This window comes from Pseudonocardia sp. CA-107938 (genome assembly GCF_050936315.1).
GTDB lineage: Bacteria > Actinomycetota > Actinomycetes > Mycobacteriales > Pseudonocardiaceae > Pseudonocardia.
Window position 1 is genome coordinate 218,072 of the sequence record NZ_JBNJNA010000002.1, and the last position, 54,549, is coordinate 272,620.

General features: G+C 73.2%; 58 protein-coding genes, 1 tRNA gene and 1 other annotated feature (2 of these 60 only partly in view). Of the genes, 39 read left to right on the forward strand and 20 right to left on the reverse strand.

What is annotated here, in order from left to right; all coding sequences use genetic code 11:
* The 5 genes from ACQEVB_RS33935 to ACQEVB_RS33955 form a co-directional block, all read left to right on the forward strand.
* Positions 1-406 carry the final stretch of a sensor histidine kinase gene (locus ACQEVB_RS33935; RefSeq protein WP_432981471.1) on the forward strand. 707 nt of this gene lie to the left of the window's left edge, so only the last 406 of its 1,113 coding nucleotides appear in the window; its start codon lies beyond the left edge, outside the window; the stop codon is at positions 404-406.
* The gene (locus ACQEVB_RS33940; RefSeq protein WP_432981474.1) at positions 403-1,008 is read left to right on the forward strand and encodes a response regulator; all 606 of its coding nucleotides are present in this window, start codon (positions 403-405) and stop codon (positions 1,006-1,008) included. Before ACQEVB_RS33935 ends, ACQEVB_RS33940 begins: the two co-directional genes overlap by 4 nt.
* Positions 1,009-1,214: 206 nt before the next feature.
* Positions 1,215-2,216 carry an XdhC family protein gene (locus ACQEVB_RS33945; RefSeq protein WP_432981475.1) on the forward strand — a complete coding sequence of 334 codons (1,002 nt, stop codon included), beginning with the start codon at positions 1,215-1,217 and terminating at the stop codon, positions 2,214-2,216.
* 205 nt (positions 2,217-2,421) lie between these two features.
* The gene (locus ACQEVB_RS33950; protein WP_432985432.1) at positions 2,422-3,000 is read left to right on the forward strand and encodes a YdcF family protein; all 579 of its coding nucleotides are present in this window, start codon (positions 2,422-2,424) and stop codon (positions 2,998-3,000) included.
* Positions 2,997-4,241 carry a deoxyguanosinetriphosphate triphosphohydrolase gene (locus ACQEVB_RS33955; protein WP_432981478.1) on the forward strand — a complete coding sequence of 415 codons (1,245 nt, stop codon included), beginning with the start codon at positions 2,997-2,999 and terminating at the stop codon, positions 4,239-4,241. Before ACQEVB_RS33950 ends, ACQEVB_RS33955 begins: the two co-directional genes overlap by 4 nt.
* A 13-nt stretch (positions 4,242-4,254) precedes the next feature.
* Here the strand turns inward: ACQEVB_RS33955 and ACQEVB_RS33960 are convergent, their stop codons facing one another.
* The 4 genes from ACQEVB_RS33960 to ACQEVB_RS33975 form a co-directional block, all read right to left on the reverse strand.
* Positions 4,255-5,232 carry an aldo/keto reductase gene (locus ACQEVB_RS33960; protein WP_432981481.1) on the reverse strand — a complete coding sequence of 326 codons (978 nt, stop codon included), beginning with the start codon at positions 5,230-5,232 and terminating at the stop codon, positions 4,255-4,257.
* Positions 5,233-5,330: 98 nt separating this feature from the next.
* Positions 5,331-5,780 (reverse strand): MerR family transcriptional regulator, encoded by a 450-nt coding sequence (locus ACQEVB_RS33965; RefSeq protein ID WP_432981484.1) that lies wholly within the window; start codon positions 5,778-5,780, stop codon positions 5,331-5,333.
* Positions 5,781-5,809: 29 nt separating this feature from the next.
* A complete protein-coding gene (locus ACQEVB_RS33970) occupies positions 5,810-6,403 on the reverse strand; it encodes a GNAT family N-acetyltransferase (protein ID WP_432981487.1) in 594 nt (197 codons plus the stop codon).
* Positions 6,400-7,584, reverse strand: coding sequence for a winged helix DNA-binding domain-containing protein (locus ACQEVB_RS33975; RefSeq protein WP_432981490.1), 1,185 nt, complete (start codon positions 7,582-7,584; stop codon positions 6,400-6,402). Before ACQEVB_RS33975 ends, ACQEVB_RS33970 begins: the two co-directional genes overlap by 4 nt.
* A gap of 68 nt (positions 7,585-7,652) precedes the next feature.
* Between ACQEVB_RS33975 and ACQEVB_RS33980 the strand changes: the two genes are divergently transcribed.
* Entirely contained in the window at positions 7,653-8,210 is a 558-nt protein-coding gene (locus ACQEVB_RS33980) for a carboxymuconolactone decarboxylase family protein (RefSeq protein WP_432981492.1), read from the forward strand.
* 1 nt (position 8,211) lies between these two features.
* On the opposite strand, the gene ACQEVB_RS33985 is transcribed toward ACQEVB_RS33980, so the two are convergent.
* Entirely contained in the window at positions 8,212-8,937 is a 726-nt protein-coding gene (locus ACQEVB_RS33985; RefSeq protein WP_432981495.1) for an SDR family oxidoreductase, read from the reverse strand.
* 94 nt (positions 8,938-9,031) lie between these two features.
* Here ACQEVB_RS33985 and ACQEVB_RS33990 point away from each other — a divergent pair, with 94 nt between their 5' ends.
* The gene (locus tag ACQEVB_RS33990) at positions 9,032-9,871 is read left to right on the forward strand and encodes a LysR family transcriptional regulator (RefSeq protein ID WP_432981498.1); all 840 of its coding nucleotides are present in this window, start codon (positions 9,032-9,034) and stop codon (positions 9,869-9,871) included.
* Here the strand turns inward: ACQEVB_RS33990 and sigJ (ACQEVB_RS33995) are convergent.
* On the reverse strand, positions 9,868-10,743 hold the full coding sequence (sigJ, locus tag ACQEVB_RS33995; protein WP_432981501.1) for an RNA polymerase sigma factor SigJ: 876 nt from the start codon (positions 10,741-10,743) through the stop codon (positions 9,868-9,870). The genes ACQEVB_RS33990 and sigJ (ACQEVB_RS33995) overlap by 4 nt on opposite strands.
* Before the next feature lie 98 nt (positions 10,744-10,841).
* On the opposite strand from sigJ (ACQEVB_RS33995), the gene ACQEVB_RS34000 reads away from it, so the two are divergent.
* The 7 genes from ACQEVB_RS34000 to ACQEVB_RS34030 all read left to right on the forward strand — a co-directional run bounded on the left by ACQEVB_RS34000 (position 10,842) and on the right by ACQEVB_RS34030 (position 18,593).
* On the forward strand, positions 10,842-11,036 hold the full coding sequence (locus tag ACQEVB_RS34000) for a hypothetical protein (protein WP_432981504.1): 195 nt from the start codon (positions 10,842-10,844) through the stop codon (positions 11,034-11,036).
* Positions 11,037-11,071: 35 nt separating this feature from the next.
* Positions 11,072-11,353: a hypothetical protein gene (locus ACQEVB_RS34005; RefSeq protein ID WP_432981507.1), complete on the forward strand. Its 282-nt coding sequence runs from the start codon at positions 11,072-11,074 to the stop codon at positions 11,351-11,353.
* Positions 11,354-11,417: 64 nt separating this feature from the next.
* Entirely contained in the window at positions 11,418-13,265 is a 1,848-nt protein-coding gene (gene dnaG / locus ACQEVB_RS34010) for a DNA primase (RefSeq protein ID WP_432981510.1), read from the forward strand.
* Positions 13,262-13,780, forward strand: coding sequence for a hypothetical protein (locus ACQEVB_RS34015; protein ID WP_432981513.1), 519 nt, complete (start codon positions 13,262-13,264; stop codon positions 13,778-13,780). Before dnaG ends, ACQEVB_RS34015 begins: the two co-directional genes overlap by 4 nt.
* Positions 13,781-13,804: 24 nt before the next feature.
* Positions 13,805-14,572 (forward strand): trans-aconitate 2-methyltransferase, encoded by a 768-nt coding sequence (locus tag ACQEVB_RS34020; RefSeq protein WP_432981516.1) that lies wholly within the window; start codon positions 13,805-13,807, stop codon positions 14,570-14,572.
* Between the two features lie 73 nt (positions 14,573-14,645).
* Positions 14,646-16,760: an MMPL family transporter gene (locus ACQEVB_RS34025; protein WP_432981519.1), complete on the forward strand. Its 2,115-nt coding sequence runs from the start codon at positions 14,646-14,648 to the stop codon at positions 16,758-16,760.
* Positions 16,761-16,934: 174 nt separating this feature from the next.
* Positions 16,935-18,593: an FAD-dependent oxidoreductase gene (locus ACQEVB_RS34030; RefSeq protein WP_432981522.1), complete on the forward strand. Its 1,659-nt coding sequence runs from the start codon at positions 16,935-16,937 to the stop codon at positions 18,591-18,593.
* 83 nt (positions 18,594-18,676) lie between these two features.
* Here the strand turns inward: ACQEVB_RS34030 and ACQEVB_RS34035 are convergent, their stop codons facing one another.
* The gene (locus ACQEVB_RS34035) at positions 18,677-19,330 is read right to left on the reverse strand and encodes a PASTA domain-containing protein (protein ID WP_432981525.1); all 654 of its coding nucleotides are present in this window, start codon (positions 19,328-19,330) and stop codon (positions 18,677-18,679) included.
* 112 nt (positions 19,331-19,442) lie between these two features.
* Here ACQEVB_RS34035 and ACQEVB_RS34040 point away from each other — a divergent pair, with 112 nt between their 5' ends.
* The gene (locus ACQEVB_RS34040; RefSeq protein WP_432981528.1) at positions 19,443-20,885 is read left to right on the forward strand and encodes an ATP-binding protein; all 1,443 of its coding nucleotides are present in this window, start codon (positions 19,443-19,445) and stop codon (positions 20,883-20,885) included.
* Positions 20,885-21,280, forward strand: coding sequence for a hypothetical protein (locus tag ACQEVB_RS34045; protein WP_432981531.1), 396 nt, complete (start codon positions 20,885-20,887; stop codon positions 21,278-21,280). The genes ACQEVB_RS34040 and ACQEVB_RS34045 overlap by 1 nt, the downstream gene beginning before the upstream one ends.
* Before the next feature lie 9 nt (positions 21,281-21,289).
* Here the strand turns inward: ACQEVB_RS34045 and ACQEVB_RS34050 are convergent, their stop codons facing one another.
* A complete protein-coding gene (locus tag ACQEVB_RS34050) occupies positions 21,290-21,904 on the reverse strand; it encodes an FMN-binding negative transcriptional regulator (protein WP_432981534.1) in 615 nt (204 codons plus the stop codon).
* Positions 21,905-22,009: 105 nt separating this feature from the next.
* Between ACQEVB_RS34050 and ACQEVB_RS34055 the strand changes: the two genes are divergently transcribed.
* Both ACQEVB_RS34055 and ACQEVB_RS34060 read left to right on the forward strand, forming a co-directional pair.
* Positions 22,010-23,170 (forward strand): alanine--tRNA ligase-related protein, encoded by a 1,161-nt coding sequence (locus ACQEVB_RS34055; RefSeq protein ID WP_432981537.1) that lies wholly within the window; start codon positions 22,010-22,012, stop codon positions 23,168-23,170.
* Entirely contained in the window at positions 23,167-23,523 is a 357-nt protein-coding gene (locus ACQEVB_RS34060; RefSeq protein ID WP_432981540.1) for a hypothetical protein, read from the forward strand. Before ACQEVB_RS34055 ends, ACQEVB_RS34060 begins: the two co-directional genes overlap by 4 nt.
* A gap of 94 nt (positions 23,524-23,617) precedes the next feature.
* Here the strand turns inward: ACQEVB_RS34060 and galK are convergent, their stop codons facing one another.
* From galK to ACQEVB_RS34095, 7 genes are all read right to left on the reverse strand, one after another.
* Positions 23,618-24,733 carry a galactokinase gene (galK, locus tag ACQEVB_RS34065; RefSeq protein WP_432981542.1) on the reverse strand — a complete coding sequence of 372 codons (1,116 nt, stop codon included), beginning with the start codon at positions 24,731-24,733 and terminating at the stop codon, positions 23,618-23,620.
* Positions 24,730-25,821 (reverse strand): galactose-1-phosphate uridylyltransferase, encoded by a 1,092-nt coding sequence (gene galT, locus ACQEVB_RS34070; protein WP_432981545.1) that lies wholly within the window; start codon positions 25,819-25,821, stop codon positions 24,730-24,732. The genes galK and galT overlap by 4 nt, the downstream gene beginning before the upstream one ends.
* The gene (locus ACQEVB_RS34075; RefSeq protein WP_432981548.1) at positions 25,818-26,582 is read right to left on the reverse strand and encodes a DeoR/GlpR family DNA-binding transcription regulator; all 765 of its coding nucleotides are present in this window, start codon (positions 26,580-26,582) and stop codon (positions 25,818-25,820) included. The genes galT and ACQEVB_RS34075 overlap by 4 nt, the downstream gene beginning before the upstream one ends.
* An 8-nt stretch (positions 26,583-26,590) precedes the next feature.
* The gene (locus tag ACQEVB_RS34080) at positions 26,591-27,508 is read right to left on the reverse strand and encodes a carbohydrate ABC transporter permease (protein WP_432981551.1); all 918 of its coding nucleotides are present in this window, start codon (positions 27,506-27,508) and stop codon (positions 26,591-26,593) included.
* The gene (locus tag ACQEVB_RS34085) at positions 27,505-28,371 is read right to left on the reverse strand and encodes a carbohydrate ABC transporter permease (protein WP_432981554.1); all 867 of its coding nucleotides are present in this window, start codon (positions 28,369-28,371) and stop codon (positions 27,505-27,507) included. The genes ACQEVB_RS34080 and ACQEVB_RS34085 overlap by 4 nt, the downstream gene beginning before the upstream one ends.
* A 17-nt stretch (positions 28,372-28,388) precedes the next feature.
* On the reverse strand, positions 28,389-29,738 hold the full coding sequence (locus ACQEVB_RS34090) for an ABC transporter substrate-binding protein (protein ID WP_432981557.1): 1,350 nt from the start codon (positions 29,736-29,738) through the stop codon (positions 28,389-28,391).
* A 261-nt stretch (positions 29,739-29,999) separates the two neighbouring features.
* Positions 30,000-30,212, reverse strand: coding sequence for a hypothetical protein (locus tag ACQEVB_RS34095; protein ID WP_432981560.1), 213 nt, complete (start codon positions 30,210-30,212; stop codon positions 30,000-30,002).
* 147 nt (positions 30,213-30,359) lie between these two features.
* On the opposite strand from ACQEVB_RS34095, the gene ACQEVB_RS34100 reads away from it, so the two are divergent.
* A tRNA-Asn gene (locus ACQEVB_RS34100) sits at positions 30,360-30,435 on the forward strand.
* A gap of 113 nt (positions 30,436-30,548) precedes the next feature.
* Here the strand turns inward: ACQEVB_RS34100 and ACQEVB_RS34105 are convergent.
* Together ACQEVB_RS34105 and ACQEVB_RS34110 are read right to left on the reverse strand one after the other, a co-directional pair.
* Positions 30,549-31,028: an AMIN-like domain-containing (lipo)protein gene (locus ACQEVB_RS34105; protein ID WP_432981563.1), complete on the reverse strand. Its 480-nt coding sequence runs from the start codon at positions 31,026-31,028 to the stop codon at positions 30,549-30,551.
* Between the two features lie 165 nt (positions 31,029-31,193).
* On the reverse strand, positions 31,194-31,952 hold the full coding sequence (locus tag ACQEVB_RS34110; protein WP_432981566.1) for a 2-keto-4-pentenoate hydratase: 759 nt from the start codon (positions 31,950-31,952) through the stop codon (positions 31,194-31,196).
* 245 nt (positions 31,953-32,197) lie between these two features.
* Here ACQEVB_RS34110 and ACQEVB_RS34115 point away from each other — a divergent pair, with 245 nt between their 5' ends.
* From ACQEVB_RS34115 to ACQEVB_RS34135, 5 genes are read left to right on the forward strand one after another with little or no spacing between them, the layout of a single operon-like run.
* Complete coding sequence (locus ACQEVB_RS34115) at positions 32,198-33,847, forward strand: efflux RND transporter periplasmic adaptor subunit (RefSeq protein WP_432981569.1); 1,650 nt, start codon at positions 32,198-32,200, stop codon at positions 33,845-33,847.
* Positions 33,847-34,575, forward strand: coding sequence for an ABC transporter ATP-binding protein (locus ACQEVB_RS34120; protein WP_432981572.1), 729 nt, complete (start codon positions 33,847-33,849; stop codon positions 34,573-34,575). Before ACQEVB_RS34115 ends, ACQEVB_RS34120 begins: the two co-directional genes overlap by 1 nt.
* Complete coding sequence (locus ACQEVB_RS34125) at positions 34,572-35,909, forward strand: ABC transporter permease (RefSeq protein ID WP_432981575.1); 1,338 nt, start codon at positions 34,572-34,574, stop codon at positions 35,907-35,909. Before ACQEVB_RS34120 ends, ACQEVB_RS34125 begins: the two co-directional genes overlap by 4 nt.
* A gap of 8 nt (positions 35,910-35,917) precedes the next feature.
* Entirely contained in the window at positions 35,918-36,403 is a 486-nt protein-coding gene (locus ACQEVB_RS34130; RefSeq protein ID WP_432981578.1) for a hypothetical protein, read from the forward strand.
* Between the two features lie 14 nt (positions 36,404-36,417).
* Positions 36,418-36,732: a hypothetical protein gene (locus ACQEVB_RS34135; RefSeq protein WP_432981581.1), complete on the forward strand. Its 315-nt coding sequence runs from the start codon at positions 36,418-36,420 to the stop codon at positions 36,730-36,732.
* 72 nt (positions 36,733-36,804) lie between these two features.
* Here ACQEVB_RS34135 and ACQEVB_RS34140 read toward each other — a convergent pair whose 3' ends face one another.
* Positions 36,805-37,155 (reverse strand): hypothetical protein, encoded by a 351-nt coding sequence (locus ACQEVB_RS34140; RefSeq protein ID WP_432981584.1) that lies wholly within the window; start codon positions 37,153-37,155, stop codon positions 36,805-36,807.
* Positions 37,156-37,235: 80 nt separating this feature from the next.
* Here ACQEVB_RS34140 and sigJ (ACQEVB_RS34145) point away from each other — a divergent pair, with 80 nt between their 5' ends.
* The gene (gene sigJ / locus ACQEVB_RS34145) at positions 37,236-38,192 is read left to right on the forward strand and encodes an RNA polymerase sigma factor SigJ (protein WP_432981587.1); all 957 of its coding nucleotides are present in this window, start codon (positions 37,236-37,238) and stop codon (positions 38,190-38,192) included.
* An 83-nt stretch (positions 38,193-38,275) separates the two neighbouring features.
* Positions 38,276-39,460, forward strand: coding sequence for an NAD(P)/FAD-dependent oxidoreductase (locus ACQEVB_RS34150; RefSeq protein WP_432981590.1), 1,185 nt, complete (start codon positions 38,276-38,278; stop codon positions 39,458-39,460).
* Between the two features lies 1 nt (position 39,461).
* On the opposite strand, the gene ACQEVB_RS34155 is transcribed toward ACQEVB_RS34150, so the two are convergent.
* Positions 39,462-40,007 (reverse strand): dihydrofolate reductase family protein, encoded by a 546-nt coding sequence (locus tag ACQEVB_RS34155; protein ID WP_432981593.1) that lies wholly within the window; start codon positions 40,005-40,007, stop codon positions 39,462-39,464.
* A 99-nt stretch (positions 40,008-40,106) separates the two neighbouring features.
* Here ACQEVB_RS34155 and ACQEVB_RS34160 point away from each other — a divergent pair, with 99 nt between their 5' ends.
* The 10 genes from ACQEVB_RS34160 (at position 40,107) to ACQEVB_RS34205 (ending at position 50,982) form a co-directional block, all read left to right on the forward strand.
* Positions 40,107-40,907, forward strand: a complete 801-nt coding sequence (locus tag ACQEVB_RS34160; protein WP_432981596.1) for a hypothetical protein — start codon at positions 40,107-40,109, stop codon at positions 40,905-40,907.
* Between the two features lie 11 nt (positions 40,908-40,918).
* Positions 40,919-42,223, forward strand: a complete 1,305-nt coding sequence (locus tag ACQEVB_RS34165; protein WP_432981599.1) for a chloride channel protein — start codon at positions 40,919-40,921, stop codon at positions 42,221-42,223.
* Positions 42,224-42,343: 120 nt separating this feature from the next.
* Complete coding sequence (locus ACQEVB_RS34170; RefSeq protein WP_432981602.1) at positions 42,344-43,651, forward strand: extracellular solute-binding protein; 1,308 nt, start codon at positions 42,344-42,346, stop codon at positions 43,649-43,651.
* A 6-nt stretch (positions 43,652-43,657) separates the two neighbouring features.
* Positions 43,658-44,581 carry a carbohydrate ABC transporter permease gene (locus ACQEVB_RS34175; RefSeq protein WP_432981605.1) on the forward strand — a complete coding sequence of 308 codons (924 nt, stop codon included), beginning with the start codon at positions 43,658-43,660 and terminating at the stop codon, positions 44,579-44,581.
* Entirely contained in the window at positions 44,578-45,450 is an 873-nt protein-coding gene (locus ACQEVB_RS34180) for a carbohydrate ABC transporter permease (RefSeq protein ID WP_432981608.1), read from the forward strand. Before ACQEVB_RS34175 ends, ACQEVB_RS34180 begins: the two co-directional genes overlap by 4 nt.
* Positions 45,451-45,465: 15 nt before the next feature.
* Positions 45,466-46,383, forward strand: coding sequence for a sugar phosphate isomerase/epimerase family protein (locus ACQEVB_RS34185; protein WP_432981611.1), 918 nt, complete (start codon positions 45,466-45,468; stop codon positions 46,381-46,383).
* Complete coding sequence (locus tag ACQEVB_RS34190; RefSeq protein ID WP_432981614.1) at positions 46,380-47,663, forward strand: carboxylesterase family protein; 1,284 nt, start codon at positions 46,380-46,382, stop codon at positions 47,661-47,663. The genes ACQEVB_RS34185 and ACQEVB_RS34190 overlap by 4 nt, the downstream gene beginning before the upstream one ends.
* Complete coding sequence (locus ACQEVB_RS34195; protein ID WP_432981617.1) at positions 47,660-49,192, forward strand: GMC oxidoreductase; 1,533 nt, start codon at positions 47,660-47,662, stop codon at positions 49,190-49,192. Before ACQEVB_RS34190 ends, ACQEVB_RS34195 begins: the two co-directional genes overlap by 4 nt.
* Positions 49,193-50,347 carry an ROK family transcriptional regulator gene (locus ACQEVB_RS34200; RefSeq protein ID WP_432981620.1) on the forward strand — a complete coding sequence of 385 codons (1,155 nt, stop codon included), beginning with the start codon at positions 49,193-49,195 and terminating at the stop codon, positions 50,345-50,347.
* Between the two features lie 23 nt (positions 50,348-50,370).
* On the forward strand, positions 50,371-50,982 hold the full coding sequence (locus ACQEVB_RS34205) for a nucleoside deaminase (protein ID WP_432981623.1): 612 nt from the start codon (positions 50,371-50,373) through the stop codon (positions 50,980-50,982).
* Here the strand turns inward: ACQEVB_RS34205 and ACQEVB_RS34210 are convergent.
* Positions 50,958-52,292 carry a DHA2 family efflux MFS transporter permease subunit gene (locus ACQEVB_RS34210; RefSeq protein ID WP_432981626.1) on the reverse strand — a complete coding sequence of 445 codons (1,335 nt, stop codon included), beginning with the start codon at positions 52,290-52,292 and terminating at the stop codon, positions 50,958-50,960. The two genes, ACQEVB_RS34205 and ACQEVB_RS34210, sit on opposite strands and share 25 nt — an antisense overlap.
* Positions 52,293-52,356: 64 nt before the next feature.
* Here ACQEVB_RS34210 and ACQEVB_RS34215 point away from each other — a divergent pair, with 64 nt between their 5' ends.
* The 3 genes from ACQEVB_RS34215 to ACQEVB_RS34225 all read left to right on the forward strand — a co-directional run.
* The gene (locus ACQEVB_RS34215; protein ID WP_432981629.1) at positions 52,357-52,923 is read left to right on the forward strand and encodes a TetR/AcrR family transcriptional regulator; all 567 of its coding nucleotides are present in this window, start codon (positions 52,357-52,359) and stop codon (positions 52,921-52,923) included.
* On the forward strand, positions 52,920-53,747 hold the full coding sequence (locus ACQEVB_RS34220) for a squalene cyclase (protein WP_432981632.1): 828 nt from the start codon (positions 52,920-52,922) through the stop codon (positions 53,745-53,747). The genes ACQEVB_RS34215 and ACQEVB_RS34220 overlap by 4 nt, the downstream gene beginning before the upstream one ends.
* Before the next feature lie 51 nt (positions 53,748-53,798).
* Positions 53,799-54,549 (forward strand): IS3 family transposase gene (locus tag ACQEVB_RS34225; protein WP_432972188.1). Its coding sequence is split into 2 segments (ribosomal slippage): positions 53,799-54,099 and positions 54,099-54,549, totalling 1,278 coding nucleotides (it continues 526 nt past the right edge of the window); the frame shifts between segments, so codons are not numbered across the junction.
* Positions 54,089-54,220, forward strand: a sequence feature (AL1L pseudoknot). (Overlaps the previous gene by 132 nt.)

Consider the following 54,549-nt stretch of genomic DNA (forward strand, 5'->3'; position numbering starts at 1 on the left):
GCGGTCCACCGTGGCGGCCAACCGGGTCGCGTCGCTGCCGCGGGAGATCGCGACCGGCCGCGAGGCGCTGCGTGCCGCCGGTATCACCGCTGAGATGCCCGTCGCCGTCGACGACGTGCCGGCGGATCGCCAGCACGCCTTCGCGTACGTGCTGCGCGAGGGCGTCACCAACGTCATCCGGCACAGCGGCGCCAGCACCGTCACCGTGCGGCTGAGCCCGGAGTCGATCGAGATCGTCGACGACGGGGTGGGCAGCCCCGCTGGCACGCCGTCCGGGAACGGGCTGCGCGGGCTCGCGGAACGGGTCGCCGCCGTCGGCGGCTGGGTGGACGCGGGTCCGACACCGAGCGGGGGCTACCGGCTGCGCGCCGAGGTCGCTCCGGCACCCAAGGGGGCGCTGCGGTGATCCGGGTCCTGCTGGCCGACGACCAGGCGATGGTCCGCGGTGCGCTCGCCGCGATGCTCGGGCTGGAGAGCGACATCGAGATCGTGGCCCAGGTCGGCACCGGGTCGGCGGTGGTGCCGGCGGCACGCGCTGCCCGTCCCGACGTCGCCCTGCTCGACGTGCAGATGCCCGACGGCGACGGGCTCACCGCCGCGCAGGAGCTGCGGGCCGCGCTGCCCGGGTGCCGGGTCGTCGTCCTGACCACGTTCGGCCGACCCGGCTACCTCGCGCGCGCCATGCGGGCGGGCGCCAGCGGCTTCGTCGTCAAGGATGCGCCGCCCGAGCAGCTCGCCGACGCCGTCCGGCGGGTGCACGCGGGGCTGCGCGTCGTGGACCCGGCGCTCGCTGCCGAGTCCCTGTCCAGCGGCACCAGCCCGCTGACCCCGCGCGAGCACGACGTCCTCGTCGCCGCCACCGATGGGGCCACCGTCGCCGACATCGCCGCCACCCTGCACCTGTCGGAGGGCACCGTCCGCAACCACCTCTCCAACGCCATCGGCAAGACCGGCGCGCGCACCCGCGCCGAGGCCGTCCGGCTGGCGGACGAGCGCGGCTGGCTCTGACCTCGATCCGAATTCCGCATCTCAGCCTCACGGAATCCACAACTCGCCGACGCGAGAACCACGACTCGCCGACACGGAAACCGCGACTCGCGCGGTGACCCGAGGCGGCCCCGCGAGTCGTGGAAACCGTGCCGGCGAGTCGTGGAAATCGGGACGGGGAGATGTGGATTCCGGGACGGCGGGGCGTGCGGGGTTAGGGTCCGTCGGTGACTGATCTGCGGGAGCTGGGAGCTGCGCTGTCCACCTGGGCCGGGGAGGGGCCGGTCGGGGTGGTGCGGGTGCTGGAGCGGCACGGGTTCGGCACCGTGGAGAGCGGGCAGCTGCTCGCCGGGACGGCGGCGGGTGCGGTGGCCGGGGCGCTCTACCGCGGCGCTCTCGACGCGGCCGCGGTGCCGCTGGCCGCTGCCGCGGCGGCTGCGCCGGCGACGCGCGCGGCCCACGTCGCCGAGCCCGACGCGCTCGCGGCCGGCCTGGCCTGCGCCGGCGGTGCCACGCTGCTGGGCCACCCATTGCCTCCGGCGGTCGCGACCGCGCTGGGGGAGGCGTTGCAGCGTGGGGTGCCCGCCGCGCTGGTCGCGACGCTCGACGGCACGTCGGCGCTGGTGCTGACGGGGCCGGAGCTGGCGGAGTCCGCCGGTGGCCTCGGCCCGGAGCTCGACGGCGTCGCCGTCGAGGCGGCGCGTTCGCTGCTGCGCCGCGGCGCGACCGTCACGGAGCGCGTGCCGGCCGGCGACACGGAGCTGCTGCTGGATCTGTGGGTGCCCGTGCCGACCGTGCTGGTCGTCGGCTCGGGCGCGATCGGCGCCGCCCTCGACGGGCAGGCCGCGCTGCTGGGCTGGCAGGTGCGCCACGAGCCGGACGTCGACGCCGCGACGGCCGCCGTCGAGGCGTTCGGCGACGCCGACGTGCTGGTGCTGCTCGACCACGCGCCGGCGTTCGACGCGACGCTGGTCGAGGGGCTGCGCCGCGGCCGCGGGTTCATCGGCGCCTTGGGCTCACGGCGCACGCAGGCGGCGCGGTGGGAGCGGCTGCGCGCGGCCGGCGTGACCGAGGACGAGCTGGCCCGCCTGCACGGGCCGGTCGGGCTGGACCTCGGCGCGCGCACACCTGCCGAGACGGCCGTGTCGATCGTGGCGCAGGTGATCGCCGCGCGGGCCGGCCGATCCGGGCAGGCGCTCGTCGCGGCGGAGGGCCAGATCGGCGCCTGAACGCGACTCGCCACGCGTGCGGGCGGCCGGTCGGGGTCCGGGAGCGCCTGGCACTATCGGACACCGGAGGGCGAGTGCGGAGGGACTCATGTCGTCGGATGCGGTGACCGTGCCCGCGTGGCGCGATGCCCGTACCCGACGCCTGCGCCGGGAGTCGCCGGGCGCCGGCGCCTGGATCGTGCGGATCCTGGTGGGCGCGCTGCTCATGGGGCTGCTGGTGGTCGGGGGCACGGCGTTCCGGGTCTGGCAGGTCGCGCGGGTCGACGACCGGCGCCCCGTCGACGCCGTCGTCGTGCTCGGGGCCGCCCAGTACGACGGCGACCCCAGCTCGATCTTCGCCGCCCGCCTGCGGCACGCCCAGCAGCTGCTGGAGGCGGGGTTGGCGCCGCGCATCGTCACGACGGGCGGAAACCGGGCCGGTGACTCGTTCACCGAGGCCGAGGCGGGCCGGCGCTACCTGCTCGACCGCGGGGTGCCGGCGAGCGCGGTCGTCGCGGTGCCCGTCGGTTCGGACACGCTGGGCAGCCTGGAGGCGGTCGCCGCCCGCGCGAGCAAGGATGGCTGGCGCAGGGCGCTGCTCGTCTCGGACCCGTGGCACTCGCTGCGCGCCCGGCAGATGGCCCGCGACTCCGGGCTGGACGCGTGGACCTCGCCGACCCGGACGGGCCCGGTCGTGCAGACGAGGGAGACGCAGTTCCGCTACATCGTCCGCGAGACCGGGGCGCTGCTGTACTACCAGCTCACCCACGCCTCGGTGGACACGGAGACGAGCGGCGTCGGGTGAGCGGCTACCCCTACTCCGACCACGATCGCGAGAGGATCGCGCCGGAGACCCCGAAGGGCACCGCGGCGTCGGATCGGCGCAGCCCGTTCTCCCGGGACCGGGCTCGGGTGCTGCACTCCGCGGCGCTGCGCCGCCTGGCCGGGAAGACGCAGGTCGTGGGCCCGGGAGAGGGCGCCGAGGTGAGCGGGGCGCCGCGCACCCGGCTGACGCACTCGCTGGAGGTCGCGCAGATCGGCCGCGGCATCGCCGAGGACCTCGGGTGCGACCCCGACGTCGTCGACACGGCCGGGCTCGCCCACGACATCGGGCACCCGCCGTTCGGGCACAACGGCGAGAAGGCGCTCGACGAGTTCGGCGCCGCGTGCGGCGGGTTCGAGGGCAACGCGCAGACCCTGCGCATCCTCACCCGCCTCGAACCCAAGGTCGGCGGTGGCGGGCTCAACCTGACCAGGGCGTCGCTCGACGCCTCCTGCAAGTACCCGTGGGTGCGGCGGCCCGGTCAGCGCAAATACGGGGCCTACCCCGACGACGCGGCGGTGTTCGCGTGGATCCGCGAGGGCGCCCCGACCGATCGCCGTTGCCTGGAGGCCCAGGTCATGGACTGGGCCGACGACGTCGCCTACTCCGTGCACGACGTCGAGGACGGGATCGTCTCCGCCCGCATCGACCTCGGCGCGCTGTCCTCGTCGACGGAGGGTGCCGCGCTGGTGGAGCTGGCGGCGCGGCTCTTCGGCGGCGAACCCGACGCGCTGACCGCGGCCGGGCGGGAGCTGCTCGCCCTGCCTGCCGTCGAGGCGGTGGTGGCGCAGCGCGACGCGCTCGGCAGCGCGGCCGGCCAGATCGCGCTCAAGCGGCTGACCAGCGACCTCGTCGGCCGGTTCGTCACGGCCGCCACGGCCGCCACCCGCGAGCGGCACGGTGACCGCCCGCTCGGCCGCTACGCCGCCGACCTGGTGGTGCCGGAGGCCGCCGCGGCCGAGGTCGCGCTGCTCAAGGCGGTGGCGGTGCGGTACGTGATGGCCGATCCCGTCCGGCTCGCGATGCAGGCCCGCCAGCGCGAGCTGCTCGCCGAGCTGGGCGCGGCGCTGCTGGCCAAGGCGCCGGACGCGCTGGACCCGGCGTTCGCCGCGGAATGGGCGCTGGCCGATGACGACGCGACGCGGCACCGCGTCGTCATCGACCAGATCGCCCTGCTCACCGACCAGCAGGCGATCGCCCGGCACGCGGCCGTGGTGCGCTGAACCCTCGCGGTTCTCAGGCCGCCGGGGTGTCGCGGTCCGTCCAGCCCATGTCGGGGTAGCGGTCGCCGGCCGCTTCGAGCGCGTCGAGCGTCGCCCGCTCCTCCGCCGTGAGCGTCAGGTCCAGCGCGCCGACGTTCTCCTCCAGGTAGCGGACGCGCTTGGTGCCCGGGATCGGCACGACGTCCTCGCCGGCCCCGAGCAGCCACGCGAGCGCCACCTGGCCGGCTGTTGCGTCGTGGGCGGCGGCGATCCGCTCCACCGTCGCGACGGCGTCGAGGTTGCGCTGCAGGTTCTCGCCCTGGAAGCGGGGGAGGGTGGCGCGGAAGTCGCTATCGGCGAACTCCGTGAACGCACCGGTCAGCATGCCCCGACCCAGCGGGCTGTACGGGACGAGCCCGATGCCCAGCTCGCGGCAGACCGGCACCACCTCGTCCTCGATGTCGCGGCTGAACAGCGACCACTCGGACTGGACGGCGGTGATCGGGGCGACGGCCGACGCCCGGCGGATCGTCTCGGCAGAGGCTTCGGACAGGCCGATGTGGTTGATCTTGCCGGCCTCGACGAGCTGCGACAGCGCCTCGACGGTCTCCTCGATCGGCACCGACGGATCGGCCCGGTGCTGGTAGTAGAGGTCGATGTGGTCGACCTGCAGCCGGCGCAGCGAGTTCTCGACGGCCGTCCGCACGTAGGTGGGACTGCCGTCGACGAGCCCGTTGGGCATGCCGTCGGGGCCGAGCAGGATGCCGAACTTCGTGGCCAGCGTGATCTCGTCGCGGCGCGTGGCCAGCACTTCGGCCAGCAGCTCCTCGTTGGCGCCGTCGCCGTAGATGTCGGCGGTGTCGAGGAAGGTGACGCCGAGGTCGAGCGCGCGGTGCAGGGTGGAGATCGCCTCGGAGCGGTCGGCCGTGCCGTAGGCGTAGCTCATCCCCATGCAGCCGAGGCCGAGTGCGCTGACGGGAAGGGTGCCCAGGTGACGGGTGGGCAGGGACATGGGAACTCCTCGTTGCCGAGATGAACTGTTCACTCGAAGAACAGTTCATATGACGTGCTGAATCGCCCGACCGGTCGGCCGGGTACGGGGAGGTCGGGTCAGGCGGAGCAGGCTCCGCCGTAGACGGCGATCTTGAACTCGATGGTCTCCAGCGCGAACTGCAACTCGGCGAGCTGCGCCTTCACCGCGTCGCGGCGGGCGAGCATCATCGCCTGCCGTTCAGGAACCGTCGCGTCGCCCTGCTCGGCGAGCGCGACGTAGCGCTGCAGGTCGCGGATCGGCATGCCGGTCATCCGCAGCCGGGTCAGGAACACGATCCGGCCGAAGTCGGCGGCGTTGTAGACGCGGTAGCCGGACGCGTCACGGGCCACCCGGATCAGCCCGATGCGTTCGTAGTAGCGCAGGGTGTGCGCGCTGACCCCGGTGCGTTCGGCCATCTCCGCGATCGAGAGCGTGCTGCCCTCCGGCGGCGCGGTGGTCTCCTGGGCCTGCAGCCGCGCCATCGCCTGGTCGAGCAGTGGGGTCGCGACGTCCACCGATGCGGTCATGACGACGACGGTAGGCCTTCGAGCGCGCTCTAAGGCAAACGCTGCGGCGAACTCCACTCCTCGGCGAGGATCGACCACATCTCGACGTCCTGCTGCCGGTCACCGAGCCGCGACGCAGACCGCAGGACACCCTCGCGCGTCATGCCCAGCCGCCGGGCGACGGCGATGCTGGCCGTGTTCGCCGGGTTCGCCTGCCACTCGACGCGGAGCATGCCGCGCGCGTGGACGGCCCAGTCGATCATCGCCCGGCAGGCCAGCGTGATCAGCCCGCGGCCGGTCGCGGACGCGGCGAGCCACACCCCGATCTCGCAGGTGCGGCGGTCGTACTCGAACCGGCGGAACACCGTGCCGCCCACCAGCTCGCCGGCCGACCGGATGGCGTAGATGCGGCCGTCGTCGCGGGCTGCCCGCTCGGCGTAGGCCCGCAGGAACCGCTCGGCCGTCTCCTCGTCGTGCACGACGTGCCCCAGCGGGATCCACGGGTCGAGGTGCGCCTTGTTCGCCGCCACGAACTTCGCCAGTTCGGCGGCCTGCCACGGCTCCAACGCCTCCAGCGTGGCGTCGTCGGTGAGCCGGTGGGCAAGCAGACTCGGTGCCGATGGTTCGCTCGCAAGCTCCCTCACGCCAACAACCTCTTCTGCATCGGTGCCGGGAAGCGCACGGTGAACCGCACGTCGCCCAGCAGGGCCTCCATCGTGTGCGCGGCCCGGTCGATCTCCGCGCGGTGCTCGGCGCCGACGTCGGTGAGCAGCTCCGTGCGGATCGTGCCGTCCTTGCGCTGCACCCAACCGCCGACGATCCGGCCGTCCACCCAGATCGCGGGCCCGCCGTTGCCGTTGCGGTCGAACAGGTCCGGGACCAGCGCGGCGTCGAGGTGGAAGCCACGCTGCTTCCAGCCCATCGTGGACGGGTCCAGCCCCGGCAGCAGCACGGCCGACGGGCCGGGATCGGGCACCGGATCGACGTCGTCGGGCAGCACCCAGCCGGGCTCCGAGGAGTCGAGCCGCACCTCGACGGCGCCGACGTCGGCGAGCGCCCGCTTGGTGGTGGCGACCGTCCACTTCATCCACCAGGCCACGTCCGCGGTGGTCACGGGTCCGAACGCGGCCAGGTAGCGGCGGGCCAGTTCGGCTGCCGCGGTGCGCGGGTCGAGTGGCTCGCCGAGGCCGCCGGGCAGCCACCCGTCGGCCGCGGCCCAGCGGTACTGGCCGTTGATCCACGTGCCGGTGGGGCGGGCGCGCAGCACGCGGGCGGCGAAGCCCAGCACCAGCAGCACCCGGGTGTGCCCCGGCTGCGGGACGGCGAGCGGGCCCCGGCCGATGTCGAGGCGCAGCTCGGCGAGCCCCGGCAGGAGCTGCCCGATCTCGCGCGCGGTGAGCGGGCCATCGGCCAGCACGGCGAGGACGTCGGCGGCCGCCTTCTCGAACCAGGCGTCCGGATCGGCGATCCCGGCGCCGACCAGCGCCTTCGCGAGGAGCTTCTGCTGCTGGCGCAGGACGTCGAGGGTGGCGGCGTGATGGGCGACGTTCGCGGTCTCCCGGCCGAACACCCACAGCGTGCGGCGCATCGAGTGGTGCCGCACCAGCGTGCGGTCCTCGTACAGCGCCGTCTCGACGGGCCCGAGCGCCGGCTCCGGCATGCGCACCGCGGCCGAGAGGTGGACGGTGACCGGGTCGCTGGAGTGCAGCGCCACCAGCGACTCGGTGATCGCGACGGGGTCCGCGGTGCGCTCGGCCGGGACGAGGCGGTGCCGCGTCGCCAGCCGGGCGCGCCGCTGGGCGTCGTCGATGGTGGGGGCGGTCACGTTCCGACCTTGTCACGGCCGCGGCCGCTGTCCCGTCCCAGGGGTGACATCCGACGATGGAGGTTCCGATGCCCCGCATCCCCGCCGTTCCCGCAGCCGAGGCCGGGCTGGTCGGCCGGCTGATGTACGCCTACATGCGCCGCCGCCTCGGCGACGTGCCGGAGCCGTTCGCGGTGCTCCGCAACAACCGGAAGGTGTTCTGGGCGGCCGGCGTGGCCGAGCTGGCCTACGAGAAGGCCTGCACGCAGCTCCCGAAGCGCGTGCGGGAGCTCGCCGTCTACCGCGCCGCGACGCGGGTGGGCTGCTCGTGGTGCGTCGACTTCGGCACCATGCTGCAGCGCCTCGACGGGCTCGACGTCGACCGCCTGCAGCACATCGACGACTACGCCGACCACCCGCTCTACGACGAGCACGAGCGGCTCGCGATCGCCTACGCCGACGCGATGACCGCGCAGCCGATGACCGTGACCGACGAGCAGGTCGCCGCGCTCGAGGCCGCGTTCGGCAGGGCCGGGCTCGTGGAGCTGACCGCCCAGATCGGGCTGGAGAACATGCGGGCCCGGACCTACCACGCGCTCGGCATCACCGACCAGGGCTTCGACGCGGCCTGCAAGGTGCGGGGCTAGATCACCAGGCGATCCGGCCGGCGTCGTCGAAGAACCCGCCGGTCGGCCCGTCGTCGGGCAGAGTCGCGAGGTGGATCGCGATCGCTGCGCCCTGTGCCGGGGTGCGCACGCCGCGGAAGCCGTTGAGGTCGGTCGCCGTGTACCCCGGGCAGGCCAGGTTGATCAGGATGTTCGTGTCGGCCAGCTCCTTGGCGTACTGCACCGTGACGGCGTTGAGGAACGTCTTCGACGGCGAGTAGGCGGCGGCGATCGGGCCGGTCTCGGCGCCGGGCGTGGTCTGGAGGGTGAGCGACCCGACGGTGCTGGACATGTTCACGATCCGCGGTGCGGCCGAGCGGCGCAGCATCGGCAGCATCGCGTTCGTGACCCGCATGACGCCGATGACGTTGGTCTCGACGACCTCCCGCATCGTCGCCGGATCGGCAGTCGTCGGGGTCATGACCCTCCCGCCGGTGATCGCGGCGTTGTTGACGAGCACGTCGAGGCCGCCGGCGTGCTCCTCGATCAAGGCTGCGGCGGCGGCCACGCTCGCGTCGTCGGTCACGTCGAGCGGCACGCCGAACGCGTCGGCCCCGCCGGCGCGCAGCTTCGCCACGGCGTCGGCGCGCCGCACCTCGTCGCGGGCGCCGACCCCGACCTGCCACCCGAGCGCGCCCAGGCCGGCCGCGATCTCGTACCCGATGCCCTTGTTCGCGCCGGTCACCAGCGCGATCGTCCGTTCACTCATGGGTTCCAGCCTGCGCGTGGAGCTGATGGGAAGGCCAAGACCGATCGAGTGCGCAGCGATACTCCGCGGGTATCGATCCGCGTAGGGTGATCGGGTGGAGACGCGAGAGCTGCGGTACTTCGTCGCCGTGGCCGAGGAACTGCACTTCGGGCGGGCGGCGCAACGCCTCGGCATCGCGCAGCCCCCGCTGTCGCGCGCGATCGGCCGGCTCGAACGCCGGCTCGGGGCGACCCTGCTGCACCGCACCAGCCGCGCGGTCAGCCTGACCGAGGCAGGGGCGGTGCTCCTGCGCGAGGCCCGGGCGGCGCTCGACGCCGTCGAGGCCGCCGAGCGGCGCACCCGCCGGGCCGCGACCGGGTCTGCCGGCATCGTGCTCGTCACGAAGGCCGGCGCGTCCGGGGAGCTGCTCGCGAAGCTGCTCGACGCCTACGCCGCCGAGCCGGACGCCGTGCCCGTCGAGGTGCTGCTGTGCGGGATCGGTGAGCAGGTCGGCCTGCTGCGGGACGGCCGGGCCGACGTCGCGCTGCTGCACCGGCCGTTCGACTCGACGGCCGGCTTCGACGTCGAGGAGCTCGACACGCAGGCGCAGGTCGCGGTCCTGCCGGCCGGGCATCCGCTCAGCGTGCGGCCGCTCCTCACGATGACCGAGATCACCGGCCTGCCCGACCTCCCGATGGCTCGCTGGCCCGAACCCGGCGGCAGCTACCCGGCCGGACCCGGGCCGGAGGTGCACAGCCAGACGCAGCTGTTCCAGTTGATCGAGCTCGGGCGCACCACGGTGATCCTCCCCGAGTCCTGCCGGAGCCACCTGAGCAGCGACCTCGTCGCCGTGCCGGTGATCGACGCGCCGGAGATCACCACCGTGATCGCGTGGCCGCCGCAGAGCCGCTCGCGGGCCGTCGCCGACCTCGTCCGCACGGCCACCCGGCTCTAACAGGCCAGCTTCGCCGGGTTGATCACCTGGTAGATGCCACTGATCCGGCCGTCGACGACCGCGATGGTGACCACGCCCGCCGGCAGGTCGCTGCCCGCCTGTGTGCGGACGCCGGCGGCGCCGTTGACCAGCACCGGCGTCCAGCCCGTCGTCAGCTCGGGGCCGTACCTCCGGAGGAAGCCCAGCAGCAGCCGGGCGACCTTGTCGGCCCCGCACACCGGCCGGCGCGCGGCCTTCACCGTGCCCCCGCCGTCGGCCAGGTAGACGGCGTCGGGGTGCAGCAGGGACACCAGCGCGGCGTGGTCGGCGCGGGCGAGCGCCGCGGCGAAGGCGGTGAGCACGGCGGCCTGCTCGGCGTCGCCGGCCGGAGGCGGGGGCGCGGCCTCCGCGACGATGCGCCGCGCCCGGGCCGCGTGCTGGCGGGCCGTGGCCTCGGAGCAGTCGAGCACGTCGGCGATGGCGGCGTAGGGCAGGTCGAGGGCCTCGTGCAGCACCAGGGCGACGCGCTGCGGCGGGCTCAGCCGTTCCAGCACGACCATCGCCGCCATCCGCACCCCCTCGTCCTGGACGACGGCGGCCAGCGGATCGTCCCTACCCGTCGTGAGCAGCGGTTCGGGCAGCCACGGCCCGACGTAGCGCTCCCGACGTGCGGCAGCCGACCGCAGCCGGTCCAGGCACAGCCGGGCGACCGTGGTGGTCAGGAAGCCGCGGACGTCCCGCACGTCGGCGCGCTCGGCGTCCGACAGCGCGGACCAGCGCAGCCACGCGTCCTGTACGGCGTCCTCGGCGTCGACGAGGCTGCCGGTGCTGCGGTAGCCGACGCGCAGGAGGTGTGCGCGGTGACTCTCGAACGCTGCGGGATCGGCCGGCACCCGGCCAGCCTGCCACTCGGCCGAATGGACGAGTGATTCGGCAAGGGTCCGTACCGCAGGCCGAGGTGGCACGCCGTCCGGCCGAGCACAGTGGACGCATGACGATCTCGGACCTGCTCTCGATCACCGGGGCGGTGGCGGGCATGGCGGTGCTCGTCCTCATGGCCACCGTCCCGCTGCTGCTCGCGCTGCCCCTGCCGGGAGAGCGACGGCCCGCCCCCGCCGCGCGCATCGTGATCCCGGCCCAGCGGACCGCGAGCGACGCGCCTGCGCGGCACCGCGCCGCAGCCTGAGAACCTTTCAGCTACGCGAGGGGAACGTGGTGATCGTGACCGATCCCGCTCTCGACCAGGTGGTCTTCTCCCTGCTCACGGGCACAGGTGTCGCGTTCGCGGTGGTGCTCGTGCTCCTCGGCATCCGCCGGCTCGTGCAGCCGCGGCCCCGTGCCGCGGCCCCGCCCGTCGAGGAGGTCGAGCCGGCCGCCGAGGTGACCGAGCTCGCCGGGGAGCCGGCGGCGCCCGTCGAGGCGGAGGAGCAGCCGGGGACGCACGAGGGGGTGGAGGTGCCCGAGCCGCGCGACCCGGCGGAGGCACCCGTCGCCGCGCGCTGACGTCGGTCCACGGCCACAACCCCGGGCCGCCGGACCTGTCGGGGCACCGCTCTATGCTCGACGCGTGGCCGGCCGGATCCGCGAGAGCGACATCGCGGAGGTCCGCGACCGCACCCGGATCGACGAGGTCATCGGCGAGTACGTGGCGTTGCGCCCGGCGGGCGCGGGTTCGCTGAAGGGCCTCTGCCCGTTCCACGACGAGAAGACGCCGTCGTTCAACGTCCGCCCCAACCGCGGGGTGTTCCACTGCTTCGGTTGCGGCGCCGGTGGCGACGCGGTGGCGTTCCTGATGCGGATCGACGTGATCGGGTTCGTCGAGGCGGTGGAGCGGCTGGCCGACCGGATCGGCTACCAGCTGAACTACGAGGGCGGCGGCATGTCCGTCCAGCGCGACCGGGGCACCCGGTCGCGGCTGCTGGAGGCCAACAAGGCCGCAGCCGAGTTCTACGCGGCGCAGCTGCGCACCCCCGAGGCCACGCAGGCCATGGCGTTCCTCACCTCGCGCGGGTTCGACGCGGCCGCGGCCACCACGTTCGGCTGCGGCTACGCCCCGGCCGGGTGGGAGGCGCTCACCAACCACCTGCTGGGCAAGGGCTTCACGTTCGAGGAGCTGGAGAAGGCGGGCCTGTCGCAGATGGGGCAGCGCGGCCCGCGCGACCGGTTCCACCGCCGGCTGCTGTGGCCGATCCGCGATCTGGGCGGCGACGTCGTCGGCTTCGGTGCGCGGCGGCTGTTCGACGACGACCGCATCGAGGCGAAGTACCTGAACACGTCCGAGACGCCGGTCTACAAGAAGACGCAGGTGCTGTTCGGGCTCGACCTCGCCAAGCGGGAGATCGCGAAGCGCCGCCAGGTGGTGGTGGTCGAGGGCTACACCGACGTGATGGCGATGCACCTGGCCGGGGTGCCCACCGCGGTGGCGTCCTGCGGCACGGCGTTCGGTGCCGAGCACGTCGCGGTGATCCGCCGGTTGATCGGCGACGACTCGTTCGACCTCGGCGAGGTCATCTACACGTTCGACGGCGACGCGGCCGGCCAGGCCGCGGCGTTGAAGGCGTTCGAGGGCGACCAGAACTTCGCCGCGCAGACGTTCGTGGCGATCGCGCCGGATGGGCAGGACCCGTGCGAGCTGCGGCAGTCCGGCGGCGACACCGCGGTGCGCGACCTGGTGGCGCGCCGCGAGCCGCTGTTCGAGTTCGCGATCCGCTCGATGCTGCGCGAGCACGACCTCGACACCGCCGAGGGTCGGGTGGCCGCGCTCAAGCGCACGGTGCCCGTCGTGGCGAAGATCCGCCGCGAGGAGCTGCGCGACGAGTACGCGCGCCGGCTGGCCGGCTGGACGGCGTGGGACGACATCGCGATGGTCGTCGAGCGGGTCCGCGAGGAGGCCGGCGGCGGTCGCGCAGCGGTTCGGCGGCGCGCGGCACCCGTCCCGTCGCGCGACGATCCGCGGCTGCACCTGCAGCGGGAGGCGCTGAAGGCGGCGCTGCAGATCCCGGCCGTGGCCGGCCCCGACTTCGACGAGCTGCCGGTGCAGTCGTTCACCCACGCGGCGTACGCGGGCGTGCACGCGGCGATCGCGGAGGCCGGCGGTGCCGCGGCCGCGCGCGACGGCCAGCAGTGGATCGACGAGGTGTCCGGTTGCTGCGCCGACGACGTGCGGCCGCTGGTGATCGAGCTCGCGGTGGAGCCGCTGGAGCTGCCGAGGAAGAACCCCGACGAGGCCCGCTACGTCGCGAGCGTGATCAGCCGGGTGCGGTTGGGGCTGGTGGAGCGGCAGATCGCGGAGATCAAGTCGCGGCTGCAGCGCACCAACCCCGTCGAGGAGGCCGACGCCTACTTCGAGATGTTCGGCGATCTCGTGCCGCTGGAGCAGTACGCGATCAAGCTCCGGGAGCAGGCGGCGCGATGAACCGCCTGCTGCGGCGGCTGCTGGGGCGGGAGGTCGCCCCTGCCGGGTCGACCGGCGCTCTCGAACCCGACGAGCACGTGCTCGCCTTCGCCGCCCTCACCGGCGGCGGGCACCTGGTCGTCACCTCGCACGGGCTGTGGTTCCCCGACGGCGAGGGCGTGCGGCGGGTGGGCTGGCACCTCGTCTCCAAGGCGTCGTGGCAGGGCGGCGCGATCGTGCTGGTGGAGGCGGTCGAGGAGGAGTCGCTCGACGGGGTGGTGGTGCTGGCCGACCAGCGGCCCCGTCGGCTGGCGCTTGCCGAGCCGGGCCGGGTGCCGCAGGTGGTGCACGAGCGCGTCACCGGGTCGATCCGGTCGCGGCACCACCGCGACCTGCCAGGAGGGGGCGCCTGGTTCGTGCAGCGCAAGGTGCCCGGCCGCAACGGGTTCGTGCTGCAGGTGCGCCCGGATCCGGGCACCGATCCCGACGTGGTGCGCCGGTTCGCGGCGGATGTGGGGAAGCAGCTTCCGCGCTAAACAGTACAAGCGTACGGTTAGGTCATGGCGACGACCTGGGACCCTGCCGCGTACCTGACGTTCGACGACCTGCGTTCGCGCCCCTTCCACGACCTGATCGCGCGGATCGGGGCTCGCGAGCCGCGGCGCGTCGTCGACCTGGGTTGCGGACCAGGGCACCTGACGTCGCTGCTGGCAGAGCGGTGGCCCGGCGCTGAGATCGCCGCGTCCGACTCGTCGCCCGACATGGTCGCCGCCGCCCGCGACCGCGGGATCGCGGCCGAGCTCGCCGACGTCGACGACTGGGTGCCGGGCCCGACCGACGACGTCGTCGTCACCAACGCGGTGCTGCAGTGGGTGCCGCGGCACCGCGAGCTGCTGCCGCGCTGGATCGCGGCGCTCCCGGCCGGCGGCTGGTTCGCGATGCAGGTGCCGGGCAACTTCGACGCGCAGTCGCACGTCCTCGCCCGCGAGCTGGCGGCCGAGCCGCGCTGGGCGGACGTGATCGCGCTGCGCGGCACCGACGCCGTCGCGGAACCCACCGAGTACGCCGACCTGCTCGCCGACGCCGGCGCGCAGACCGACGTGTGGGAGACCACCTACGTGCAGCGGCTGACCGGCCCGGATCCCGTGCTGCGCTGGATCGAGGGCACCGCCCTGCGCCCGGTCCGGGACGCGCTCGAGGACGCGGCGTACGCGGACTTCGCCGCGGAGCTGGCCCCACGGCTGCGCACGGCCTACCCGCAGCGCCCCGACGGCAGCACCTGGTTCCCGTTCCGGCGGATCTTCGCGGTGGCCCACCGCCCCGCCTGACGGGGGTTGGCCCCACCTCCGGCGGGTGGTGCGCACCAGTGCCCGGGCTGCGGTCGGGCGCCAGGCTCGGCGCATGGCAGGGGACCGGGGGGCCGTCGTGCGGGTCGCGACGTGGAGCGCGCGCAACCCGTGGCGCGCGGTGGTCGGGTGGTTGGTGTTCGTGGCGATCTGCGTCGCGGCGGGTTCGCTCGTGGGGAAGAACAAGGGGGCCGTTGCCGACTTCCGCGTGGGGGAGGCCGGACGGGCGGAGGCCGCTGCCGAGGCGGCCGGGCTGGCGCCGCCGCTCGTCGAGCAGATCCTGCTCACGGCTGCGGCAGGCGGCGCGCCGGACCCGGCGGTCGCCGCAGACGTCGCGGCCCGGATGCGGGAGGTGCCGGGGGTCGACGGCGTCGGCGAGCCGGTCGCGTCGGGCGACGGGACGGTCGTCCGCGTGCCGGTGCGGCTGTCCGGCAACCCGGAGCAGGCGAAGGCCGTGGTGCCGCGCGTGCTGGCCGCCACGGCTGTCGCGCAGGCCGCGCACCCCGACGTCCGGATCGTCCAGACGGGGAGCGCGTCCATCGCCGTCGGGGTGAACGAGCTGCAGGGCAGCGACCTCGCCCGTACGGAGGCGATCAGCCTGCCGGTGACGTTCCTGATCCTGCTGGTGGCGTTCGGGGCGGTGCTCGCGGCGGGGATCCCGGTGCTGCTGGCGCTGTCGGCGGTCGCCGGCGCGGTCGGCCTGTACGCGCTGGCGTCGTGGATCTTCCCGGACGCGGGCGGCGCCGTGACCAGCGTGATCTTCATGCTGGGCATGGCCGTCGGCGTGGACTACTCGCTGTTCTACCTCAAACGGGTGCGCGAGGAGCGCGCCCGCGGGAGCGACGCGGCGGTGCAGGCGGCCGCCGCGACGGCGGGGCGCGCGATCGTCACGTCCGGGCTCGGGGTGGCCGCCGGCCTGGTCGGCCTCTACGTGGTGGACGACGTGATCTTCTCCTCGATCGCGACGGGGGCGGTGCTCGTCGTCGCGGTGGCGGTGGCCGGGTCGCTGACCGCGCTCCCGGCTCTGCTCGCCCTGCTCGGTGACCGGGTCGACCCGTGGCGCCGGCGGTCGTCCGGGCGGTTCGCCACACTCCTCGGTCCGGCGACGCGCTACCCGGTCGCGACGCTCGCCGGCACAGCGGTGCTGGTCGTGGCGCTGGCCTGGCCGGCGGTCGGACTGGCGCTGGGCACGTCCGGCAAGGACACGTTCCCGCGCGCCGTGCCGGCCGTCGCCGCGTACGGGGAGCTCACGGCGGCGTTCCCGACCGAGGGGATCGCGCACCTCGTGGTGGTCCGCGCCGAGCCGGACGCACGCGCGGCAGCGCAGGCCGGGGTGGACCGGCTCGGCGCCGCGCTCCGCGTCGACCCGGTGTTCGCGGGGTCGCAGCAGCGGCTGCGGACGTCCGCCGACGGCTCGACGTGGACGCTGGCGATCTCCCTGCCGGAGCGGGAGAACTCGGCGCCTGCCCGGGCGTCGCTGACCCACCTGCGGACGCTCCTGATCCCGGCCGCGTTCCCCGATCCGGGCGTCGACGTGCTGGTCAGCGGCGAGGTGGCCCGCGGCGTCGACTACGCCGCGCACCAGGCGGAACGGCTGGCCTGGGTGATCGGGTGCATCGCGCTGGCCACCTTCGCCGTCCTGGCGGTGGCGCTCGGCTCGCCCGTGCTCGCAGGGCTCGGGGTGCTGCTCAACGTCGCTGCGGTGGCGGTGTCGTGGGGCGTGCTGGTGCTGGTCTTCCAGGGCCACTGGGCCGAGGGGCTGCTCGGGTTCACCTCGATCGGCGTGGTCGAGGCGCGGGTGCCGCTGATGATCTGCGCGATCCTCGTCGGCCTCTCCACCGACTACCAGATCTTCGTCGTCAGCCGGATCCGCGAGGCGGTGGCGGACGGGGTCCCGACGCGGATCGCCGTCCGGGAGGGGATCGAGCGCTCCGCCGGCGTCGTCACCAGCGCGGCGGTGATCATGATCTCGGTGTTCGTGAGCTTCATGTTCATGACGCAGGTGGAGCTGAAGCAGGTCGGGCTCGGGCTGGCCGTCGCCGTCGCGTTCGATGCGGTGGTGCTGCGCGTGCTGCTGCTGCCCGCGGCCATGACGCTGCTCGACGAGCGGTGCTGGTGGCCGCGCCCGCCCCGGGTCGACTCGACGGACCGCGCCCTGTCCCACGCGTGACGCGCGCCGGCGCGCGTGCAGCGTCGAGGTGAGCGCGAGGAGCGCTGCCGACCACCCCCGCCGAGCCCGCGCCGCCGCGGGCGAACGCCTGCCCAGCACCCCCGCCGCGCGGGTAGGTTCGGTGCCGGTGCGGGCGTGGTGGCCGCACCGGTCCGCACGTGAGAGTGAGCGCGCATGCCCAAGCCCGTACTGATGACCGTCGACGACGATCCCGGCGTGAGCCGTTCCGTCGCGCGTGACCTGCGCCGCCGCTACGGGCAGGATCACCGCATCGTCCGTGCCGAGTCGGGCGCCGACGCGCTGGAGGCGCTGCGCGAGCTGGTGCTGCGTGGCGAACCGGTGGCCGCGATCCTGGCCGACTACCGGATGCCGCAGATGAACGGCATCGAGTTCCTCGAGCAGGCCATGGACATCGCGCCGCACGCGCGGCGCGCCCTGCTGACTGCGTACGCCGACACCGATGCCGCGATCCAGGCGATCAACGTCGTCGACATCGACCACTACCTGCTGAAGCCGTGGGATCCGCCGGAGGAGAAGCTCTACCCCGTCGTCGACGCGCTGATCGAGACGTGGCGCGCGGTCGGGGAGCGGCCGGTCGAGGACATCCGCGTGGTGGGGCACCGCTGGTCGGCGGACTGCTTCACCGCGCGCGACTTCCTGGCCCGCAACTCGGTGCCCTACCGCTGGTACTCCGTCGACGAGCCGGAGGGGGCGCGGCTGCTGGAGGCCGCCGGCTGCTCCGCCGCCGAGGTGCCGCTGCTGATCACGCCGGACGGCACGGTGCTCTCCAACCCGTCGGAGGCCGCGATCGCCGACGCCGTCGGCCTTACGACGACGCCGACCGGCGACTTCTACGACCTGATCGTGGTCGGCGGCGGCCCGGCCGGGCTGGGCAGCGCCGTGTACGGGGCGTCGGAAGGGCTGCGCACGGTGCTCGTCGAGCGGGTCGCCACGGGCGGCCAGGCCGGGCAGAGCTCCCGCATCGAGAACTACCTCGGCTTCCCCGACGGCGTGTCGGGTGCGCAGCTCACCGACCGCGCCCGGCGGCAGGCGGCGAAGTTCGGGGCCGAGGTGCTCACCGCCCGCGACGTCGTCGCGCTGGAGGTGCGCGGCTCGGCACGGGTGGTGAAGTTCGGCGACGGCAGCGAGATCGCGGCGCACTCCATCGTGCTCGCCACCGGCGTCTCCTACCGCACCCTCGACGCCCCCGGCGTGGCCGAGCTGACCGGTCGCGGCGTGTTCTACGGCTCGGCGGCCACCGAGGCCCCCGCCTGCGCCGGCCAGCACGTGTACGTGATCGGCGGGGCCAACTCGGCCGGTCAGGCGGCCGTGTTCTTCTCGCGGCACGCCGCCGACGTCACGATCCTGGTACGCGGGGAGAGCCTCGAAGCGTCGATGTCGACGTACCTGATCAAGCAGATCGAGGCGATCGACAACATCATCGTCCGAACCCGCACCGAGGTCGCCGAGGCCTGCGGCGACGGGCACCTGGAGCGGCTGGTGCTCGCCGACAGCTCCAGCGGCGAGAAGGAGACCGTCGAGGCCGGCTCGATGTTCGTGTTCATCGGTGCCGCGCCGCGCACCGAGTGGCTCGACGGGCTGGTGGTGCGCGACGAGCGCGGGTTCATCCGCACCGGGCCCGACCTGGTGGTGGAGGGGAAGCGACCGAGCGGGTGGACGCTCGACCGCGACCCGTACCACCTGGAGTCGAGCGTCCCCGGCGTGTTCGTCGCCGGGGACGTGCGGGCCGACTCGGTGAAGCGGGTGGCCTCCGCCGTGGGCGAGGGGGCGATGGCCGTCACGCTGGTGCACCGCTACCTGTCCGACCAGTAGCGGACACGGTCCTCGCAGAGGTCGGGGCGTCGTCGCAGAGGTTCGAACTGCTGCGAGGACGACCGTCCCTCTGCGAGGTAGTCCTAGCCCACCGCCTCGTCGGCGGGGTCGGGCAGGTACTTGCGGGCCTCGAGCGGGTCGGGGCGCGGGCGGCGCGGCTCGCGCACCCCGCCCTCCCCGCGGTCGACCCACAGCAGCACGCGGGTGCCGGGCGGCACGTTCGCGCCGGACTCTGGGCTCTGGTCGGTGACGACGGCGCTGGCCGGGGCCATCTCCAGCACGCTCTCCGGGTCGCCGGCCACGGCGACGAGGCCGAGGTCGGTCAGGGTGCGTCGCGCGTCGAGCACCGCGAGGCCGACGACGTTCGGGACGCGGACCCGCTTGCTCCGGCGCAGCCGCCCGACCTCGCGTTCCGCCGCCGACCACAGCTCTTCCGTCGCCCGCTCGACCGGCCCGGCCGGCGACTCGTCCAGGTCGCGCCACTTCTCCCACGCCGACTGCCGCGTGACGCCGAGCCGGGTCGCGATCTCGGCCCACGATCGCCCCCGCTGACGTGCGCAGCGCACCGCGCGCAGCTCCACCTCGTCGAGCAGCCGACGCACCTGGCCGACGTCGCCGAGCGCGTCGAGCGGCTCCGGTTCGCGGTCACGGCTGCCCGGACCGGTCACCCGGTCGTCGAGCCAGGTGCCCAGCCGCTTCCACGCCCTCCGGGCCTCCCGCCACTGACCTGCACCCACCGCGTCACCTCCGTCAGGCTCCCTTGACGTCTGCTGCAAGGATGCCCTGACAACGCGGCGACGTCGAGCAGAGTTCCCACCCCACGGCGCCGCGCGCGGTTACATTGGACCCGTGACCTTGCCCGCGCACCTGCCCGCCGACGAGCTGCGCACCCTGTTCCTGTTCACCGACCTCGACGACGACCAGCTCGCCTGGATCGCCGAGCACGGCGACGTCGTCGAGGTGCCGGCGGGGGAGTACATCGTCCGCGAGGGTGAACCCGCAGACTGCTTCCACGTGCTGCTCTCCGGCACGATCGCGATGAGCCGGCTCGTGGGCGGCGAGGCGGTGGAGACCACGCGGACCGAATACCGCGGCGTCTACTTCGGCGCCGTCCAGTTCTACCTCAACGACGACAGCGCCCGCGACTATCCGGCATCGGTGCGTGCCGTCACCGACGTCGCCGTGCTGGCGTTGCCGGCCACCGAGTTCGCCGCACAGTTCAGCGCGTGGTTCCCGATGGCGGTGCATCTCCTGGAAGGCATGCTGCTGGGGATGCGCAAGAACAACTCCCAGATCGCGGAGCGGGAGCGGTTGCTGGCGCTGGGCAAGCTGTCGGCCGGGCTCACCCACGAGCTGAACAACCCGGCTGCCGCGGCCGGGCGGGCCGCCGACACGCTGCGCGACAAGGTCGCCGGTATGCGCGCCAAGCTCGCCATGATCGCCGACGGGAAGATCGCGGGCGACCAGCTGAAGAAGCTGGTCATGGCGCAGGACAAGTTCGTCAAGAAGGTCCGCAACGCGCCCGAGCTCTCGCCGCTGGAGGCGAGCGACCGGGAGGACGAGGTGGGCGACTGGCTCGACGACCACGGCATCGCCGGCGGATGGGACCTCGCGCCGGTGTTCGTCGCGGGCGGACTGGGTGTGGAGGACCTCGAGGCCGTCGAGACCGCGGCCGGCGACGCGCCGCTGGAGGGCGCGGTCCGCTGGCTCGCCTACACCGTGGAGACCGAGAGCCTGCTGCGCGAGATCATCGACGCCACGGCGCGCATCTCCGACCTGGTCGGCGCGGCCAAGCAGTACTCGCAGCTCGACCGCGCCCCCTACCGCTGGATCGACGTGCACGAGGGTCTGAAGGCGACCCTGGTGATGTTCGGCCGCAAGATCGGCGAGGAGGCGGGGATCCGCATCGTCAAGGACTTCGACCGCACGTTGCCGCAGATCCCGGCCTATGCCGCGGAGCTCAACCAGGTGTGGACCAACATCATCGACAACGCGATCGACGCGATGGACGGTTCCGGCACCCTCACGGTGCGCACCGGCCGCACCGAGGACCGGCTGTTCGTCGAGATCGGCGACACCGGGCCGGGCATCCCGCCGGACGTGCGGCGGCGGATCTTCGAGCCGTTCTACACGACGAAACCCGTCGGGCGCGGCACCGGCCTCGGCCTCGACGTCTCGTACCGGGTGGTCGTGAACCGCCACCACGGCGACATCCAGGTCGAGTCCGAGCCGGGCAACACCCGGTTCCGGGTGCTGCTGCCGCTCACCGAAGAGACGGACTCCGCCTCGTGATGCCCGACCCGCTGGCCGTGGTCGAGGCCGGCTTCACGTCCCGCACGGCGGTCGAGCTGCGGCTCGGCGCGCACCCCGTCACCGTCGACCCGGCCGACCGCTCCACGCCGGGGCCGCTGCACCTGCTGATCGGCGCGCACGGCGCCGACGTGGCCTCGGCGGCGCGCACCCACCTGGAACGCGACGGAGACCCGGGCGCGGTCGAGGTGGTGGTCACGCTCGACGAGGGCGCGCCGCCGCTGCTCTACCGGCGGGTGATCCTGCCGGTGCACCTGCGCCGCGACGACGCCCACCGCCTCGCCGCGGCGCTGGACCACACCGACACCACCCGGCTGCTGCGGCCCGCCTTCACCATCCGCACGGTGGTGGAGTTCGACGGGGAAGCGCTGAACTAGGCGGGTTGATCACCGAACCGGGCGGGCGGCGCCGACCGCCGCCGCGGCCTCCGGGTTGCGCTCGGCGAGCCCGGCGATGACCCCGTCGATATCGGCGTCGGGCCGGTTCTGGCTCATCTTCACCTTCGCCTCGACCCGGCTGATCACCAGCTCGACGCCGACGATGGCGCGCAGCATCCCGTCCACGAACGTCGCGGGCGCGTCGTCGACCGTCCACGGTGCCGGCTGGTCCGACTCGTGCCGGTCGGTCAGCTCGCGCACGAGCCCGGCCAGCCACGCGGGGTCGTCGTGCACCACGAGCCGGCCGTAGACGTGTGCGGTGACGTAGTTCCAGGTCGGCACCACCCGCCCGTGCTCGGCCTTCGTCGCGTACCAGTTCGGGCTGATGTAGGCGTCCGGACCGTGCACGATCACCAGGGACTCGCCGATCGCGGGCCGCTTCCACTGGTCGTTGGTGCGGGCCAGGTGCCCGCGCAGCGTGCCGGCCGTCGGGTCGTGCAGGAACGGCAGGAACGTCGCGACCAGCCCGTCCTCGGTCATCGTGACGAGGTCGGCGGCGCGGCGGCTCGCGAGCAGCTCGGTGACGGCGGCGTCGTCGGCGGCGAAGGCGGTCGGCACGTACATGGACCGAACCTACGTCGGTACGGAACGGCTCACTACCCGGTAATTCGCAGTGCTCCGACCGGCTCGGCTCCTACCCTCCGGGAACGACCCCGAGAGGAGACGACGATGACCGGCCCCCCGAACGCTGCCGAGCTGCGCGACCGCTACCTGCGGTTCTTCGCCGCGCGCGGGCACGCGGTGGTGCCGGGCGCGTCGCTCGTCCCGGACGACCCCGAGGTGCTCTTCACCACCGCCGGCATGCACCCGCTGCTGCCGTACTTCCGCGGCCGCGCGCACCCGGCCGGGTCGCGGATCGTCGACGTGCAGGGGTGCCTGCGCACCGTCGACATCGACGAGGTCGGCGACGACACCCACCTCACCTACTTCGAGATGCTGGGCAACTGGTCGTTCGGCGACTACGGCCGCCGCGAGGCGATCACGTGGAGCCACGAGTTCCTCACCGGTGTACTCGGGCTGGACCCCGCGGGCCTGCACGTCACGGTGTTCGCGGGCAACGAGGTGAGCCCGCGCGACGAGGAGTCGGCGAGCGTCTGGCGCGGGCTGGGCGTGGAGCGGATCCGCTACCTCGGCGTGGACGACAACTGGTGGTCGGCCGGCGCCGAGGGCCCCTGCGGACCCGACACCGAGGTGTTCTGGCAGGTCGGCGACGAGCTCGTGGAGATCTGGAACAACGTGTTCATCGAGTTCGACCGCCGCGACGGGCGCTACGAGCCGTTGCCGCGCCCGTGCGTCGACACCGGCATGGGGCTGGAGCGCACGCTGCTCGCCGTCGAGGGGGTGACGTCGGTGTACGAGACGTCCGCGCTGGCCCCGCTCGTGCAGGCCCTCGGCACCGGCGACCGGCGGGCGGTGCGGATCCTCGCCGACCACGTGCGGGCGGTCGCGGCGATCCTCGCCGACCCCGTCCCGACGCTGCCGGCCAACCACGGCCGCGGCTACGTGCTGCGCCGGCTCATCCGCCGCGCAGTGCGGGCCGGACGGGTGCTCGGCGTGTCGTCGGCGGAGTGGATCCGGCTGGCCGGCACCTGCGCGCCGGACCGCGCGGAGCACGTGGTCACCGAGCTGACGGCGGAGGTCGCGCGGTTCGAGCGGGCGCTCGACCGCGGCACCCACGAGCTGCAGCGCCGGCTGCGCGCGCTGGCCCGGCGCGGGCTGACCGAACTGCCCGCCGCGGACGTCGACGACCTCTACGACACCTACGGCCTGCCCGCCGAGATCACGCGGGAGCTGGTGGCGGAGGCCGGCGTGCGCGTGGCGCCGGCGTGATCGAGGTCGGCCGGCGACGCCGGACACTCCCGGCGCCGCCGCACATCGTGGCCGGGTCGCTGATGCGGCCGGACAGCGACCCGGTGCGCCGGTGGCTCCTGCTGCTCGCGGACGAGCAGCCGCCCACGATCGTCGAGGCCCGGTCGCCGGAGCTGGTGGTGTGGTCGTCGCTGTGGCCCAGTCGCCCCGACGCGCTCGTGCGCTTCGACGTCGCGCCGAGGGGAGAAGGGACGGAGCTGACCTGGACGCTGCTCGTCGCCGAGCCCGCGCCGGACGCGTCGAAGCTCGGGCACCTGCGCAAGCGGATCAACGAGCTGATCCACCGCGACCTGCGCTACAGCTACGGGGCGTAGGACCCACGGGTCGGGGCCGTCGGGCCAGGCGACGTTCGCTGATCAAGGGCAGAAGGTGGTCGAAGAAGATCAACTGACGACGGTTTGCCCTTGATCACCGACACCCTGGCCGGGCGCGATGACGCCAGAGCGATCGCCCGTCCCGGTGCGCCCCCGCCGACGGTTCCGACAGCCGCACCGTCGGCTCGGCCAGCCCGGCGGCGCCGAACGCGGCGCGCACGGCGTCGCCGACGGCGTCGACGCGGTCGAGCGGGGTGAGGGCGATCGCCGAGCCGCCGAAGCCGCCGCCGACCATGCGCGCGCCGAGGGCCCCGGCCACGCGGGCGGTCTCGACGGCGAGGTCGAGCTCCGCGCAGGAGACCTCGAGGTCATCGGCGAGCGATGCGTGCGAGGCGTCGAGGATGGGGCCGATCTCGGCGAGCCGCCCCTCCTCCAGCAGCGCGACCACCTGCTCGACGCGCGCGATCTCGGTGACGATGTGCCGGGCGCGCGGTCGGATCTCCGCCGGCAGGCCGGCGACGGCGGCGAGGTCGGCGTCGCGGAGCGAGCCGATGAGCGCGATCGACTCCTCGACGGCGGCCCGGCGCTGCCCGTACTGGCCGTCGGCGTGCGCGTGCCGCACCTTCGTGTCGATGACGAGGACGGCGAGCCCGGCGTCGGCGGGGGAGAAGGGAACCTGGCGGGTGTCGCCGTTGCGGGTGTCGATGAGGATGGCGTTGCCGGCCGTGGCCAGCAGCGACGCCGCCTGGTCCATGCCGCCCGTGTTGGCGCCGACCACCTCGTTCTCGGCGCGGATGCAGGCCTTGGCCAGCTCGGTGCGCGGCAGGCCAAGCTCGAACAGCTCGTCGACGGCGATCGCGGCAGCGCACTCCAGGGCGGCCGACGACGAGAGTCCCGAGCCGAGCGGCACCGACGCGGTGACGTGCAGGTCGATGCCGTGCACCGGGTGTCCGGCCTCCCACAGCGCCCACAGCACGCCGGCGACGTAGCCTGCCCAGCCCTTCGGCGAGCCCGGGCCGATCTCGGTGAGCTCGCCGTCGAACTCGCCGTTCTCGAACGCGCTGGTCAGCCGCAGCCGGTCGTCGTTGCGCCGCGTCACCTCGACGACGGTGCGCTCGGGGATCGCGAACGGCAGGCACAGCCCGTCCGCGTAGTCCACGTGCTCACCGATGATGTTGACGCGCCCGGGCGCCGACCACTGCCCTGTCATGCGGGTCCCACCTCTCGCAACCGGTCGGCGATCGCCTCCGGCGTGGTATCGCCGATCCATGCGCCGGCGCCCGACTCGGACCCGGCGAGGTACTTCAGCTTGCCCGGTGCCCGGCGCAGCGAGAACAGCTGCAGGTACATGCGGGTGAGCTCGCGCCCCTCACCGACGGGGGCCTGGTGCCACGCCGCGATGTAGGGCGGCTCCTCGCCGAAGAACGCGGTGAACCGCTGCAGGAGGTCGTGGTAGAGCACGGCCAGTTCCGCCCGCTCCGCGTCGTCGAGCGCCGCGAAGTCGGGCGCCTGCCGCTGCGGCACCAGGTGCGCCTCGATGGGCCAGCGGGCAGCGGCCGGCACGAACGCCGTCCAGTGCTCGCCCCGGACGAGCACCCGGGTGCCGGCCGCCTGCTCGGCGGCCAGCACGTCGGCGAGCAGCTCACGTCCGGTGCGCTGGTGGTGCGCCCGAGCCTGCGCGAGGAGCTGCGCCGAGCGCGGCGCCAGGAACGGGTAGGCGTAGATCTGCCCGTGCGGGTGCTCCAACGTCACCCCGATCTCGGTGCCGCGGTTCTCGAACGGGAAGACCTCGGCGACGCCGGGCAGCGCCGACAGCTCGGCGGTGCGGTCGGCCCACACGTCGATCACGGTGCGCACCCGCGACGGCGGCAGCTGCGTGAACGACGAGTCGTGGTCGCTGGTGAAGCACACCACCTCGCAGCGCCCGTTCGCCGGCCGCTGCGGCCACAGCGGGGTGTCGTCGACGTAGGGCTCGGTGTCGGGCACCGACCGGGCAAGTGACGGGAACCGGTTCTCGAACACGACCACGTCGTAGGACGGGTCCGGGATCTCCGTCGGCTCGCGGCCCTCCCGGGTCGGGCAGAGCGGGCAGTGATCGGCCGGTGGCAGGAACGTGCGGTTCATGCGGTGCGCGGCCAGCGTGACCCACTCGCCGGTGAGCACGTCGAACCGTGCGGTGGAGGCGTGCTCGACGTGCGGCAGGTCGCGGGTGTCCTTGGCGGGCTCGCGATCCTTCGTGACGTCGTCGAAGTAGATCAGCTCGCGACCGTCGGCCAGGGTCGTCGCGATCCGGTTCACGCGATCACCAGCCGCGAGCAGTGCGACTCCACGGCCTCGCGCGCCTCCGGCTCGAGCCCGTCGTCGGTCACCACGACGTCGACGTCCTCCAGAGCTGCGATGGTGATCAGACCCACCATTCCCCACTTCGAGCTGTCGGCCACGACGGCCGTGCGACGCGCGCTGCGCATCAGCGCGCGGTTGGTCTCCGCCTCCGCCAGGTTCGGGGTGGTGAACCCGGCGGTCGCGTCCATCCCGTGCACGCCCATGAGCAGCCAGTCGACGTGCAGGCCGGATATCGTCGACACTGCCACGGGCCCGGCGAGAGCGTCGGACGGGGTCCGCTCACCCCCGGTGAGGATCACCGAGAGGTCCGCCCGGCCCGCCTCGTGCAGCACCGACGCGACGGGCAGCGAGTTCGTCACCACCGTCAACCGAGGCACGGCCAGCAGCGCGCCCGCCACGAGGTGCGTGGTCGTGCCGGCCGAGAGCGCCACCGACGCCCCCGGTTCGATCAACGTGGCCGCAGCGTTCGCGACGGCGCGCTTGGCCTCGATCCGCAGGGTCGCCTTGGCGGCGAACCCCGGTTCGTCGACGCTGCTGCTGGCGTTCGTGGCGCCGCCGTGCACACGGGTGACCAGCCCGCGTCCGGCCAGCGCCTCGATGTCGCGGCGCACGGTCATGTCGGACACGCCGAGCCGCTCGACGAGGTCCGACACGCGGACTCCACCGGTGCTGCGGACCTCGTCGAGGATCAGTTCCTGGCGCTGCCGGGCGAGCATCGGGGTGATTATCCCTTCGTCGCGCCCAGCGTGAGGCCCGACACGAAGTGCCGCTGGAGGACGAAGAAGATCACCAGCACTGGCAGCATCGCGAGCACCGACCCGGCCGAGAGCAGGTTGTAGTCGGTGAAGAAGCGGCCCTGCAGGCTGTTGAGCGAGCTGGTGATCGGGAACTTGTCACCGGACTGCAGCAGCACGGTGGCCCAGAAGAACTCGTTGTAGACCCAGGTCACCTGCAGCGTCGCCAGTGCCGCCAGCGGTGGACGGCACAACGGCAGGGTGAGCTGCCAGAACTGCCGGAACACGCTCGCGCCGTCGACCCGGGCGGACTCGTAGATCTCTCCGGGGATGGTCTTCATGTAGTTCGACAGCACGAAGACGCAGAACCCCAGCTGGAATGCGATGTTGATCGCGATGACGCCCAGCGGGGTGTTGAGCAACGACCCCGACGAGCTCATCCAGTCCGGCAGCGGGATCGCCCGGAACATCCGGTAGATCGGGATGAGCAGCGACTGCGGGGGCAGCAGGTTCGCGGCGAGGAAGATCCCGAGCAGGGTGACGTTGAACCGGAAGCTGAACCTGGCGAGCACGAACGCCATGCACGACGCGAGGAACAGCGTGATCAGCACCGCCGGCGCCGTGATCACCACGGAGTTCCAGAAGTGCAGCCCGAAGTCGCCCTGGTTCCAGGCGTTGACGTAGTTCTGGAACGTGAACCCGCCGATCGAGGCGTAGCCGTGCACGGAGGTGTACGCGTAGTCGCGGAACGAGTTGAACAACGCCCACGCGATCGGGAAGATCCAGCACAGCGCCACAGCGGTGAGGAACACGTACAAACCGGCTCGTGACGAGCGCGGTCGCTGCGCCCGCGCGGTGGTCGCCGCGGCCGGCACGGCGACCGGCGAGGACGTGCTGATCGTCGTCATCGCTGCCTCGCCTCCCGCACCACGACGGTCACGTAGATCGCGACGAACACCGAGCTGATCACCAGCATGATCGTCGCCATCGCCGAGCCGAAGCCGATCCGGCTGGCCTCGCCCACGACGTTCGCCGTGACGAGCGTGGCGATGAGCTCCAACCCGTTGCGCCCCTTGTTGATCACCCAGACCAGGTCGAACGCGCGGAGCGACTCGATGACCGTCACCACCAGCACGATCACGTTGATCGGCCGCATCACCGGGAACACCACCCGGAAGAACGTCTGCCGCTCGCTGGCTCCGTCGATCGCCGCGGCCTCGCGCAACGACCCGTCCACCGCCTTCAGGCCGGCCAGGTACAGCAGCATGATGTACCCGATGTGCTTCCACGACGTGGCCACGATCGCGGCCCACAGGTTGTAGTCCGGGTTGCCGTACCAGTCGACCTGCGTGCCCAGGACCGCGTTGAGCAGGCCCTGGTCGCGCGAGTAGATCAGCTGCCAGACGAACCCGATCAGGGCCAGCGACAGCACGACCGGCAGGTACAGCGCCGACTGGTAGAAGGTGCTGAACCGGATCTTGCGGTCCAGCAGCACCGCCAGGAACATCCCGATCGGCGTGGCGACGATGAACAGCGCCGCCAGCCAGATCAGGTTGTGCTGCAGCGCCGGCCAGAACGGCGGGTAGTTCGTCGCCACGTTGACGTAGTTGGTGAAGCCGACGCCCTTGGCCGAGCTGATCGGCCCGATGCCGTTCCAGTTGGTGAACGACAGGGCGACCGAACCGAGCGCCGGGAGCCAGACCAGCCCCAGCACCACCAGCGTGGGTACCGCGACCATGAGCGTCACGACGACCCGGTCGGTCCGGGTCATCGTGCGCACTTTTCCACTCATGACGTGAAGATCGTCTTAGCCTGGCTCTGGATGCTCTTCGTCAGACCCGCGACATCGTCGGGCGACTTGATGAACTGCTGCAGCGCCGGGATCATGACCGTGGAGGCGAAGTCGGGACGGGTGTCGCGGTCCATGAACTGCGCGATCGACTGGGCCTTCGCCACGTAGTCGGCGGCCTTCTTCTGCAGCTTCGTGTAGCCGGATGTGTCGGCCTTGTCGCTCGCGGCCACCACCGTGTAGTCGGACTTCACGTAGATGTCCTGAGCCTTGGCCGACCCGAGGTAGGCGAGGAACTTCTTGGCCGCGGCCTCGTTCTTCGGCTTCGCCGACATCATGAAGCCGTCGATCGGCGCCTCGATGGCACCGGTCCCGACAGCCGAGTCGACCTCGGGGAACGGGAAGAAGTCGACGTCGTCGCGGTCCGGGCCGGCGGGGAACTGCTGGGCGACGAACGTGCCGAGCACGTACATCCCGGTCTTCTTCTGCTGCAGCGACTGCGCGGCCTCCTGCCAGGTCCGGCCCAGCGAGTCGGGCTGGTGGAAGGGCAGGAGCCGCTTCCAGGTGTCGAAGACCTTCGCGACCTTCGGCGAGTCCCACGCCTCCTTGCCGGCCATGAGGTCCACGTGGAACTGGTAGCCGTTGATGCGCAGGTTCAGCTGGTCGAAGGTGCCCATCGCAGGCCAGCCGTCCTTGTCGGCGAACGCGATCGGCACGATCCCGTCGGCCTGCATCTTCGTGCAGAGCGCCACGAGCTCGTCGAGCGTCTTCGGCGGCGTGTAGCCCTTCTCCGCCCACAGGCTGGGGCGGTAGTAGACGGCCCACGGGTAGTAGTCGAGCGGGACGAAGTACTGCTTGCCGTCGGTGCCGGTCGACTGCTTCTTCAGCGCGTCGGAGTAACCGGTGAGGCCCTGCCACACGTCGCTGATGTCACCCGCGAGGCCCTGCTGCGCGAAGAACTGCATGCGGTAGCCGGCGAACCAGGTGAACACGTCGTCCGGCTGGCCCTGCAGGTAGTTGGTGATCTGCTCCTGGAACGTGTTGTGGTCGATGGTGTTGGTGACGACCTGGATCCCCGGCTCGCCGAAGCCGGCCACCATGTCCGCGTAGGCCTTCTTCGGCACGCCGTCGGACTGGTTCGAGCCGAACGTCAGCGTCCCGGACGCCGCGCCGCCGGCCGGAGCGCTGCCGCCACCGCCCCCGCAGGCTGCGAGCAGCCCGGTGGCCCCGAGGAGGGCCGCGCCGCCCAGCGCCCCCCGCAGCATCGCGCGTCGGGACAGGCCCGTGGCCGCGGCGGACGGCGGCATCAGCTGAGCCAGGTACTGGGCTTCGGTTGCGGGTCGGGACATGGTCGCCTCCGTTGGAGATCAGCCGACTGGGTGACGAGAAGTGGACGAACCTTGGCCCACGTCAGCCCCGGAAGTCAATACTTCCGAACAGACTCCAACGCCGAGTCGCCCGAATACCAACAAGATTGGACAGTTTGGAGTGGTCTGAGCCACACCGAGGCCCTGGTCAGGGCGCGGAGGGGCGCCTCAGATCGCTGTGCGAGGTGAGGGTGGTGCGAGCTGACCCGCCCCGCGCGACGCTGCGCAGGACAGGTCCGCGCTTTAGCGCGCGTGCCCGTTCGAGCCCGCGTCGGCCGTGTGCCGACCGCCGTTGACGGCCTCCTCCACCCGCGCGCGCACCACACCGGCGGCACCCTGCACCGCCGGATGATCGGCCACGCGCTGGTAGCTGCGCCGCAACTGCTCGTAACGTTCGGTGCCGGCCTTGGCGCCCAGCACGTACCCGATCGCCATTCCCAACAGGAACCTGAGCATCTCTCGCCTCCTCACCGTGTCCCGGCCGCTGCACCGGCCGCGGCCCTCCATCCTGCCCCAGTACGGGTGCGGAGGGCCGGGGCCAAAGCGGTGGAGGGGGTGGGCTATCGTTGTGCGCAGGCCGCGCGGGAGACCGCAGGCGAGCGGTCCTCCGTAGCTCAATTGGCAGAGCATGCGACTGTTAATCGCAGGGTTGTTGGTTCGAGTCCAACCGGAGGAGCCACATCTCCCAGGTCAGAACCCTGATCAACACGTGTGACGTGGACGTGAGGGGGGTTCTGCGCCTCGAAAACCCCGCTCACGTTCATCTCGGTGATGATCATGGCGGCGATCTGTCTAGATGTGTGCGATGTCGACGACGAGGCGGTCGGGGCCGGTCAGGGTGAGCACCCGGAACGGCAGGCGGTCGCGCACCCCGACGCCCAGGCCGAGGCCCTCGAAGCCGCCGGTGACGACGACCGAGCGCAGGGTCGGGTAGCCGTCCACCCGCGCGGGCGGCAGTCGCCGGTCCAGCGGCAGCGGGTTGGACAGGGAGATCTGCAGCTCGGCCGCACCGGTGACGGATACGACCGCGCCGGAGCCCTCCTGTCGGACCTCGTCGACGTAGGTGACGGTGTAGCCGGAGGCCGGGCCGGCGAGGTCGATCACGACACGGTCCCAGCAGGCGTCCGTCCCCGCGCGGACGCCCGTCACCTCGCCTCCGCCACCGGCCAGCACCTGCTCGACGTCCGTGCCCCACGCCGTGGCGCAGGAGCCGGCCGCCGCGGTTGCCGGCGCCGCGCACGCCAGTAGGGCGACCGCGAGAGCGGTGACCATTGCCTTCATGACATCCCCCGGTTCGGCCGTTGCCCGCAGGACGGAGCGGGCGGCGGCGGGGGTTGCATCGGCCGCGCGAGGTCTCGGTGATCAAGGGCAGAACGTCGTCGGCGAAGATCGACTGACGACAGTTTGCCCTTGATCACCGCGGTACCGCAGCCGACCTCAGTGCCGGAACGACAGCTCCACCGCTCCGTAGTCGCCGAAGTCCGCGCGGACGGTGTCGCCGGCCGCGATGGTCGGCGGCGCCGTGGTCGTCCCGGTGGTCACGATGTCGCCGGCGCGCAGCGTCTCGCCGCGGGCGGCGAGGTCGTCGGCCAGCCAGCGCAGGGCGGCGAGGGGATGGCCGAGGACGGCGCTGCCCGAGCCGTGCGCCGCCGGCTCCCCGTTGACGGAGATGGTGGTGGCGCGGGCCGCCAGGTCGTCGGCCTGCCAGCCCGCGACCTCCGGGCCGAGGACGAACCGGCCCGCGCAGGCGGCGTCGGCGAGCAGCGACGGACCACCGACCGCGACGAAGTCGGTGAAGCGGGAGTCGGGGATCTCCACCGCGAGGTGCAGCGCGGCGACCGCGTCGACGACGTCCGCACCGGCCGGCACGTCGCGGCCCATGCGGAACGCGAACTCGGCCTCCACCACGCGCATGTGCAGGTCGTGCGAGGGCAGGACGTCGCCGGGCTCGTGGCGGAACCGCTCGTACAGCGGGCCGGGCAGCGGCCCGTCGACCGCGATGTGGGCCTGCCCGGCCAGCGAGGTGGCCGCGATCTTCCACCCGTAGCGGTGGCCCGCCCGCTGGTCGAGCGCGCGCTGCGCGCGCCAGGCGGCGTCCGCGTCGGCCGGCCGGATCTCCGCCGGCAGCGCCGCCATCCGTTCACCCGTGGTCCAGGCCTGCCAGATCAGCTCCGCGCACGCGTCCGTCGAGCTCATACCGGCATCCTCCCAGACCGGCCGGCCTAGCGTTCGGCGAATGCTGCGCGACGATTCGTGTGCATTCGGTACGAATTGCCCAATTGCCAACGGGCAGCCTGCTGAGCAGTGGATATGACGTCGGCGACCCCGTTGACACGGAACGGCGACCGGCCACTATGGTGCGTTCGCGCCGGCGCCTGACGCCGGCTGTGTCGTTTCTCGAGAACTATTCACAGCAGATTCATAAGAAGCCGAGAGGTGCCATGAGCACGATGGTTCCGGGCCCGCCACGCGTCGGCCGTCCACCGTCGCGGTGGACCCGGATCCGCAGCTCGCCGCACCGCAACCGTTGGCTGAACGCCGGACTCGCCCTGCTGCTGGTCGCCACGGCGGTGGCCGCGTACCTGCTGATCGGCACGCCGAGCGCACCCCAGCAGGTCGAGCGCACCGCGGTCGTCACCCGCGGCTCCGTGACCGCCAGCGTGAACGGCAGCGGCAACGCCGCCTCGCAGGCCAGCACGCCGGTCAGCTTCACGTCGACGGGTGTCGTGCGCGAGGTGGACGTCAAGGCGGGTGACACCGTCGCGCTCGGCCAGGTCCTCGCCACGATCGACCCGGACACGGCGCAGGCGAGCCTGCGCACCGCACAGGCCCAGCTCGCCGGCGCCAAGGCGGCGCTCGCGCAGGCGCAGTCCGGCGCCACGCCGGTCCAGGCGCAGAAGGACGCGCTCGCCATCACGGCGGCCCAGCAGGCGCTCGACACCGCAGAGAAGCAGCTGGACCAGGCCCATCAGCAGAAGGACCTCGACGACAAGAGCACCGCCGACGCCGTCGCCGCCGCGCAGCGGAAGCTCCGCATCGACGAGCAGGCGCCCTGTCCGACGACGACATCTGCCGCCGGGACGGACGCGAACCAGAGTTCCTCGGGCATCCTGAGCAGCCAGAAGCAGACGAGCAGCGACGCGTCGTCGTGCAACTCGAAGGACGCCACCCTGGCGGCCGACCGGGCCGCGGTGACGACGGCGCAGAACAACCAGCGGAACACCGAGCTGGCCGACGAGAAGGCGATCACCTCCGCGGAAGCTGCGGTCACCACGGCGAAGAACAACGTCTCCTCGGCCCAGCTCGCGCAGCAGGCCGACCAGCACCCGCAGACGCCGGCGCAGATCGCGCAGGTCCAGGCCACCGTGGACGCCGCGCAGGTCGCCGTCGACACGGCCACCAGGGGCGTCGACGACACCACGTTGAAGGCGCCGCAGGCCGGGGTGGTGCTCGCGGTCAACGGGAAGGTGGGCGAGTCGTCGGGCGCCTCGACGAGTTCGAGCACGGGCACGACGTCGAGCACGTCCGGCACGGGCTCGTCGAGCGCGGCGTCGTCGGCGGCGTCGTCGGCGTCGTCGGCCGGCAGCGGGTTCGTCGTGATCGCGAACCTCTCGCAGCTCGCGATCACCGCGAACATCGCCGAGGCGGACGCGTCGAAGATCAAGCTCGGCCAGCCGGCCCAGATCACCTTCCCCGGCACGGGCACGACGGCGACGGGCTCGGTCGTGCAGATCACGCCGCAGAGCACCGTCACCAACAACGTCGTCCTCTACCCGATCACGGTGGCCGTCGACAGCGTCCCGGCAGGTGTCGGGGTCGGCGCGACGGCGAACCTGTCGATCCGAACGAGTGCCAAGGACTCCGTGCTGCGGGTGCCGACCGCGGCCGTGACGACGCAGGGCGACCGGCACACCGTCACCGTCCGCCGGGACGGCACCGACGTGGTGGTGCCGGTGCAGCTCGGGGTGCAGGGCGACACCGACAGCGAGGTCCTCTCCGGGGTCGCCGAGGGCGACACCGTGGTGCTGCCGTCCGCGACGGGCCCGGCGAGCAACGGCGTTCCCGGCGCGCAGCTGCGGGTGGGTGGCTGATGGCGCGCCCGGTCATCGAGCTGCGCGGTGTCGCGAAGCTCTACGGAACGGGGGAGAGCCTCGTGCGCGCCGTCGACGGGGTCGACCTGGTCGTTGAGCGCGGCGACTACGTGGCCGTCATGGGCGCGTCGGGTTCGGGCAAGTCGACGCTGATGAACATCATCGGCTGCCTCGACGCGCCGTCCCGCGGCCGCTACCTGCTCGACGGCGTGGACGTGCGCCGGCTCGACGAGCGCCGCCAGGCGATCATCCGCAACCGGAAGATCGGCTTCGTCTTCCAGTCGTTCAACCTGATCCCGCGCACCACCGCGACCAGGAACGTCGAGCTGCCGATGGCCTACGCGCGGGTCGCGGCGGCCGAGCGGCGGCAGCGCGCGCTGGCCGCGCTCGCCCAGGTCGGGCTGTCGGACCGGGCCGGGCACCTGCCCTCGCAGCTGTCCGGTGGTCAGCAGCAGCGCGTCGCGATCGCCCGCGCCATCGCCACCGACCCCGTCCTGCTTCTGGCTGACGAGCCGACGGGCGCCCTCGACAGCCGCAGCACCGACGAGGTGCTGGCGCTGTTCGACCGGCTCAACGCGGCCGGTCGCACGCTCGTGGTGATCACGCACGAGGAGGAGGTCGCGGCGCACGCCAAGCGCGTGCTGCGCATGCAGGACGGCACCGTGCGCTCGGACCGTCGCGCGGCGGCGGTCGCGGGTCCGCCGCCGGTGCTGCGGGCGGCCGGGTGAACGTCCGGGAGAGCGCCCGGTTCGCGCTGCGCGGCGTGCTGGCCAACAAGCTGCGCTCGCTGCTCACGATGTCCGGGATCATCATCGGCGTCGCGGCCGTGATCGTCCTGATCGCCGCCGGCAACGGCGCGAGCGCCGCGGTGCAGCGGTCGATCAGCGCGCTGGGCAGCAACACGATCACCGTCACGTCGACGTCGACCGGGGCGGGCAACCGCGGCGGCGGCCGGGTCGCCATCGGCGGTGGTGCGCTCGGCGGCCTGCTCGGTGGCGGTCAGGCGGGCGGCCGGCCCGGCGCGAACGCCCGCCCCGGACCGACCGCCACCGTGGACAACGGCACCCGCACAACGGTGCCCGCGCTCACCCTCGCCGACGCCGCGGCGCTCTCCGACCCCGTCTCCGCACCCGACGTGGTGTCGGTCGCGCCCGTCGTGGCCGCGCAGAACGTCACCGTCACCTACCGGGGCGCGTCGCACACCGTGCCGAGCATGACGGGCACCACGCCCAGCTACCTCGTCAACAACAACGACGCGGTCGTCGCCGGCGCCGGCATCTCCGACTCCGACTACACCGGCCGCAGGCGGGTCGCGCTGATCGGTTCCACGGTCGCGACGGCGCTCGCCGGCCCTGACGCGGCCGCGATCGTCGGGCAGGTCGTGCAGGTCAACGGGGTCGACTTCACCGTCACCGGGCTGCTGGCCGCGAAGGGCAGCACCGGCCCGCAGGACCAGGACGACCGCATGATCGCGCCCCTCACCGCCGTGCAGGACACCCTGACCGGCTACGGCAACCTCTCCAGCATCTCGGTGAAGGCGCGCGCCGCCGACGCCGTGGACGCGGTCAGCGCGCAGGTGACGTCGGTGCTGACGGCCCGGCACGAGGTCACCGCCGCCACCGCCGACTTCTCGATCTTCAACCCGAGCTCGATCCAGTCGGCCGCGCTCGCCACCACGTCCACGTTCACGCTGCTGCTGGGCGCCGTCGCCGGCATCTCCCTGCTCGTCGGCGGGATCGGCGTCATGAACATCATGCTGGTCACCGTCACCGAACGGACCCGCGAGATCGGCATCCGCAAGGCCGTCGGCGCGCAGCGCGCCGACATCGTCGGCCAGTTCCTGATGGAGGCGGTACTGCTCGCGGTGCTCGGCGGCATCGTCGGCGTCGTCATCGGCGTGGCGGCCGGGCAGCTGCGGTTCGGCACGTTCCAGCTGGTCGTCGCGCCGTACTCGGTGGTGCTGGCGTTCGGTGTCTCCGTCGCCATCGGGCTGTTCTTCGGCATCTACCCGGCCAACCGCGCGGCCTCGCTGCGGCCCATCGACGCACTGCGCTACGAGTGAGGGTGACCATGTCCGATCACGACGCCACCGACGTCCTCCCCGTGGTGGCGGCCGAGCCCGACGACCTCGTCGACGAGGGCTGGGACGCGCCGGCCAGGAAGACCTCGAAGCTGACCCTGCTGCTCGTCGGCGGGGTCGTCGTGGCGCTGGGTTTCGGCGCGGGTGTGCTGGTGCAGAAGAACCACGACGCGTCGGTGCTCGGGGGTGCGCTGCGCGGCCGGCCGGCGGCCGCCGCGGGCGCGTCGTCGGCTCGAGGCCCGGTCGCCGGCCCGCCCGTGGTGGTGGGCACCGTGTCGGCGCTCTCCGGCACCTCGCTGACGGTCACCGACCTGGGCGGCACCGCGGTGCAGGTCAGCGTGCCCGCGACCGCGACGGTGACGACGGCCGGGCTCGGCCACCCCGAGGTCGGCGACCCGGTGTCGGTGAGCGGCACGAAAGGCCCCGACGGCGCTGTGACGGCGACCGCGGTCACTGTGCGGCCGAGCACCGGCTGAGGAGAGGACGGACGATGCGGACAGCAGCGCGGGTCGGGTCCCTGATCGTGGCGGTGGCGGCGCTCGCGGCGTGCGGATCCACGACGCCGAGCGGCCCCCGCGGCCTGGACGAGCAGACCCGGCAGCAGGTCGAGCAGTGCCTCCAGGCGGCCGGCATCCCCGTGCCGACACCCGGGCCGCGGCCCACGGATCGGCCCACGGACCGGCCCCGCCCCACCGGCGCGCCCGGCGGCAGGATGTACGGCGACCCCGAGGTGCGGGCCGCGCTCGACGCCTGCGGCATCACGTTGCCGCAGCGACCGGACCGCACCGGGATGCCGCCGACCTGATCGTGTGGAGGACGCTCGGGCGGCGGAACATCATCCGGGGCCTGGTCGAGGAGCTCGGCCGAGGTCGCCTCGTCACGGGCACCCGGACCGCCAGGTCTGCGTGAGCCGCACGCTCGCGTCCCACACGGCGTCGCCGTCGCCGGTGCCGCCGTTGCGGTAGTAGTCTCTCAGCGCCGTGAGGTCGGGGACGAGCTCGGCCGGCGCGACGGCGATGGTGGCCTCGTAGGCGGTGACCAGCTGCGGGTACTCGTCCTCGTCCTCGATGTCGTCGTCCAGCTCCATCAGCTCGCCGGCCCGCTGGCAGAACGCGGGGGTGACCGGGGCGGCGGGCGCCTGCCCGCAGGCCGCGGTCACGGGCACGGTCGTCGCCGCGACCAGCACCGCGACCAGGCGCAGCCGAGCCTGCGCGTGTCCTCGGGGCATGGCGTCCTCCGGTGTCGACGGGCAGGGATCCCGATGCTGCCCGGCCCATCCTCCTCGGTCGCTGCTCTACGCTCGCGACGGTGCGGCTCAGCGCGGACGAGGTCGAGCTGTTCGAGTCGTCGCGCGCACGTCTGGAGGCGATCGCCTACCGCCTGCTGGGTTCTGCGGGCGACGCAGAGGACGCGGTGCAGGACACGTTCCTGCGCTGGCAGGGGGCGGATCGGGCGCACATCCGCACGCCCGAGGCGTGGTTGACGACGGTGCTCACCAACGTGTGCCGCAACCAGCTCGCCACGGCCCGTGCACGACGTGAGACGTACGTGGGGGAGTGGCTGCCCGAACCCGTGCTGGCGGGCGACCGGATGCTCGGGCCTGCGGAGAGCGTCGAGCAGCGCGAGTCGGTGTCGATGGCGATGCTCACCCTGATGGAACGGCTCTCGCCGAACGAGCGCGTCGTGTACGTGCTGCGCGAGGCGTTCGGCCACCCGCACGCGGAGATCGCGCGCATCCTCGACATCACCGAGGCGAACTGCCAGCAGATCCACCGACGGGCCCGGCAGCACCTGGCCGACGGCCGGGTCCGCACGGAGACCGACGCGGTCGCGGCCCGGCGGATCGTCGAGGAGTTCCTCGCCGCTGCCACGTCCGGCGACACCGCGCCGCTGCTGCGCCTGCTCACCGACGACGCGACGTCCGTCACCGACGGCGGCGGGGTGGTGCCGGCCCGCCGTGCGCCCGTCGTCGGTGCGCTGCGGGTGGCGCGCCTGCTGCGCGGGCTGTTCCGGCCGAACGCCGCGCTGGAGGCGCTCGCCCGGTCGCTGGTCGGAGGCAGCTCCGGCCTGTACGCCGCGGTCGTCAACGGCGGCCCGGCGGTGATCGCCGCCGGCGGTGGCCGGGTCGTCGGCGTCATGGCGCTGGAGGTGACGCCGGACGGGGTGGCCGCGGTCCGCGTCCAGGCCAACCCGGCGAAGCTGGGGCGGATCACGCGCCAGTGGGCGGCGGTCGAGCACGGGGAGCCCATCGCCACCGCGTGGTGAGCGACGTCACAGCGCCGGTCTGTCAGCAATCGCGGCGCTGTCCGGTTCTGGACGCGACGAGCGAACCGGACAGGAGCGCAGCCATGAAGCACCGCATCGTCGTCCTCGGCGCCGGGTACGCCGGAACCCACGCGGCCGGCCGCCTCGCGCGCAGGCTGCACCGCGACGACGTGGAGATCACGCTGGTCAACGCGGATCCCGACTTCGTCGAGCGGGTCCGCCTGCACCAGCTCGCCGTGGGTCAGGAGCTGCGGCTGCGCCTGCTGCGCGACGTGTTCGCCCACACCGGGGTGGTCGTGCGCACGTCGCGGGTCACCGCGGTCGACGTCGACGCCCGCACCGTCGAGCTGCTCGACCCGCACGGCGGCACCGACCGGATCGGCTACGACACGCTGGTGTACGCGCTGGGCAGCGTCGCCCCCGACGGCGTGCCCGGGGTGGCCGAGCACGCGCACTCCGTGTCGAGCCGGCCGGCCGCGCTGCGGCTGCACCAGCGCCTGCTCGACCTCCCTGCGGGGGGCACGGTGCTCGTCGTCGGCGGTGGGTTGACGGGCGTCGAGGCCGTCACCGAGATCGCCGAGTCCCGGCCCGACCTGCACGTCGCGCTGGCCGTCCGCGGGGAGCCGGGGGAGTGGCTGCACGAGCGGGCCCGGCGGTACCTGCGCCGCACGTTCGACCGGCTACGCATCGCCGTCCACGCGCACACCGAGGTCACCGCGGTGGACGGGGCCGGCGCGGCGACCGGGGCGGGCGGCTTCATCCCCGCCGACGTCGTCGTGTGGGCCGCCGGTTTCGCCGCCCACCCGATGGCGGCGGCCACCACGCTGCGGCTCGCGCCCACGGGCCAGATCGTCGTCGACGCCGCGATGCGCTCGGTCTCGCACCCGGACGTGCACGTCGTGGGCGACGCCGCGTTCGCCATCGGGGCGGGCGGGGCGCCGCTGCGGATGTCGTGCTCGTCGGGGATCCCGTCGGCGTGGCGGGCCGCCGATGCCGTCGCGGCGCGGCTGACCGGCCGGCGCGTCCCGGAACCCCTGATCGGCTACTACGCGCAGTGCATCAGCCTCGGCCGGCGCGCCGGCATCGTCCAGCACGTGAGCCCGGCCGACCGGGCTCGCCCGGTCGTCCTCACCGGCCGGTCGGCGGCGCTCGTCAAGGAGTTCATCTGCTCCGCAGCGGCCTGGAGCATCGGCCACCCGACGCTGCTGATGCCGAGCCGCAGGCTCCGGATCGTGGCCGCGCCGGCCGATCGCACCGTGCCGGCGTGACTCAGGCAGGCCCGTACGTCAGGTGCACCACGCCGTTCTCGAACGTGTCGGCCGACTGCAGGGCCAGCTTCGTCTGCGGGCCGCCGTCGGGGAACAGCCGCAGCCCGCTGCCCAGCGCGAGCGGGAAGACGAAGAGGTGCAGCTCGTCGACCAGTCCGTCGGCCAGCAGCCCGCGCACCAGCGTGATGCTGCCGCTGACGAACAGGTTGCCCTCCGACGTCTCCTTCAGCTCGCGGATCTTCGCGGCGTCGTAGCCGCCGACCAGCTCGCTGTTGCGCCACGTCGGGTCGGTCAGCGTCGACGACACGACGTACTTGGTGGTGTCGTTGAAGAACGGGGCGCCCGGGTCCTCCTCCGCGGTGCGGCTGGACCACGCGGGCTCGAACATCTCGTACGTGACGCGGCCGAGCAGGATGCCGGAGGACGCGCCCGTGAGGGCACCGATGGTCTCGCCCATCTTGTCGGTGAATCCGTACTCCGCCGTCCACGACGGCGACTCGACGACGCCGTCGAGCGACGAGAACTCGTGAACGGTGATCTTCCCCATGGTGGGCTCCTTCTGTCGGTGGTGGACGGCGGGTAGACCGGGCGGACGTGACGATCTCATCGGTCGTCGCCGGGTTCGTCGGCGGTAGGGTCGGTGATCGTGGCGGCGCAGATCGAGCACGGGTTCGGAGTCGTGTGCGAGATCGAGCCGCCGACCAGCCCGGACCTGCGGCACGCCCGCCACCAGATCGGCGTGCTGACCCCGGTGGCGGACGCGTTCCTCATCCCGGACAACCACATCGGCCGGGCCACGGTGTCGAGCATCGCCGTCGCGAACGAGGTGGACGCGATGGGCGGGCGCAGCATCGCCTGCGTCAACGCCCGCGACCGCAACCTGCTCGGCTTGCGGCGCGACCTGCTCACCGCCGCCGCGTACGGGGTGCGCGAGTTCCTGCTGGTGCACGGCGACCGGCCGACCGAGGGCGACCGGGCGGGCGGGCTCACCGTGCGCACGATGATCGACGAGGTGCGGGCGACCGCGGACCGGCCGGAGTTCGCCGGGGTCGCGCCGTTCCGCGTCGGCGTGACGGGCGGGCACGGGCGGCGGCTGCCGGCCTGGAAGCGCGCGGCCGACGCGGTGTTCGTGCAGGTCGGGTTCTCGGTGGCGGAGTTCCTGCGCTGGCGCGAGCTCAACCCTGACGCCCCGCCCGCGTACGCCGGGGTGATGGTGCTCGCGAGCGAGGCGATGGCCAAGCGCCTGCAGACGACCATCCCCGACATCGTGATCCCGGACGAGCTGGTGGGCCGGGTGGCCGCAGATCGGGCCGCCGGCGTCGAGATCGCCTGCGAGCAGGTGCTCGCCCTGCGGGCCACCGGGGCGTTCGCCGGGGTGCACCTGGTGCCGGTCAGCCGGTACCGGCCGCTGGCGGCAAGACTGGAGGAACTGCTCGTCACGGGGTAATGTCCGGACATATGAGCGAGCGGCTGCGGGACCCGCAACCGCTGCTGCGCACCCGGATCGGCTCCGGCCGCGGGGCCATGGAGCAACCCAACGCCACCGGCGACGGCGACGTGCCGCTGACCGTCCGGTTCTGGGCCGCGCTCGCCGGCACCGGCGTCCTCGCCGGGCTGGCCGGCATCGCCCTCATGCGGCTCCTCGACGCCGTCGCCCGGCTGGCGTCCGGCGCCCCCGCGCCCGTCGTGCCGCTGCTGGGCGCCGGCGTGATCGGCGGGGTCGGCTGGTTCCTGCTGCGCCGCCTCGTGCCCGGCCGCTCCGACGTCGACGACTGCGTGTGGACGGGCGACGGCCGGCTCGGCGTCGCCCGCAGCACGGGCACCGCCGTGCTGTCGGTGACCGTCGTCGGGCTCGGCGCGTCGCTCGGGCGGGAGGCCGCGCCCAAGCTCATGGGCGGTGTGGCCGGGAGCCTGCTCGGTGGCTGGGCGCGCCTCACCGTGCCGCAGCGGCGGCTGCTCGTGGCGTGCGGGGCGGGCGCCGGGTTCGCCGCCGTCTACGACGTACCGCTCGGTGGCGCGCTGTTCACCGCCGAGGTGCTGCTCGGTGCCGTGCGGCTGCCGGTGGTGCTGCCGGCGCTGGCCTGCTCGTCGGTGGCGACGCTGGTGGCCCGGCTCGGGCTGCCGGCCGGACCGACCTACCCCGGCCTGCCCGACCTCCCGTTCCACCCGGCGGAGGTCGGCTGGGCGCTGCTCGCCGGGCCCGTGATCGGGCTCGTGGCCGTCGGGCTCGTGCGGCTGGTCGCGTGGGTGTCTCGGCACCAGCCGCGCGGCTGGTGGGCGCTGCCCGCGCCGCTCGGCGCGTTCGCGGTGCTGGCCGCGGTCGGCCTGGCGTTCCCTCAGCTCTACGGCAACGGCCAGGTGATCGCCCAGCTGGCGTTCACCGGGTCGGCGCCCGTGCTGCTGCTGGCCGCCTTGTGCGTGTTGAAGCCGCTCGTCACCGCGCTGTGCCTGGGCAGCGGGGCTACCGGGGGACTGGTCACGCCGACGCTCGCGACGGGCGCGGCCCTGGGTGGCGCGCTCGGCGCGGTGTGGTCGCTGCTGTGGCCGGGCGCGCCCGTCGGGGCGTACGCGCTGATCGGCGCGGCCGCCCTGCTGGGCGCCGCGATGCAGGCCCCGCTGGCCGGCGCCGCACTCGTGCTTGAGCTGACGCACGGCGGGTTCGACCTGATGGTGCCGCTCGTGCTGGCGACGGCGCTGGCCACGGCCGTCAGCCGCTGGATCGACGGCTACTCGATCTACTCCGCGCGCCTCGGGCCCCGCTGAAGCGCCGTTGCCGCCAGGTTTCCACCTGGTGAAGAGACGCCGGACGCGGTATTAAATTACGCTACTGCGTAGCATAATCAGGCCGTCGCCCCCGAGCTCCACACGCGAATGGACCCGCCCATGATCCGACAGGGACGCCGCACCACCCGCCCGCTGCGCGTCGCAGCAGCCGCAGCAACGGCCGCACTCGCGCTGGTGGCCGCATGCAGCAGGCCGAGCGCCACCACCGCCGCCTCGGCCGGCGCAGCGATCGACGACGGGCCGGCCACGGGCACCGTCACGCTGTGGGCCCCGAGCGGCGACGCGAACGGGCTCGACGCGATGCTCGCCGGCTTCAAGAAGGCCAACCCGGACGCCACCGTGCAGGTGACGATCATCCCGTCCGACGACTACCAGACCAAGCTGCAGACGGCCATCGCGGCCGGGACGACCCCGGACATCGCCCAGCTGTACACCGAGTCGCAGTCGCAGGTGCTCGCCTCGAAGGCGCTCGCGCCCGTGCCCGCGGGACTCGTCGACAAGAGCTCCTTCTTCCCGGCCGCGTACGCCGCCGGCGAGGTCGGCGGCGTCGCGTACTCGGTCCCCTGGTACGCGTACTCCTACGTGCTGCTGTACCGGAAGGACTTCGCCGCGAAGGCCGGCGTCACGCCGCCGAGGACCTGGGACGAACTGGTGCCGTTCCTGAAGGGATTGCAGGCCGGCGGTGCGGTCAAGGGCATCGGCTACGACGTCGGCTGGGACCGCTACAGCGGCCAGGACCTCGCCCTGCTCGCCTACCAGAACGGGTCGACGCTGCTCAACGCGGACCGGACGAAGTGGGAGCTCGACACGCCGCAGGTGGTGGGCGCGGCGACGTTCCTGCAGTCGCTCTTCACCAGCGGCGTCGCGTCGCCGGACACGCCGGGGTTCCTCGACCAGCAGCCCTACCTCGTGAGCGGCAAGGTCGGCTCGCTCATCACGGGTCCGTGGGTCGTGAGCCAGCTCGACGCCGTCGCCAAGCAGCCGGGATGGACGGCCGCGAACATCGGCGCCGCCGTGCTCCCCGCCGGGCCGGCCGGCAACTACGGCTTCGTCGGCGGCGGCAGCTGGGGCGTCTTCGCCAAGTCGAAGCAGGCCGCGTCGGCGTGGAAGGTGGTCAAGTACCTGTCGCAGCCGAGCACGCAGGTCGCCCAGTTCACCGCCTACGGCAGCCTGCCCGCGGTGACGGCGGCGTGGAAGGACCCGGCGGTCGCCGGCCAGCCGCTGCTCGCCCCCTACTTCACGCAGCTGGAGGGGGCGAAGCAGATGCCGGACGTGAGCACGTGGACCGAGGTCGCGACCGCGATCGGCAAGGAGATGGAGTTCGTCGCGCGCGGCAAGGAGACCCCGGAAGCGGCGATGAAGAACGTGCAGTCCCGCGCCGACACGATCAGCACGGGCGCGAAGTAGCCGATCATGGCTCTCGCCTCGATCCAGGGTGCGGCGGCGCCGGCGCGGCGCCGCCGCACCGGGCGCCGGCACAACGGCGCGGCGTGGCTCCTGGTCGCGCCGTTCGTCGCGGTGTTCGGTGTCTTCACGGCAGGGCCGGTGCTGCTGTCGCTGTTCATGGGGTTCACCGACGTCCGCAGCTCCGACCTGCAGTCGCCGTTCGCAGTGAACACCGTCGGGTTCGCCAACTACGCCGCGCTGCTGGCCGATCCGACGTTCCTGCGCTCCATCCTCAACACGCTGTACTTCGTCGTGATCGGGGTGCCGCTCACCGCCGGCATCGGCCTGGTGCTGGCGGTGGCCCTGAACACGGGGATCAACCGGCTGAAGGGCGTGTTCCGCGTCGCCTTCTACGCCCCGGTCATCACCAACGTCGTGGCGGTCGCCATCATCTGGCAGTACGCGTTCAACGCGAGCGGGCCGATCAACCAGGCGCTCGCGACGATCGGTCTCGCGGGCCCGAACTGGCTCGGCGACGAGAGGCTCGCGATGCCCGTCGTGATCCTGCTGGGGGTGTGGAAGAACTTCGGCACCGCGATGGTGCTGTTCCTCGCCGGCCTGCAGACGATCCCGACCGACGTGTACGAGGCCGCCGCGCTCGACGGCGCGGGCCGGTGGCGACAGCTGCGCTCCATCACGCTGCCGCTGCTGCGCCCGACCACGCTGCTCGTGTCCGTGCTGATCACGGTGTTCTACCTGCAGGTGTTCGACGAGCCCTACCTGCTCACCGACGGCGGCCCGCTCGGGTCCACCCAGTCGATGGCGCTGTACACCTACCACCAGTTCGGGTTCGGCAACTACGGCACGGCCGCGGCGTCGTCGTACGTGCTGGTGGTCATCGTCGCGGTGGTCAGCGTCATCCAGTTCCGATCGCTGAGGTCGAAGACATGACGACGCTCGCGCATCCGCGATCCCGCGTGGTCGCCGCCCGGCCGGCCCGCAGCCTGCGTCCGGCGCCCGTCGCGACGTACGTGCTGCTCACCGCGGCCGGCCTGGTCACGCTCGTCCCGTTCGGGTGGGTGTTCGCCGGCGCGTTCCGCAGCACCGACGAGATCCGGTCCGACCCGGGCGGCTGGCTGCCCGTGCACCCGACGTTCGACAACTTCGTCCGGCTGTTCCGCGACAACGGGTTCGCCGGCTACCTGGGCAACAGCCTGCTCGTGGCCGCGATGATGGTGCTGGGCAACCTGCTCTTCGCCTCGATGGCCGGCTACGCGCTCGCCAAGCTCCGGTTCGCCGGCAAGCGGCTGGTGTTCGGCGCCGTAATGGTCGCGCTGATGGTGCCCTTCGCCGCGACGTTCGTGCCGCAGTTCGTCGTGACCGTCAACCTGGGGCTCGTCGACACGCTGCCGGGCATCGCCCTGCCGACGGTCGTGCTGCCGATCGCCGTCTTCGTGATGCGGCAGTTCGCGCAGTCCCTGCCCGACGACCTGTTCGACGCGGCCCGCATCGACGGAGCGGGGGAGCTGCGCATCTTCGGCAGCATCTTCCTGCCGCTGACCGGCCCGGCCCTCGCGACGCAGGCGATCCTGACCTTCCTGTTCTCGTGGAACAACTTCATCTGGCCGCTGATCGTGGCCCAGAGCGACTCGACGTACACGCTGCCAGTCGGCCTCGCCGCCGCCAGCCAGCAGGCGCACACGACCGACTACGGGCTCCTCCTCGCCGGTGCCGTGGTCGTGATGCTGCCCGTGCTCGTGCTGTTCCTGCTGCTCCAGAAGTACTTCATCCAGGGCATCGCCGCGACCGGCCTCAAGTAGCGAAAGGTGGACCGCATGCCCGTCACGGCCTTCGGCGTCGACCTGATCACCTTCTTCCACCCCGGGTTCTGGGGCGTCGACACCGAGGACGACATCCGGCGGATCGGGTGCACCGCTCCCGAGCGGATCTGGGCGACCGTGATGGACGCGCTGGTGGCCGCGGGCGTCTCCGCCGTGGAGGTGACGTTCGCGCCCGCCGACGTCGAGACGGCGATCCGCGCGTTCGGCTCGGCGGCGGCGTTCCGGGACGAGCTGAGCGCGCGCGGGCTGCGGCTGGTGAGCGGGTTCTGGCAACCGGACGACTGGGCCGCCCCCGCCGACCAGCTCGCGGACGAGGCCGCCGCGCACGCCGCGCTGCTGGCCGACGCCGGCGCCACCGCGCTGGTGCTGGGGCTGCCGATGCGCGCGACCACGGACGCCGTGCCGCCGCGCTTCGTGGACCTCTGGGCGGCCGACCAGCTCGCCGACCGGGTGCACCACATCGGCGCGGCGACCCGCCAGCTCGGCGTGGTGACGGCAATGCACACCGAGGCGCACTCGGTGTTCTGCCAGCCGCGCGACATCGACCTCCTGCTCATGCTCACCGACCCGAACTACGTAGGGTTCTGCCCCGACAGCGCGCACATCACGCTCTCGGGCGGCGACCCCGTGGCGGTCGCGACCCGGCACCGGGAGCGGATCGCGATCTCCCACTGGAAGGACGCGGCCGGCCCCATGAGCACCGACGTCGTGATCGACGCTTCGATCCACGAGCGGCACCGCGAGTTCATGCGGCCGCTGGGTGCGGGCACGGTCGACTGGCCGGCGTGGGCGGACGTCATGGGCTCGTCCCGGGGCGGCGACCTCGCGCTCCTCGAGCTCGACGCGTGCGCCGACCCCGTGGCCGAGCTGCGGTCGGCGATCACGCACCTCCGCGCGCTGGGGGTGGCGTGAGCGGCGAACCCCGCGTCGACGCGCCGGCCGGCGTGCTCACCGGGCTGCGCCGAGGTGCGGTCGCGGAGTTCCGGGGCATCCCCTACGCGGAACCGCCCGTGGGCCCGCTGCGGTGGCGTGCTCCGGTGCGGCGCCCCCGGTTCGACGGCGGGTTCGCGGCGACCGCGTGGGGCGCGACCCCGCAGCGCGTCCCGTTCGCCGAGGTCACGGCCATCCCCGAGCCGTCGATCCCCGGCGACGACATCCTCACCCTGAACGTGTTCGCGCCGGCCGAGGGGACCCGACTCCCGGTGCTCGTGTGGATCCACGGCGGCGGCTACGCGGCGGGATCCGCGGCCAGCCCGTGGTACGACGGGCGCTCGTTCGTGCGCGACGGCGTGGTCGTCGTGACGATCGCCTACCGGCTGGCGTTCGACGGCTTCGGCCTGCTGCCGGAGGCGGAGCCGAACCGCGGGATGCTCGACTGGATCTGCGCCCTCGAGTGGGTGCGCGACAACATCTCCGCCTTCGGCGGCGACCCGCACCGGGTGACGGTCGCCGGCCAGTCCGCCGGTGGCGGCGCGGTGCTCGCGCTGCTCGCGTGCGAGCGCGCGCAGCCGCTCTTCGACCGGGCGATCAGCCTCTCCGGCATCGACCTGTGCCAGACGCCCGACGAGGCCCGGCAGGTCACGGAGGCGTTCGCCCGGGAGTTGGGCGTCCCGGCCACGATCGAGGGCTTCGCCGGCGTCTCCGACACCGCTCTGCAGCGCGCCGCGCGGCGCAGGCGGGACGCGCAGGACGGGGTCCACCTCATGCCGGTGTCGGGCGACGAGCTGCTCCCGGACGGCATCCGCGCCGGACTCGCCCGCAGCGGGCTGGACAAGCCGCTGCTGCTCGGCAGCACGGCGGACGAGTTCCGCGACCCCGTTGCCACCGACGTGCTCTTCCGCTCGACGTGCACGCGGGTCACCCGGGCCCGCCGGGACGCGGCCGGCACCTGGCTCTACTCGTTCGACTGGGACTCGCCCGTCACCGGTGGCGCGACGCACTGCGCCGACCTCCCGTTCTTCTTCGACGTGCTCGACGCCCCCGGCGTGCGGGAGAAGCTCGGCGCGGCACCGCAGCCGCTCGCGACGTTCCTGCACGGCGAGGTGGTCCGCTTCGTACACGGCGCGGACCCCGCGTGGGCACCGGCCCGCGGCCGCACCGGCGACGACTGCCGCATCTACGACACCGTTCCCAGCACGAGATCCGGCCGCTACGACGATGTCGCGGACATGCACGTGAAAGGCCCCACATGACCCACACGCACGCCCCGGCCGACGTCCTGATCGTGGGCGGTGGGCTCATGGGCGCGGCGGTCGCGCAGCTGGTGCGCCGGGCACAGCCGGACGCGCACATCGTCATGGTCGACGGGGGTTCGCCCATCGGCTCGATCCCCGGCCAGCACCTGCACGACACCCCAGAGCCGGCGATCTGGAAGCGCTACAACGCCGAGGTCCAGTCGGGCATCCAGGCCCTTTACGTCGGCGCCGAGACCAGCCCGGACATCGGCGGCACGGTCGTGGGCGCCGAGCCGGGCATGTACCACCTGTCCGCGTTCGGCGAGCAGGCCGACGCCATGCCCGCGAGCGCTGTCGCCTGGAACCTCGGCGGGATGGGCGTGCACTGGACCGCGGCGACGCCGTGGCCGGCCGGCGACGAGGTGTTCGACCACGGCGACCCGGACCGGTGGGCCGCCGACCTCGACACGGCGCGCGCCGTGCTGCGCGTGCACCCGGCCCCGTTCCCGCTGTCGCGGCCGGGCGAGGCCGTGCTGGCGACGCTCGACGCACTCCTGCCCAGCTCGCCCGGGCGCGCGCCGCAGGCCATGCCCATGGCGGTCGAGCCGGTGGTGCCGGGCCCGATGCCCCGGACCGGCCCCAACCGCATCTTCCCGGCCATCGGCACCGGCGACGACCCGCACTTCGAGCTGCGCGCGGGCACCCTCGCCGTCGAGCTCCTCCACGACGGCACGAGCTGCACGGGCGCGCGCGTGCGCGACGTGGCCGGCGACTCCGAGTACACCGAGTACACCGTCGCCGCGCGCTCGACCATCGTGTGCGCCGACACCATGCGCACGCCGCAGCTGCTCTTCGCGTCCGGCATCCGCATGCCGGCGCTGGGCCGCTACCTCAACGAGCACGCGTTCCTCACCGGCCGCGTGCTGGTCGACCTCGACCGCTTCGGGCTCACCCTCGCCGACCTGCCACCCCGCCGTGCGGACGAGTGGGTCGCCGACTCGCTGTGGATCCCGCACAACGGGGCCGCCAACCCGTTCCACGGGCAGATCATGAACAGCGTCTTCGTCGACGACGACAACGCCCCGCTCGCCTACTCGTTCGGCATCTCGCTCTACGTGCCCACCGAGATCCGCGCCGAGAACCGGCTCGTCTTCTCCGAGACCGAGACGGACGCCGCGGGCCTGCCCCGCATCACCGTCGAGTTCGGCTACTCGGAGCGCGACCTCGCCCTCATCGACGAGGCGCGGGTGACCATGCGGCGCCTCGCCGAGGCGTTCGGGCCGTTCGACCCGGAGTCCGAGTCGATGCTGCTCGCCCCCGGCTCGTCGCTGCACTACACAGGCACCGTGCGGATGGGCGGGACCGATGACGGCACGAGCGTGTGCGATGCAGAAGGCCGGGTGTGGGGCTTCGACAACCTCTACGTCGCGGGCAACGGCGTCGTGCCGACCGCGCTCGTGTGCAACTCGACGCTGACCGGCATGATCACGGCCGTGCGTGCGGCACGCGCGGTGGCGCGGAACATCGAGTCGGTCCGGGTGTGCTGAATGCCGCCCCCGGCACGGATCGACCCCGCGATCATGCGGAAGCTCAACCGGGGCGCCTGCCTGCGCATCGTCCGGGATCGCGGGTCGGTCACCATGGCCGAGCTCGCCAGGGCCAGCGGGTTGTCGCGCCGCACCGTCGAGCTCATCGTCGAGGAGCTGCTCGCGAGCGGGCACGTGCACGAGACCGACCCGTCCGCGGAGCCGCGCACCGTCGGCCGGCCCGCACGTTCCTACGCGTTCAACCCGCGGATCGCCCACGCGATGGCGATCGAGATCGGGGAGGACGCCATCGCCGTCGCGATCTGCGACCTGGTCGGGAACGTGGTCGCGAGCGAGCGCACACCCGTCGGGAGCGACGCCCGGCGCGCCGACCGCGTCGCCGCGGTGCACGCCGCGGTCACCGCGCTCGTCGCCCGCGCCGGTCTCGGGCGCTCGGACGTGCGGGCCGTGACCGTGGCGTCCATGGGTGTCGTGCACGACGACGGCGTGGTCGACCTGCGCCGCAAGGACGGCGACCTCGCGCTCGTCGGGGGCGACTGGTCGGGCTTCCACCTGGCCGGCGAGCTCGGCGACCTCTTCGACTGCGACGTCACGGTCGAGAACGACGCGAAGCTCGCCGCCGTCGGCGAGGCGTGGCAGGGCGCAGCCCGCGGCGTCGACAACTTCGTGTTCGTGCTGTCCAACGGGGTGCGGTCCGGTGTCGGCATCGTCATCGACGGCGAGCTGTACCGCGGGCACGACGGGCAGGCCGGCGAGGTGTTCTGGGCGGAGTCGTTCTTCCACGTCGGCCGCACGATCCGGCCGAACGCGCTGCTGCACCTGGGATCGCCCGACCCCTCTGCGCGCCGCGCGGCGGAGGACGCGCTGGCCGGGGCCCGCGCGGGCGAGCCGGAAGCCCGGCGCGCCGTCGCCGACCTCGCCCACGACCTCACCCCCGCGCTGCACGCGATCATGTGCCTGCTCGCGCCGGAGGTGCTCGTTGTGGGCGGCTCGACGGGCCGCGCAGGCGACGTGCTCGTGCCGGCCATCGAGCGCGAGTTGGCGACCCTGGTGCGGCCGGGCACCCGGCTGCACGCGTCGACGCTCGGGGACGACGCCGTCATCCGTGGTGCACTGCGTCACTCGCTCACCCGCATCGAGGCCGAGCTCTTCTGAAGGGCTCTTCTGAAGGGATTCCCATGACCGTCGCCGACCTCGCCCGTCGCTTCGTGATCGAGCTGCCCGCCTGGGTCGCCGACGAGCTGACCGACGTGCCCGACGTCCTGCCCACGCACGAGGACCGCATGGCGCTCGTGCACCGGCTCGCCGCGCGGAACTTCGTGGAGGGCAACGGCGGGCCGTTCGCCGCGATCGTCGTGGAGCGCGAGACCGGGCGGATCGTGTCGGTCGGGGTGAACGTCGTGCTCGCCTCCGGTGTCTCGGCCGCGCACGCCGAGGTGGTGGCGCTGGGCACGGCCCAGGCCCGCGTCGGCACCTGGGACCTGGGCGGCACCGGCGTCCCGCCGCACGAGCTCGTCGTCAACTGGCGGCCGTGCGTGCAGTGCTACGGCGCCACGCTGTGGTCCGGTGTCACGTCGCTCGTCGTCGCGGGCTCGGGACCGGAGCTCGAGGAGATCACCTCGTTCGACGAGGGTCCGATGGTGGCCGACTGGGCCGAGCAGTTCGAGGCCCGCGGCATCTCCGTGCTCGACGGCGTGCTGCGCGAGCAGGCCATCGCGGTCTTCCGCGACTACGCCGCGCACGCCGCCGCCGGCAACGCACTCGTCTACAACGCCCGCGGGTCGGCGTAGGCCGGCCGGACCATCCACGCGCACGGGACGAGCGCCGCCACCGTCAGTGCGATGCTCGTGCCGAACGCCGTCGCGAAGCCCGCGCCGGCGAGCACGGCGGCCAGCAGGGCGGTGCCGGCGGCGCCCCCGAGCTGCTGGACGAGCCGGACGACGGCCGAGCCCGCCGGCACCTGCTCGCGGGACAGCCCGGCGAACGCGCCTGCCGTGACGGCGATGTTGACCGCGCTGAGCGCCCCGCCGCGGACGACGAGGGCCGCCCCGAGCAGCGTCGCGCCGGCCGTGGCCGTCGCGAACGGGACGGTCGCCGCGGCGCACACGACGACCCCGACGGCGGCGACGGTGCGGGCGCCGATGCGGTCGACGACGCTGCCGACCCAGCGGGTCAGCAGGGAGCCCACGCCCTGCAGAGCGAGCACCCCGCCGGCGGCCAGCGCGGTCATGCCGCGCTCCTGCTGGAACCACAGCGGGATGAGGAACAGCGCACCGTAGAGCGCGAGCCCGGTGAGGAACAGCGTGGCCGTGGCCGGGCCGAACGCGCGGTCGGCGAGCAGCCGCACCGGGATCGCCGCCAGCGGCTCGCGCGCGTGGCTCCAGGCGACGAACCCGCCGAGCAGCGCGAGCCCGGCGGCCAGGAGCGGCCAGGGCGTGCCCGCGCTCAGCGCGTAGAGCAGCGTGGCCGAGCCGAGCCCGAGCAGCAGCACGCCGGGCACGTCGAGCCGCTTCCCGGCCTGCGCTGATGTGCGCGGCACGAAGCGGGCGGCGAGCAGGATCGCCGCCGCGCAGATCGGCAGGTTGATCGCGAACACCCACCGCCAGCTCCCGGCGTCGACGATCGCGCCGCCGACGAGCGGACCGGCGATCGGCGCGATCGTGCTCACGAGCATGACGAGGGTCAGCACGCGGCCGGTCCTGGCCGGTCCGGCGGCCCGGACCAGGATCGTCTGGAGCACCGGCAGCATGATGCCCGCGCCGACGCCCTGCAGGGCGCGGAAGCCGACCAGCGACCCGAGGTCCCAGGCCAGCGCGCACAGTGCCGAGCCGGCCAGGAACAGCGCGAGCCCGGCGATCCACAGCTGTTTGGCGCCGAACCGGTCGGACGCCCACGCCGTGACCGGGACGGTGACGGCGAGCGCGAGCAGGTACGCCGTCGGCACCCACTGGATCGCGGCGGTGCCGGCGTGCAGGTCGGTGCCGACGGCGTGCACGGCGACCGTCACGACGGTGGTGTCGACGAGCGGGGCGATCCCGCCGGCGATCACGACCAGGGCCAGGCGGATCAGCGGCCGGCCCAGCGGTTCCAGCTTCGACATCCCTACCTCCGTAGGATACACCTGTATCTTATTGGTCGATAAGATACACGTGTATCCTGACGCTGTGGAGAGACGCCGGGGAAGCACGCTCGAGCACGCCCTCCTGGCGGCCGCGTGGGCGGAGCTGCAGCGCACGGGCTACGCCGGCTTCACCATCGACGCCGTGGCCCGCGCCGCCGGCACCAGCCGCGCCGTGCTCTACCGGCGCTGGCCCAACCGGGCCGCACTCGTGCACGCGACCGTCCGGGCACACGCCGGCAGCGTCACCGACCGGGTGCCCGACACCGGCAGCCTCGACGGCGACGTGCGGGCGCTGCTGCGCGAGCTCGCCGCGGGGATCGAGCGGATCGGCGTGGACGTGGCCACGGGGCTGCTGGGCGAGCTGGACGAGATCCCCGACGACGTCAAGGCGACCGTGCCGGGCGTGGTCGAGCAGGTGGTCGAGCGGGCCAGGGCGCGCGGCGAGATCGGCGACTCGCCCGTCCCGGAGGCGGTGCTGGCGATGCCCGGCGCGCTGATCCGCTACCACGTGGTCACCGAGCGGGCCGTGCCGTCGCAGGACGTCCTCGACGGCATCGCCGACCAGCTCCTCCTGCCCCTCGTCCGCCACCACGCGGGTGCGTCCCGATGAACGAGCTGATCGCGTGGTTGCTCGACGCCGATCCGGCGCTGCGCTGGCAGGTCGAGCGCGACCTGACCGGTGCGCCGCCGCAGGTCTGGGAGGCCACGCGGGCACGCGTCGCGACCGAGGGCTTCGGCGCGCGGCTGCTCGCCCTCCAGGACCCGGACGGGCAGTGGGCCGGCGGCGCCTTCTTCCCGGCTCCCGACCACCCCACGGCCGCGCCGGCGGACGGCCAACCGTGGACCGCCACGACCTGGACGCTCACCACCCTGCGCGAGTGGGGCCTGGACGCCGCAGCGCTGCAGGGCACCGCCGAGCTGCTCGCCGCGAACGCCCGCTGGGAGTACGACGACCTGCCGTACTGGGGCGGCGAGGTCGACTGCTGCATCAACGCCTGGACGCTCGGCAACGGGCTCTGGCTGGGCGCGGACGTCGCGTCGATCGCGGAGTGGTTCGTCGAGCACCGCCTGCCCGACGGCGGCTGGAACTGCGAGTGGGTCAACGGCTCGACCCGCTCGTCGGTCCACTCGACGCTCAACTCGTTGAAGGGGCTGCTCGACCACGAGATCGCCACCGGCGGCACGGCGGCCACGCGGGCGGCGCGGCGCAGCGGCGAGGAGTACCTGCTGGAACGGCGGCTGTTCCGCCGGCTCTCCACGGGCGAGCCGATCGCGCCGTGGGTCGACCGGTTCACCTACCCGTTCCGGGCGAACTACTCCGTCCTCAACGCCGCCGAGCACTTCCGCCGCGCCGCACCCGTCGACGGCACCCCGCCGGACCCGCGCATGGCCGAGGCGATCGAGCTGATCCGCGCCGCCCGCCGGCCCGACTGAACCGCCCTGGGCGCGGGAGAGGCTCCTGATCTAACCAAGGAGACTGGGGCTATGTCCGCTCCCCGGAAGTTCGACGACGAGACACGTGCCCGTGCGGTGCGCCTGTATCAGGACCGGTTGCGTGAGCACGGTGACTCGAAGCTGGCCGCGCGTCGCCATGTGGGCGCGCTGTTGGATATCAACCAGTCCACGATCCGGAACTGGATTCGCGCCGAGGAGGGCGAGGGATCGGCATCGGCCCGACCTGTGGCGGCTGCGGATGATGTACAGGCAGAGTTGCGGCGGTTGCGCGCGGAGAATGCGGAATTGCTCCGCGCGAACGACATCTTGAAGACGGCGTCAGCGTTTTTCGCCCAGGCGGAGCTCGACCGTCGACTTCGCTGATCTGCGAGTACATCGCAGACCATCGTGACCGTTTCGGGGTCGAGCCGATCTGCGCCGTGCTGTCGCAACACGGCGTCACGATCGCCCCGGGCACGTTCTACCGCTGGCTGACACGGCCGGTGAGTGATGCGCAGCTGGAGGAAGCGTATGTGGTGAACGCCATCGTCACGCTCTATCGAAAGAACAGGTCGGTGTACGGGGTGCGGAAGCTGTGGCGCGTCGCCCGTCGTGCCGGGCTGCGCGTGGGCCGGGACCAGGTTGGGCGGCTGATGCGGATCGCCGGTGTCCAGGGTGTTCGCCGCGGTGCGCACCGGACCCGGACCACCACCCGCGACGAGCGGGCCGCGCGACATCCCGACCTGGTCAAGCGTGGGTGGGCGGCGCCGACGAAGCCGGACGCGATCTGGGTGGCGGACTT

Excerpts from the sequence above, each read along its gene's own strand:
- ACQEVB_RS34175 (WP_432981605.1), top strand. The coding sequence starts at position 43,658 with ATGGCTCTCGCCTCGATCCAGGGTGCGGCGGCGCCGGCGCGGCGCCGC.
- ACQEVB_RS34170 (WP_432981602.1), top strand. The coding sequence starts at position 42,344 with ATGATCCGACAGGGACGCCGCACCACCCGCCCGCTGCGCGTCGCAGCA.
- galK (WP_432981542.1), bottom strand. The coding sequence starts at position 24,733 with ATGACAGGGCAGTGGTCGGCGCCCGGGCGCGTCAACATCATCGGTGAG.
- ACQEVB_RS34015 (WP_432981513.1), top strand. The coding sequence starts at position 13,262 with ATGAACCGCCTGCTGCGGCGGCTGCTGGGGCGGGAGGTCGCCCCTGCC.
- ACQEVB_RS33950 (WP_432985432.1), top strand. The coding sequence starts at position 2,422 with ATGGGGCTGCTGGTGGTCGGGGGCACGGCGTTCCGGGTCTGGCAGGTC.
- ACQEVB_RS34130 (WP_432981578.1), top strand. The coding sequence starts at position 35,918 with ATGTCCGATCACGACGCCACCGACGTCCTCCCCGTGGTGGCGGCCGAG.
- ACQEVB_RS34085 (WP_432981554.1), bottom strand. The coding sequence starts at position 28,371 with ATGACCCGGACCGACCGGGTCGTCGTGACGCTCATGGTCGCGGTACCC.
- ACQEVB_RS34020 (WP_432981516.1), top strand. The coding sequence starts at position 13,805 with ATGGCGACGACCTGGGACCCTGCCGCGTACCTGACGTTCGACGACCTG.
- ACQEVB_RS34055 (WP_432981537.1), top strand. The coding sequence starts at position 22,010 with ATGACCGGCCCCCCGAACGCTGCCGAGCTGCGCGACCGCTACCTGCGG.
- ACQEVB_RS33980 (WP_432981492.1), top strand. The coding sequence starts at position 7,653 with ATGCCCCGCATCCCCGCCGTTCCCGCAGCCGAGGCCGGGCTGGTCGGC.
- ACQEVB_RS34155 (WP_432981593.1), bottom strand. The coding sequence starts at position 40,007 with ATGGGGAAGATCACCGTTCACGAGTTCTCGTCGCTCGACGGCGTCGTC.
- ACQEVB_RS34030 (WP_432981522.1), top strand. The coding sequence starts at position 16,935 with ATGCCCAAGCCCGTACTGATGACCGTCGACGACGATCCCGGCGTGAGC.
- ACQEVB_RS34195 (WP_432981617.1), top strand. The coding sequence starts at position 47,660 with ATGACCCACACGCACGCCCCGGCCGACGTCCTGATCGTGGGCGGTGGG.
- ACQEVB_RS34075 (WP_432981548.1), bottom strand. The coding sequence starts at position 26,582 with ATGCTCGCCCGGCAGCGCCAGGAACTGATCCTCGACGAGGTCCGCAGC.
- ACQEVB_RS34150 (WP_432981590.1), top strand. The coding sequence starts at position 38,276 with ATGAAGCACCGCATCGTCGTCCTCGGCGCCGGGTACGCCGGAACCCAC.
- ACQEVB_RS34180 (WP_432981608.1), top strand. The coding sequence starts at position 44,578 with ATGACGACGCTCGCGCATCCGCGATCCCGCGTGGTCGCCGCCCGGCCG.
- ACQEVB_RS33965 (WP_432981484.1), bottom strand. The coding sequence starts at position 5,780 with ATGACCGCATCGGTGGACGTCGCGACCCCACTGCTCGACCAGGCGATG.
- ACQEVB_RS34095 (WP_432981560.1), bottom strand. The coding sequence starts at position 30,212 with ATGCTCAGGTTCCTGTTGGGAATGGCGATCGGGTACGTGCTGGGCGCC.
- ACQEVB_RS34110 (WP_432981566.1), bottom strand. The coding sequence starts at position 31,952 with ATGAGCTCGACGGACGCGTGCGCGGAGCTGATCTGGCAGGCCTGGACC.
- ACQEVB_RS34210 (WP_432981626.1), bottom strand. The coding sequence starts at position 52,292 with ATGTCGAAGCTGGAACCGCTGGGCCGGCCGCTGATCCGCCTGGCCCTG.
- ACQEVB_RS34045 (WP_432981531.1), top strand. The coding sequence starts at position 20,885 with ATGCCCGACCCGCTGGCCGTGGTCGAGGCCGGCTTCACGTCCCGCACG.
- ACQEVB_RS34000 (WP_432981504.1), top strand. The coding sequence starts at position 10,842 with ATGACGATCTCGGACCTGCTCTCGATCACCGGGGCGGTGGCGGGCATG.
- ACQEVB_RS34080 (WP_432981551.1), bottom strand. The coding sequence starts at position 27,508 with ATGACGACGATCAGCACGTCCTCGCCGGTCGCCGTGCCGGCCGCGGCG.
- ACQEVB_RS33985 (WP_432981495.1), bottom strand. The coding sequence starts at position 8,937 with ATGAGTGAACGGACGATCGCGCTGGTGACCGGCGCGAACAAGGGCATC.
- ACQEVB_RS34185 (WP_432981611.1), top strand. The coding sequence starts at position 45,466 with ATGCCCGTCACGGCCTTCGGCGTCGACCTGATCACCTTCTTCCACCCC.
- ACQEVB_RS34140 (WP_432981584.1), bottom strand. The coding sequence starts at position 37,155 with ATGCCCCGAGGACACGCGCAGGCTCGGCTGCGCCTGGTCGCGGTGCTG.
- ACQEVB_RS34135 (WP_432981581.1), top strand. The coding sequence starts at position 36,418 with ATGCGGACAGCAGCGCGGGTCGGGTCCCTGATCGTGGCGGTGGCGGCG.
- ACQEVB_RS34200 (WP_432981620.1), top strand. The coding sequence starts at position 49,193 with ATGCCGCCCCCGGCACGGATCGACCCCGCGATCATGCGGAAGCTCAAC.
- ACQEVB_RS33960 (WP_432981481.1), bottom strand. The coding sequence starts at position 5,232 with ATGTCCCTGCCCACCCGTCACCTGGGCACCCTTCCCGTCAGCGCACTC.
- ACQEVB_RS34165 (WP_432981599.1), top strand. The coding sequence starts at position 40,919 with ATGAGCGAGCGGCTGCGGGACCCGCAACCGCTGCTGCGCACCCGGATC.
- ACQEVB_RS34105 (WP_432981563.1), bottom strand. The coding sequence starts at position 31,028 with ATGGTCACCGCTCTCGCGGTCGCCCTACTGGCGTGCGCGGCGCCGGCA.
- ACQEVB_RS34220 (WP_432981632.1), top strand. The coding sequence starts at position 52,920 with ATGAACGAGCTGATCGCGTGGTTGCTCGACGCCGATCCGGCGCTGCGC.
- ACQEVB_RS34025 (WP_432981519.1), top strand. The coding sequence starts at position 14,646 with ATGGCAGGGGACCGGGGGGCCGTCGTGCGGGTCGCGACGTGGAGCGCG.
- ACQEVB_RS34115 (WP_432981569.1), top strand. The coding sequence starts at position 32,198 with ATGAGCACGATGGTTCCGGGCCCGCCACGCGTCGGCCGTCCACCGTCG.
- ACQEVB_RS34090 (WP_432981557.1), bottom strand. The coding sequence starts at position 29,738 with ATGTCCCGACCCGCAACCGAAGCCCAGTACCTGGCTCAGCTGATGCCG.
- ACQEVB_RS34050 (WP_432981534.1), bottom strand. The coding sequence starts at position 21,904 with ATGTACGTGCCGACCGCCTTCGCCGCCGACGACGCCGCCGTCACCGAG.
- ACQEVB_RS34205 (WP_432981623.1), top strand. The coding sequence starts at position 50,371 with ATGACCGTCGCCGACCTCGCCCGTCGCTTCGTGATCGAGCTGCCCGCC.
- ACQEVB_RS34120 (WP_432981572.1), top strand. The coding sequence starts at position 33,847 with ATGGCGCGCCCGGTCATCGAGCTGCGCGGTGTCGCGAAGCTCTACGGA.